Below are 57,057 nucleotides of genomic sequence, written 5' to 3' on the forward strand. Positions count from 1 at the left end.
AGGTCGCGAACCGCCATGTGAAGTGGCTCGACATGGACCACCACGGCTACGGCGTCCTCGACGTGACCTCCGAACGGTCGCAGATGGACTACTACACCGTCTCCGACAAGGCCCGCCCCGACGCGACCGCGGCCTGGGCACGCTCGTACCGGACGCTGAGCGGAACGCAGAAGGTCGAGCGCGTCAACCAGCCGGTGCGCTGAGGCCGCACTCCCCGTGACGGTTCCTCTAATCTGGCGCCATGAATGCGCCGGGGGAACTGGTCGACGGGCGGTTCGAGCTGATCGAGAGGCTCGGCAGCGGAGGCATGGGCACGGTGTGGCGGGCCCGCGACACCGTGCTCCACCGTGAAGTGGCCCTGAAGGCGGTCAGATCCGGCGCCTCCGCTTCCGAGGCCGTGCGCGAGCGCGTGCTGCGCGAGGCCCGGGCTCTCGCCCGACTCAGCCACCCCCATGTGGTGACGATCCATCACATCGTGGACGCCGAACCGCATCCGTGGATCGTGATGGAGCTGGTTCCCGGGGCCTCGCTCCAGGACCGACTGGCCCAGGGGCCGCTGACCCCGCCGGAGGCGGCGCGCATCGGACGGCAGGTGCTCTCCGCACTGCGCGCCGCGCACGCGGCCGGCATCCAGCACCGGGACGTCAAACCGGCCAACGTCCTGATGCGCCCGGCAGGTGCCAACGGGCACGCCGGCAGCGGCGGCGACACCGCCGTGCTCACCGACTTCGGGATCGCGGCGCTGCAGGGCTCGACCGCTCTGACCGAGACGGGCGAACTGATCGGCTCGCCCGAGTACATGGCGCCTGAACGGGTGCGCGGCCGTGACGACCACCCGGCGTCCGACCTCTGGTCGCTCGGCCTGGTGCTGTACGTGGGCGTGGAGGGCGTCAGTCCGCTGCGCCGGGCGACGACGCTGGCCACGCTGGCGGCCGTGCTCGACGAGCCGGTGCCCCCGCCGGTGCGTTCCGGAGCGCTCGCACCCGTGCTCCAAGCCCTCCTCGTACGGGACCCGGCGGCCCGGCCCGACGCCGCACGGCTGGACGCGATGCTGGCCGAGGCCGAGACGGGGACGGCACCGTACCGGACCCAGCCCACCATGACGACGGCGACACCGCCGCCCGGACCGGGACCGGTTCCGCCGGTGCCGACCCAGCAGGACAGCCCGCGGCCGGCGGCCCCCCGGCCGTCCTCGCGGCGCCCGGAGGGCGGGCGGGCGAACCGTGTGCCCCTCGCCGCCGCCGCCGTCGCCGTGGCCCTCGCGATCACGGCCGCCGTCGCGGCCGGCTCGGTGCTGCGGGATCCCGGGGGACGGGCCACGGACGACGCGAAGGGCCCGGGCGGGGCATCGGTCCCTTCGGTCCACGCCTCCGCCGCACCCGCCTCGAGTCCGGCACCGGGTCCGAGGGCGCTGCCGGCCCCGACGGTCACCGTCACCGCACCGGCGACGGCGAGCGCTCCGGCCGATCCCGCCGCGCCCCCGCCGTCCTCGGGCCGCTGGATCGCGCAGCTCTTCTCCGAACCCGTCGGGTCCGGCACGGCCGCCCGTGACGTCCGGCTCGCCCGGATCCGCGAGACGGTCCCCGAGGCCAGGTACCTGCGCAGCGACGACTACGCGTCACTGCGCCCCGGATACTGGGTGATCTACGCCGAGGGGCCGTTCGACGACGGCCGCGCCGCGGTGAGGTTCTGCGCCGAACGCGACCGCACCACGGTCGACACCTGCCTCGGCCGCTATCTCAGTTCCCACGCGGCCGACTCAGCGCTCCAGTGCCGTCCCCCGGCGGGCAACCCGTCGGGTCGCTGCGGGCGCGACTAGCTTGTTCTTCGACCTTCCGGCTGCTGCGAGCGCTGCTCGGGACAAATCGCGATGCGCACCGGCAGCACGCCGGTCAGACTCGCGAGCATGACTGCGAAGATCACTCGTATCAATCCCGAGCAGCTGCACGAGACGCCCGGCTATCACCACATCACCGTTGTGGAGACTGGTCGTACGGCCTACCTGGCGGGGCAGTGCCCGCTCGATCGGAGCGGTTCCCTCGTCGGTTCCGGATCGCTTGAGGTACAGGTCGACCAGGTTGTCGCGAACGCGCTCGCCGCCTTGGCCGCGGTGGATGCCGAGCCGCAACACGTGGTCCGCTCCGTGATCTACGTGCGCAGCGACGACAGAGACGTCCTGGGCGTCGCTTGGCGTCGGCTCACCGACTCAGCGCTCGGCCCGGCGTTCACCACCGCCAGCACACTGTTGGGTGTCGCACAACTCGGCTTCACAGGACAGCTCATCGAGGTCGACCTCACCGCGTCACTGCCCGACTGAGCCTCTTCGTCCTCAGGTGTCGAACGGCGCCTCGAACTCGGTAGCCCGCCCGGCGCGATGAGCCGTTCGAACTGCCGGATGCGCTGTGCACGGGCGGGGCGGTGGAGGCTGCGGTGGACCTGACCTTGCTGCCGGAGCACCGCCGTGGCCACGGAGCGATGTGCGGCGGGCTCGATCGTGGACGGATCGAATTGGCCGGGTCCGATCCGGCCGCGTCATGCGGCTGCCGAAGCCGCCCGGTCACCGGGGACAGACAGACGACCGCCCGAGCACGGCCCCGAGTTCCGCTTCACCAAGCCGGGGACCCGGCCCGAGGCGGCTGCTCAACTGCCCGGCTCCCCGGGAACCCGAGCGGCGGCCCCTCCCGACGCCGGACCTCCCGGATGCGCCGCCCGGACCCCTCGGCCACGCGAACCCGCCGGTCAAGCGGTCACTCGGGCCCCTCGGCCTCCCCCAGCGCCTCCAGGAAGCCGAGCGCGGCGCGCCACGTCCGGTCCGCCGCCTCCTCGTCGTGGTCGGGGAGGTCCGGATCGGTGTACAGATGGCCCGCACCGGGGTAGCGGTGGACCTCGACGTCCGCCCCGGCCCTGCCCATCCGCAGATACCAGGCGGTGAGCCAGTCGTGCGGCTCGAACGGGTCCGGATCGGCGACGTGCAGCTGCACGGGCAGGTCCTCCACGTGCGCCTGCTCCGCGATGTCGGACGTGCCGTGCAGCAGCAGGAGCCCTCGGGCCTTCTCGTCGCCGAGTGCGAGGTTCTGGGCGATGGCCGCCCCCAGCGAGAACCCCGCGTACACGAGTCCGCGCTCCGAGTGCGGCGCGGCGGCCACGATCGCCCGCTTCAGCAGCTCGTCCACCCCGACCTCGTCCTTGTACGCCCTGCCCTCCTCCGCGGAGTCGTGCACCCGGCCGTCGAACAGGTCCGGGGTCCACACCCGGTGGCCCGCCGTTCGCAGGCGCTCGGCGGCGGCGAGCACGGCGGGGCGCAGTCCGTACGCCGAATGGAAAAGCATGATGTCCATGCGGTCAGGTTACGTTCGAGGGCATGGAGAACGTGCTTCGTCCGTTGATCGTCCTCGTCGGCTCCGTCCTGCTCACGCTGCTGCTCGGGTGGGTCACCGATCTGCTGCTGCGCCGTGCGGACCTCCGGCACAGCGAGACGCCGCTGTGGGGCCTGCTGCGCCGCTGCCGGGTTCCGCTGCAGGTGGTGGTGCTGACCGCACTGCTGCGAGGGACCTACACGGAGACCGCCATCGCGGTCGTCGAGGACAACGAGGGCCTGATCGGCCATGTCCTGACCCTCGTCCTCATCGCCGCGTCGGCGTGGCTGGTGGTGCGGATCGCCGCCGCCGTGGTGGAGGCCTCGTACTCCCGCTTCGCGGCCACCTCCCGGGACCTGGCACGGGTGCGCCGGGTGCGCACCCAGGTCGCACTGGTGCAGCGGATCGTCACCGCCGTGGTCGCCGTGGTGGCCGTCGCGTCGATGCTGCTCACCTTCCCCGGCATGAACAAGCTGGGGGCGTCGCTGCTGGCCTCCGCCGGTGTCCTCGGCATCGTCGCCGGTGTGGCGGCCCAGTCCACGCTGGGCAACCTGTTCGCCGGCTTCCAGATCGCCTTCGGTGACATGGTGCGCATCGGGGACACCGTCGTCGTGGACGGCGAGTGGGGCACGGTGGAGGAGGTGACCCTCACCTTCCTCGCGGTGCGGACCTGGGACGAGCGGCGGATCACGATGCCTGTGTCGTACTTCACCAGCAAACCCTTCGAGAACTGGTCGCGCGGCGGTGTGCAGATGACCGGGACGGTCTTCTTCCACCTCGACCACACGGCACCGATGCACGAGATGCGCGAGAAGCTGCACGAGGTGCTGCGCGAGTGCCCGGCCTGGGACGGCCGGGACTGGTCGCTCGCCGTCACGGACACCACGCCGAACACGATGGTGGTCCGGGCCGTCGTCACCGCGAAGGACGCGGACGACATCTGGACGGTGCGGTGCGCCGTGCGCGAGCAGTTGATCGCCTGGCTCTGCGACCACCACCCGTACGCCCTCCCGCGCATCGCCACGTCCCAGGCGGTCGCCCCGCCCGCCGCGCACACCCAGCCCGACACCCCGGCGCAGCGGACCGGCCGCGGGTAGCGGGGCGGGCCGGTACCGCCCCGGGCCCTCCCGGGGTGGGGGCGGCGCACGGGAGCACGGGCGGCCGTCCGTCAGTGGCCGTGGACGTCGCCAGTGGCGGCCGACGGCCCCTGACTGCCGCCGCTGCCGCGTCGGGCAGGGGTGGCCCGTCGAGGAGACGTGTCCGGCGCGTGGGGTCGGCCCCCGGCCCTCCGGGGCCGAGGTGCCCGGTACGAGGACGGCCCTCCGCCTTCCGATGCACCCCATCCGACGCCGCCCGCTGATCCACCGGTGATGACGGGACAGCCCTCAGTGGCCGCGCTCCGCACCGCCGTTGACCTGGACGACCTGGGACGTGATGTGGGACGCCGCGTGGGAGGCGAGCCAGTGGAGGGTCCGGGCCACGTCACCGGGGTGGCCCGGCCGGCCCGTGGACGTCTCGGCGATGAGCTGCCTGCGTCGGTCCTCGCCGATCCCGTCGCCGAAGAAGCCGGTCTCCTCGACGTAGCCGGGCGCCACCAGGTTGACCGTGATGCCGCGTGGCCCGAGCCGGCGGGCCAGGTCGTGCGCGTACGGGTGCAGGGCGGCCTTGGACGCCGCGTACGCGCCCGAACCGGACCCCCGGTAGGCCGCGATGGAGCTGAGGAAGAGCACGCGGCCGCCGGGCGTGGCGAGATGGCTCTCGAGGGCCTCGGTGAGGAGCACGGCGGTGAGGGTGTTGAGGCCGAAGTTGATGGTCCAGTCGTGGGCGACCGCCTCCAGCGGGTCCTCGTGCTCCGGCCGGTCCTCCAGCCCGCCGTTGCCGCCCGCGCTGTGGACGAGCACGTCCACCGTGCCGTACTCCCGGGCGGCGAACGCCGCGGCGCGGCGCGCCCCTTCGGGCTCACTGAGATCCGCGGCGCAGTAGCGCGCGCCGGGAATCCGCCCGGCGGCCCGCGCGAGCACCTCCTCGCGGCGTCCCAGCAGCAGTACCTGCTCGCCGTCCGCGGCGAACACCTCCGCCGTCGCGAGCCCGATTCCCGTACCCCCGCCACTGATCACCACGGTGCGCGCCATGAGCCGATCCTACGACCGGCCGAACACTTGGGGCCGGTCCGAAACCGCCCCGCGCGGCCGGTGCGCGGCGTGCGCGCCCGAGTGGAGGCGCTCAGCGCAGACTGCGGACGTCCGGGTGCGGCAAGGCGCGGTCGGCGACCCTCGGCACGGCTCGTCCGCCGACCGTCGGCACCTGGGGCCGGGCGGCCGACAGCGCGTCCTCGGTACCGGCGCGGGCCGTCCGGGCCGCTCCCCGAGCGGCCCGGACGGCCCCCGGCAACAGCACGAACAACAGGGTCGGTTGGTCCGCGAGCAGCTGCCGGCGGACGGTTCTCCGACGATCACCGCTCCAGCGGGGCCGCACGCTTCTCCCGACTCGCCCGCCTGACGCCCGCCCGGCTCGTCTGCCGAGCGGGCGTCACCGGCCCGGGCGGGGGAAACCTTCGCCGCCCTGACAACGGGCACTTCGGAGTCCGGCGGGGGCGTGCGGGCGCGGCGGGCGGGACTCGGGCGAAGGGCCGTCAGAGCGCTCGGCGCATGGCCCGGTGCGGGATGCCCGCGTCCGGGAACTCGGGGCCGTAGGGCTCATAGCCCAGGCGCTCGTAGAACGCGAGCGCATGGGTCTGCGCGTGCAGGTCGACCGCGGTGAGGCCGCGCTCGCGGGCCGCGGACTCGATCGCGCGGACGAGCGCCGCCCCGACGCCCCTGCCGCGCGCGGCCCCGGTCACCGCGAGCCGTCCCAGCGATCCGACCGACGGGTCGCCGCCGGTCTTGCCGGCCGCCGCCGGGCCGTACAGCAGCCTGCCCGTGCCCAGCGGGCCGTCCGGGCCGACCGCGAGGACGTGGACGGTGTCCGCGCCCTCGGCGTCGTACGCGTCGTACTCGATCTCCTGCGGCACCCGCTGCTCGACGACGAAGACCTCCTTGCGCACCGCGAAGCAGGCCTCACGGTCCGCGGGGTCCGTCGCCTCCCGCACGGCACAACCACCCGGGGCGACGCCCTCCGGCAGACGCTCCGCCTCCCCGCTCATGCGCTCTCCGCCGCGATCCGGTCCAGCGCCGCCTGCAGGTCCTGCGGATAGTCGCTGCCGAACTCGGCCCACTGGCCGTCGGCGGGGTGCTCGAAGCCCAGGCGCACCGCGTGCAGCCACTGCCGGGTCAGCCCCAGCCGGCGCGCCATCGTCGGGTCCGCGCCGTAGGTGAGGTCGCCGACGCACGGGTGCCGGTGGGCGGACATGTGCACCCGGATCTGGTGCGTGCGGCCGGTCTCCAGCTTGATGTCCAGCAGTGACGCGGCGCGGAACGCCTCGATCAGGTCGTAGTGCGTCACGGAGGGCTTGCCCTCCGCGGTCACGGCCCATTTGTAGTCGTGCTGGGGGTGGCGGCCGATGGGCGCGTCGATGGTGCCGCTCAGCGGGTCCGGGTGGCCCTGCACCAGCGCGTGGTACCGCTTGTCGACCGTGCGCTCCCGGAACTGCTGCTTCAGCAGGGTGTACGCGCGCTCCGACTTGGCGACCACCATCAGCCCGGACGTGCCGACGTCCAGCCGGTGCACAATGCCCTGCCGCTCCGCGGCGCCCGAGGTCGAGATACGGTACCCGGCCGCGGCCAGCCCGCCGATCACCGTCGGTCCGGTCCAGCCGGGACTCGGGTGGGCCGCCACACCGACCGGTTTCACGATCACGACGATGTCCTCGTCGTCGTGCACGATCTCCATGCCCTCGACCGGCTCGGCGACGACCTGCACCGGGGCGGGCGCCTGCGGCATCTCGACCTCGAGCCAGGCCCCGCCGCGCACCCGCTCGGACTTGCCCACGACCGAGCCGTCGACCTGGACCTTGCCCGCGGCGGCGAGCTCGGCCGCCTTCGTCCGGGAGAAGCCGAACATGCGCGATATGGCGGCGTCGACGCGCTCGCCCTCGAGACCGTCGGGAACGGGCAGGGTGCGGGTTTCGGGAATCGTGCTCACCCGTCGAGTATGCCTTGTCGGTCCCTGTGACCCGGTCCGCCTGTGGACAACCGGGCCCCGGGCCGCCCGGCCGGGCCCCTGTGGACAACCGGACTCGGGGCCGCCCGGAGCGCGGCCCCCGGCGCCGGCTCGGTCCCCGTGATCACCGCGGCCGGAGCCCGGCCGGCCTCAGTCCTTGTGGACGGTGCCGTCCGGGTCCAGGCCCTTGAAGGAAAGGATCACGATCAGGATGCCGCCGCACACGATCGCCGAGTCGGCCAGGTTGAACACGGCGAAGTGCTTCGGCGCGATGAAGTCGACGACCGCGCCCTCGAAGACCCCCGGCGAACGGAAGATCCGGTCCGTGAGATTGCCCAGCGCCCCGCCCAGCAGCATGCCGAGCGCGATGGCCCACGGCAGGCTGTAGAGCTTGCGTGCCAGCCGCGCGATCACCACGATCACCACCGCGGCGATGATCGTGAAGATGATCGTGAACGCTTCCCCGAAGCCGAACGCCGCTCCGGGGTTGCGGACCGCCTCGAAGCGCAGCCAGTCGCCGATCACCTGGATCGGCTGGTGGTGCTCCAGCTTGGCGACGACCACCATCTTGGTGGCGAGGTCCAGCGCGTAGGCCACGGCGGCCACGGCGAACAGGGCGAAGATCCGGCGCCCGCCCCTGGGCCGCTCGGCGGGAGCCGCGGCCTCGTCGTCTACGTCCGGCGTACCGATGATGCGCTCCGCCTCTGCCACGTGAGTCCCTCAACCTAGGTGCTGACTGGTCACGAGGGTACGGCACACACGTGCGGGACCGGCTCCGGACACCGTGCCGCGGCCCGGAGCCGGGGGGTGGCTCAGCTCAGCTCCTCCGCTCCTGCTTCTGCTTGTCCTCCACGCACAGGGTGGCCCGGGGGAACGCCTGCATCCGCGCCTTGCCGATCGGCTTCCCGCAGATCTCGCAGAGGCCGTACGTGCCCGCGTCCAGCCGGTGCAGGGCCCGCTCGGTCTGCTCGACCATCTCGCGGGCGTTGGCGGCCAGCGCCATCTCGTGCTCCCGGGTGATGTTCTTGGTGCCGGTGTCGGCCTGGTCGTCCCCGGCTCCGTCCCCGGAGTCCCGCATCAGCCCGGTCAGCGCCTCCTCGGAGTGGCTGATCTCGGCCCGCAGCCGGGCCAGCTCGCTATCCAGCTCGGCGCGAGCCTCGGCGACCTCCTCCGGCGTCCACGGGTCCTCCCCGGGCCGTACCGCGAGGTCTCCCGGTGCCGCGGCGACACGGGCCGGCGGCACCGGCGACGCGGTGTCCCTCGTGGCCGTACCGGACCCGCCCGCGCTCTTCTTGGCTGCCACCGTCCTGGCTCCCGTCTGCTCCGCGGCCTCGACCGCTTTCCCGGCCGCCGTGGCGGCCTTCCTGGCGCCTGCCCTCGCAGCCGCCTTCCTGCCCGGCGCCTTCGCGGCCGCGGCCGCCGAGGGCGCCGCGGTCTCCCCGCCGGCCGCGGTCTTCCGCGCGGCCGCGGTCTTCCGCGTGCCCGCGGCGGTCTTCCTGCCACCGGCGGTCCTCGATCCGGCGTCAGCGGCCTTCGAGCCCTTTCCCGAGGACCCCCCGGTACCCGTGCCCCCCGAACCGGCGCCGGCCCTCGCGGCGGCCCGCGCGGTCGCCTTCCTCGCCGCCTTCCGGCCCGGCTCCTTCGCCGGTGCCTCCGCGGCCTCGATCGCCGGCTCCGCGGCCGCGCCCGCGCGCCGCTTCCCCGCCCCCTCGTCCGGGTGCTCCCGGGCGTGGCCCTTCGGGCTCCTCGCCGCCGCGGGCTTCCCGGCGCCCGCGGACGGGCCGGCGGCGGACCGCTTGGCCGCCGCCGCCGTGGTCTTGCGCGCGGCCTTCCTGGCGGGTTCCGCGGGCTTGGCCCCGGCCGCGTCGTGCGCGTTCGCGCCGGAGGGGACCGTCTTGGTCACCCTCCTGGTGGTCTTCTTCGCGACGGCGCTCTTCTTGCCGTTCGCCTCCTTGGCCGCCGCCCCCGCAGCGGCGGTGGACCTCGCTGACGCCGTCTTCTTCACGGCGGTCTTCTTCGCCACCATGGCCGCGGCCCCTTCACATATTGTGATCTTGCTCGCGAATCGTGCTGGGACGATAAATCGACCCCAGCGCCGCGGCAACGGGGCACGCCGCCTGTCCGGCCCGCCCCGCGCCTTCCCCAACGCGAGCCTGCATCCGTTGTGCCCAGCTCCCCGGCCCCTAATCCGCCGGGCGGGTGCCACACGGGATCCGACGGGCCCCGTGTGGCCATTCGGGTCATGCGCGGCGCAGCCCCCGGCGCGTACGCCGGCCGGGAAATCCGGTCGGCCCCCAGGCCCCCGGGCCCGTACACTGGGCGAAGCGAAAGGCGTGGATGGGGACGAGTAGCGTCGTACGCGGCCATGAGCGACCCGGGGACGGTGAGAGCCCGGGGGCGAGCGCGGTGCGAAGGATCACCCCGGAGCCGCCGGAAGAACGCCCGGGGCAGCCCAGGGCCAGTAGAACCGGCATCGCGACCCCAATGAGGGGGCTGTCCGGCCGTGTGCCGGAGGGCCAAGGAGGGTGGTACCGCGGGAGCACAGCGCATCGGCTCTCGTCCCTCCGACGGAAGAGACACACTCCGTTGGAGGAGCCCGTACATGACGCCGCCGCAATACCGCCAGGTGCCCGCCCAGGTCGACCTGCCCGCGCTCGAGCACGCCGTGCTCGACTTCTGGCGCGACAACAAGGTCTTCGCGAAGAGCCTCGAGCAGTCCGAGGGCCGCCCCGAGTGGGTCTTCTACGAGGGGCCGCCCACGGCCAACGGCATGCCCGGCGCCCACCACATCGAGGCCCGCGTCTTCAAGGACGTCTTCCCGCGCTTCAGGACCATGCAGGGCTACCACGTGGCGCGCAAGGCCGGCTGGGACTGCCACGGTCTGCCGGTCGAGCTCGCCGTGGAGAAGGAACTCGGCTTCAACGGCAAGAAGGACATCGAGGCGTACGGCATCGCGGAGTTCAACGCGAAGTGCCGCGAGTCCGTGACCCGCCACACCGACGCCTTCGCCGAACTGACGACCCGCATGGGCTACTGGGTCGACCTCGACGAGGCCTACCGCACCATGGACCCCGAGTACATCGAGTCCGTCTGGTGGTCCCTGAAGGAGATCTTCGGCAAGGGCCTGCTCGTGCAGGACCACCGCGTCGCCCCCTGGTGCCCGCGCTGCGGCACCGGCCTGTCCGACCACGAGCTCGCCCAGGGCTACGAGACCGTCGTCGACCCGTCCGTCTTCGTCCGCTTCCCGCTGACCTCCGGCCCGCTCGCGGGCGAGGCCTCGCTGCTCGTCTGGACGACCACCCCGTGGACGCTGGTGTCCAACACCGCCGTGGCCGCCCACCCCGCGGTCACCTACGTGGTGGCCACGAACGGCGAGGAGCAGCTGGTCGTCGCCGAACCGCTGCTGGAGAAGGCCCTCGGCGAAGGCTGGGAGGCCACGGGCCGGACCTTCACCGGCTCCGAGATGGAGCGCTGGGGCTACCGCCGGCCGTTCGAGCTCGTCGAGTTCCCGGCCCCGGCGCACTACGTGGTCAACGCCGAGTACGTCACGACCGAGGACGGCACGGGTCTGGTCCACCAGTCCCCCGCCTTCGGTGAGGACGACCTCAAGGTCTGCCGCGCCTACGGGCTCCCCGTGGTGAACCCGGTCCGCCCCGACGGCACCTTCGAGGAGGACGTGCCCCTGGTCGGCGGCGTCTTCTTCAAGAAGGCCGACGAGGCGCTCACCCAGGACCTGGACGCCCGCGGCCTGCTCTTCCGGCACGTCCCGTACGAGCACAGCTACCCGCACTGCTGGCGCTGCCACACGGCACTGCTCTACTACGCGCAGCCGTCCTGGTACATCCGCACGACCGCGATCAAGGACCGGCTCCTCGAGGAGAACGAGAACACCAACTGGTTCCCCGACTCGGTCAAGACCGGCCGGTACGGCGACTGGCTCAACAACAACATCGACTGGGCGCTGTCACGGAACCGCTACTGGGGCACCCCCCTGCCGATCTGGCGCTGCGAGGAGAACCACCTCACCGTCGTCGGCTCGCTCGCCGAGCTGGGCGAGCTCACCGGGGAGGACCAGTCGGGCCTGGACCCGCACCGCCCGTTCATCGACGCGGTCACCTTCGCCTGCCCGGAGTGCGCCCGGACGGCGACGCGGGTGCCCGAGGTCATCGACGCCTGGTACGACTCCGGCTCCATGCCGTTCGCGCAGTGGGGCTATCCGTACCGCAACAAGGAGATCTTCGAGAAGCGCTACCCGGCGCAGTTCATCTCCGAGGCCATCGACCAGACGCGCGGCTGGTTCTACACGCTGATGGCGGTCGGCACGCTGGTCTTCGACAAGTCGTCGTACGAGAACGTGGTCTGCCTGGGCCACATCCTCGCCGAGGACGGCCGCAAGATGTCCAAGCACCTCGGCAACATCCTGCAGCCGATCCCGCTCATGGACCAGCACGGCGCCGACGCCGTGCGCTGGTTCATGGCCGCGGGCGGCTCGCCGTGGGCGGCCCGCCGGGTGGGCCACGGCACCATCCAGGAGGTCGTGCGCAAGACGCTGCTCACCTACTGGAACACCGTCGCCTTCCAGGCGCTGTACGCCCGCACCTCGGGCTGGGCGCCGTCCGCCGCCGACCCGGCGCCGGCGCAGCGCACCGTGCTGGACCGCTGGCTGCTCTCCGAACTGCACGCACTGGTCGACCAGGTGACGCAGGCGCTGGAGGCGTACGACACCCAGCGCGCCGGCAAGCTGGTCTCGTCCTTCGTGGACGATCTGTCGAACTGGTACGTACGCCGCTCGCGCCGCCGCTTCTGGCAGGGTGACGCGGCGGCGCTGCGCACCCTCCACGACGTGATCGAGACAGTCACTCGGCTGATGGCCCCGCTCACCCCGTTCATCACGGAGCGGGTGTGGCAGGACCTCGTGGTCCCGGTGACGCCGGACGCCCCGGAGTCCGTGCACCTCACGGCCTGGCCGGAGGCCGACCTCTCCGCCGTCGACCCGGAGCTGTCCCAGCAGATGGCACTGGTCCGCCGGCTGGTCGAACTGGGCCGCGCCACGCGCGCGGAGTCGGGCGTGAAGACCCGCCAGCCGCTGTCGCGGGCACTCGTCGCGGCTCCGGGCTTCGACTCCCTGTCGCCCGAGCTGCACACGCAGATCACCGAGGAGCTCAACGTCTCCTCCCTGGCGTCGCTGACTGATTCCTCCGCTGGTCCAGCGGGCGGCGGATCGCTGGTCGACACGACGGCGAAGGCGAACTTCCGGGCGCTGGGCAAGCGTTTCGGCAAGGGCGTGCAGGATGTCGCGAAGGCCGTGGCCGCGGCGGACGCGGCGGCGCTGTCCCTGGCGCTGCGGTCCGGCTCGGCCGTGATCACCGTCAACGGCGAGGAGGTGACCCTCTCCCCGGAGGAGGTCATCATCACCGAGACCCCGCGCGAGGGCTGGTCGGTCGCCTCCGACCAGGGCGCCACGGTCGCGCTGGATCTGGAGATCACCCCGGAGCTGCGGCGGGCGGGTCTCGCCCGTGACGCGATCCGGCTGATCCAGGAGGCACGCAAGAACAGCGGCCTGGACGTCGCGGACCGCATCGCGCTCCGGTGGTCGTCCTCGGACGCCGAGGTCACCTCGGCGCTCACGGACCACTCCGGTCTGATCGCGGACGAGGTCCTCGCCACGGACTTCGCGACGGGCGAGGGCGACGACGCGTACGGCTCCCCGTTCACGGACGAGGGACTGTCGCTGACGTTCCGCCTCCGCAAGGCGTAACCCGCACCGCGCCCCGCATCGTGGGTCCGGTCCCTTCGGGGGCCGGACCCTTTCGCATGCCCCGCGCGTGCGGCACACACCGGCGGGGCAGGACCTTCGGCACGGACCGTCGACGCGGGCCACGGACCTCGCCGTACGCGGGGCGGGCCGCGGCGTGGCGCCAGGGACCACGCCCCCGCACGGGCAAGGTCGCGCCCATGTGCCCGGCCCGCCCCCCGAAGCGCGGCGCCCGGCGCCGAAGTCCCGGGCGCAAGAACGGGCCGGGCCCGGGACGTTGGTCCCGGGCCCGGCCCGTTTCAGCCTGCCGACGGCCGAGCGCGCTCCCCGCCGTGGCCCGCCGTCAGTTGTCGTCCTCGTCGATGAGGAAACCGCGCATCGGCGACGGCGCCTGCTGCATCGGCTGCGGACCGCCCTGCGGCCGCACCGGTGCCATCGGCTGGGTCATCGCCGGAGACATCTGCTGCTGACCGCCGTACGACGGGGCGCCGCCCATGCCCTGGTTGCCGCCCATCGCCTGGTTCCCGCCGAAGGAGGGGGCGCCGGCGCCGGCCGGGGCCATCGAGGGGGACGGGGGCAGCGACGCTGCCGCCGGGGTCCGCGGCGGTGCCAGCGAGTCGTCGGACTGGGTCTCCAGCTGGCGCAGCTGGCTCTCCAGGTACGACTTCAGACGCGTGCGGTACTCGCGCTCGAAGCCGCGCAGGTCCTCGACCTTGCGCTCGAGCGTGGCGCGGGCGGACTCCAGCGAGCCCATCGCGACGCGGTGCTTCTCCTGCGCGTCCCGCTCCAGCGCGTCGGCCTTGGCGCGGGCGTCCCGCTCCAGGCCCTCGGCACGGGACCGCGCCTCGCCGACGATCTTGTTGGCCTCGGAACGGGCCTCCGCGATCGCCTGGTCGGCGGTCTGCTGTGCCAGCGACAGCACACGCGCGGCACTGTCGCCGCCCGGGCCCTGGCCGGGGAGCTGCGGGCCACCGTGACCGCCCATGGGACCGCCCATCGGACCACCCATGGGACCGCCCTGCATCGGGCCGGGACCCATCGGACCACCCTGAGGGTGTCCCTGGGGACCGTGACCACCGGGACCGGCCGGCAGCTGAGGAGCTCCACCGGGCAGCTGGGGGGGACCCATCTGCGGGGGCTGCTGCTGGACGGGGGGTCCGGATATGGCGGCGGGCACGGGAGCGCCGGGACCGCGGCCGTCCTGCGGCTCCGGCGGCTTGCGCATGCCCTGCTGCTGCTGGTTCTGCGCGGCCGCACGGGTCGCCGCCGCCAGCTTTGCGCGCAGGTCCTCGTTCTCTCGGAGGAGGCGCGTCAGCTCGGCTTCGACCTCGTCGAGAAAGGCATCGACCTCGTCCTCGTCATAGCCTTCTCGGAGGCGGACGGTCGTGAACTGCTTGTTCCGCACGTCCTCGGGGGTCAGCGGCATCTCTACTTCACCTCTACGTAGTCGTCGGCAGTCGGCAAGACCGTGTCGTTCACATCCCTCTCCCCACGCTGCTCACGACGGAGATCAGGATGTAAACGATGATCATCAGAACGAAGAAGGACAGATCGAGTGCCACGCCCCCGAGACGCAGCGGCGGAATGAACCGCCGCAGAAGCTTGAGCGGTGGATCGGTGACAGTGTAGGTGGCCTCCAGGACGACCACCATCGCCCTCCCGGGTTGCCACGAGCGGGCGAACTGGAAGACGTAGTCCATGACCAGCCGGAAAATCAGCACGATGAGGAAGCACATCAGAGCGATGTAGATCACCTGCAGTGCGACGCTCATCCCGCGCTTCCCTCTCCCCTGGCTCTCGTTGCCGGCCTGGCGGCCGGGTTGTTCCCTCGGTCGTGTTCTGGCTCGTTCTAGCTCTGGTTGAAGAACCCGCCCTCTGCGATGCGGGCCTTGTCCTCCGCCGTGACATCGACGTTAGCAGGCGAGAGGAGGAAGACTTTCTGAGTCACCCGCTCAATGCTGCCATGGAGGCCGAAGACGAGTCCCGCGGCGAAGTCGACAAGTCGCTTCGCGTCGGTGTCGTCCATCTCGGTCAGATTCATGATCACCGGGGTGCCCTCGCGGAAGTGTTCCCCGATGGTACGGGCCTCGTTGTAGGTCCGCGGGTGCAGCGTCGTGATGCGGTACGGCTCCCGCTCGGACACAACCTTGGGCATGATCACCGGTGCGTTCTTCTCCAGACTGGGACGTTCGGGTGTGATGGATGCCACGGGGGCGATTCGTGCGGGACGTCCGGATTCCGCGGAGAGCGGAGTGGACAGGGACGCGGACACGGGTGCGGACCCGTGGGCCGGTCGCGGCGCGGACTCACGCGGCGCCGGGGGCTGGACCACGCGCACCGGTTCTTCCCGTTCCACCTGATGCGGGGGCTGGTGGCGCCGACGGTCCCGCTCGGGCTCCGGCTCCATCTCGGGTTCGAAGTCGTCGTCGGGATCGAATCCCCGGCCGTCGTACCCATCGTCCTCCACGAGGCCGAGGTAGACCGCCATCTTGCGCATCGCGCCGGCCATTCTCTGAGTCCTCCGCTCTGTGGTGGATCGGCTTCGTTCGGCTACGTCACCAAGTGCCCGCGATCCACTCGGCCTGTCCGCCTTTCGACGGAAATGACCATATTTTCTGCTGTGGTCCGACTTGCTTCGCGACGTTACCCGAGCCGGGGTCGGACTCCGAGCACCGCCGTACCGACGCGCACGTGTGTCGCCCCGGCCGCCACGGCCTCCTCGAGGTCCGCACTCATCCCTGCCGACACCATGTTCGCAGCCGGACGGTTCACGCGCAGGCGGGATGAGAATTCCATCAGGCGCTCGAAAGCGGCCTGTTGACGCCCCGCGAAAGGCCCCTCGAGCGGGGCGACCGTCATCAGCCCGTCGAGCCGGAGCCCAGGGGCCCCGTCCACCGCGGCGGCCAACTCCCCGATGTCGCCGGGCGCGACGCCGCCGCGGACGCCCTGCTGCCCGGACTCCGCGTCGAGGGCGACCTGGATGAGGCAGCCCAGTTCGCGCTCGGCACGGACCGCCGCCGCGGACAGGGCGCGGACGAGCTTCGGCCGGTCCACGGACTGCACAATATCGGCATAACCGGCAACGGAACGGGCCTTATTGGTCTGAAGCTGACCGACGAAGTGCCAGGTGAGCGACAGATCCGAGCAGGCAGCCGCCTTCGGGGCCGCCTCCTGGTCCTTGTTCTCGGCGACGTGCCGCACACCGAGTTCGTGCAGCAGGCGCACGTCGCTCGCGGGATAGGTCTTGGTGACCACGATGAGGGTCACCTCCTCCCGCTTGCGCCCGGCCGCGGCACAGGCGGAGGCGATACGTTCCTCCACCCGCGCGAGGTTCTCGGCGAGTTCGGTTCTGCGGTCGGTCATGCGTCGTCTCTCTCCCGGTCCAGCCAGACATATCCGGCGAGCCGGCCGGTGGTGCGGTCGCGTCGGTAGGAGAAGTGGTCTCCCGACTCCAGTGTGCAGACCGGCGACGCACTCCGGTCACCCACGCCGAGGGCTTCGAGCTGGGCGTGCACTCCGGCGGCGACATCCACGGCCGGGGTTCCCCAGCCGGTCTCGGCCCAGGCCGCGGGCTCGGCCTCGGCGACCTGCGCCCGCATGGCCCCGGGCACTTCATAGCACCGCCCGCAGACCGAAGGCCCGGTCCGGGCGGTGATGCGGGCCGGTTCGGCGCCGAGCCGGACCATCGCCTCGACCGCGGCGGGCACCACCCCGGCGACCATCCCGGGGCGTCCGGCGTGGGCCGCGCCCACCACTCCGGCCACCGGGTCGGCGAACAGTACCGGTGTGCAGTCGGCGGTGAGGACCGCGAGCGGAAGCCCCCGCCGGGCGGTGACCACCGCGTCGACGGCCGGGACGTCCGGGCCGGTCCAGGGCCCGTCGACGACGGCGACGTCCCGGCCGTGCACCTGGTTCATCCAGACGACGAGCCCGGGGTCGATGCCCAGCCGCCCGGCCACCAGCTCCCGGTTCGTACGGACGGCGACGGGGTCGTCACCGACCGCGCCGCCGAGGTTGAGCTCGTCGTACGGAGCGGCGCTCACCCCGCCCCACCGGTCGGTGAAGGCGAAGTGGGCGCCGCTCACTCTGTTGTGCTCGCCTATCACTTCAAGATCACTTCAGGAAGTCCGGGACGTCCAGCTCCTCGGCCGAGCTGTCGTACGGCCGGGCCGGCGGCACCTGCGGCGACGGGGTCTGCGGGACGGAGGCCTCACCAGCCGCGGGGGCCGGCTCCGCGGGGGCGGACTCCTCGCGCGACGGCACGGTGCCGAGTCCGCCGAGGGAGCGGGCCGGCTCCGGCCGGGCGGCCGGGGCGGGCTCCTCGCGCTTCGCGGAGGAGGAACCGATCACGTTGTCGCGGCGGGCGGGGGGCTGTCCGCCGTCGAAGCCGGCCGCGATGACGGTGACCCGCACCTCGTCGCCCAGCGCGTCGTCGATGACGGCGCCGAAGATGATGTTGGCCTCGGGATGGGCGGCCTCGCTGACCAGCTGGGCGGCCTCGTTGATCTCGAACAGGCCGAGGTCGGAGCCACCGGAGATCGAGAGGAGCACACCGCGGGCGCCGTCGATGGACGCCTCCAGCAACGGCGAGGAGATCGCCATCTCGGCCGCGGCCACCGCGCGGTCGTCGCCGCGGGCCGAGCCGATGCCCATGAGGGCGGAGCCGGCCTCGGACATGACGGACTTGACGTCGGCGAAGTCGAGGTTGATGAGACCGGGCGTGGTGATCAGGTCGGTGATGCCCTGGACACCGGACAGCAGCACCTGGTCCGCGGACTTGAACGCGTCGAGCACGCTGACCTGGCGGTCCGAGATGGACAGCAGCCGGTCGTTCGGGATGACGATGAGGGTGTCGACCTCTTCGCGGAGCTCGGCGATGCCGTCCTCCGCCTGGTTGGCGCGGCGGCGGCCCTCGAAGGTGAAGGGCCGGGTGACCACGCCGATGGTGAGGGCGCCGAGCGAACGCGCGATGTTGGCCACGACGGGTGCGCCGCCGGTACCGGTGCCGCCGCCTTCGCCGGCGGTGACGAAGACCATGTCGGCCCCCTTGAGGACCTCCTCGATCTCCTCTCGGTGGTCCTCTGCCGCCTTGCGACCGACTGCCGGGTTGGCTCCGGCCCCGAGCCCGCGGGTGAGTTCGCGGCCGACGTCGAGCTTGACGTCGGCGTCGCTCATCAACAGGGCTTGCGCGTCGGTGTTGATCGCGATGAACTCGACGCCCTTGAGGCCGACCTCGATCATTCGGTTGATGGCATTGACACCACCGCCGCCGACACCGATGACCTTGATGACTGCGAGGTAGTTCTGCGGTGCTGCCACGTCGAAGGCCTCTCGCCTCGAGTTACGAGTCGCCGCTTCGCGGTGGTGGCCGCGCCGCGACGACGGATGCCGATTGGGACGGTCCGAAATGCCGACCCAAACCCTAACGTTGAAGTTTAGGGTTACCAGTGTCTCTGCTTCCTGGACTCTCTCGAACGAGACACTAAGTCGACAAGTGGCGTGCGTTCAACGAACACGCCGAACCTCCCGTTTTTCTTTTCACCCTATGTGATCAGCCGTCGCGCTGCCCAACCAGGGTGCTGGCCTGCGCATTTGTGCGTCAACTCGCCGACGCGGCAGGGGCGGTGGGGGCGCTCACGTCGAATCGGCGGGCGCGGGGAGCGGCCTTCATCAGGGCGGTGAGCGTACGGGCCTTGACCTCGCCGTACTCGCTGCTGCCCCACATCACCTCTCGACCGCGCGTCAACTTCAGAGTGAGGGAATCGTACGAAATGACTTGTACGCTCCGGAGGTCCCCGGCGATCGAGGCGGGGAGTTGGGAGACGACCAGGGCCGCCCCCTTCAACAGCCTCCGGCCCCCGAAGCGCGCGGCACTGGGTGACCGGTTCGCCGCCATCTCCACGAGCGGTACGCCTTCGGGCGCTTTGTCCACCGTGGCGAACCGAACGCCCTTGGCGTCGACTTCGACGAACCGGGCACCCTTGCGCATGAGGAGGACGGGCACCCGCTCCGTCACCCGGAGCACGACTCCGTGCGGCCAGGAGCGTTCGGCCTCGACCGAGTCGATGCGCGCGAGCCGGTCACGGAGCCGGCTCTCGATGGCGTCCAGATCCACGGCGACCAGAGGGGTGCCCAGCGGCACACCGGCCGCCCCCTCGACCTCACGGGGCGTCAGAACCCGCGTACCGGAGACCTCCACCCGCTCGGCGCGTACCCAGGAGGAGCCGTACAGCACCCACAGGCCGCCGCCGGCGAGAACGGCGGCGGCGACCAGCGGGAGCAGGAACCGGGGGGCGGGGAGCCGGGGGCGGCGCGGAACCGGGCCCCTGCGGAGCCGGCCGGGCGACGAAGGTCCGTTCGGCCTGCGGGTGCCGCGTTCGGCGGTCGTCGGTCCGGCCATGCTCCCTGCCCTTCGCCGTGCCTATCGGCGCGAGGCCATCGCCTCGTAGACCATTCCGACAAGCAGATCGTCTGCGTCCCGGCGCCCGAACTCGGCCGCGGCACGGGACATCTCGTACAGCCGGTGCGGATCGGCGAGCACCGGGAGCACATGGCCCTGGACCCACTCGGGGGTCAGCTCGGCGTCGTCGACCAGCAGTCCGCCGCCGGCCTTCACCACGGGCTGCGCGTTGAGCCGCTGTTCGCCGTTGCCGATCGGCAGCGGTACGTACGCGGCGGGCAGGCCCACGGCGGAGAGTTCGGCGACCGTCATGGCGCCCGCACGGCACAGCATCATGTCGGCCGCGGCATACGCGAGATCCATCCGGTCCACGTACGGTACCGGGATGTACGGCGGCATCCCGGGCATGTTGTCCGCGTGCGGCAGTTCGTTCTTCGGCCCGACCGCGTGCAGGACCTGGATACCGGAGCGCTGGAGCAGCGGAGCGACCTGCTGGGCCACCTCGTTGAGGCGGCGGGCCCCCTGCGAACCGCCCGAGACCAGCAGTGTCGGCAGGTTGGGGTCCAGGCCGAAGGCGGCACGCGCGTCGGGCCGGACGCGGGCCCGGTCGAGGGTGGCGATGGAGCGGCGCAGCGGGATCCCGACATAGCGCGCGCCTCGCAACTTGCTGTCGGGCGTCGACACGGCGACCGCGGCGGCGTACCGCGAACCGATCTTGTTGGCCAGGCCCGGGCGGGCGTTGGCCTCGTGGACGACGATGGGCACCCCGAGCCGCTTGGCCGCCAGGTACCCCGGCAGCGCGACATAACCGCCGAAGCCCACGACGGCGTCCGCCTTCGTGCGCTCCAGGACCTGCTCGGCGGCCTTGATCGTGCCGCGCAGCCGGCCCGGGACGGTGATCAGCTCGGGCGTCGGTTTGCGCGGCAACGGCACGGCGGGGATCAGCGCCAGCTCGTAGCCCCGCTCGGGGACGAGCCGGGTCTCCAGGCCGCGCTCGGTACCGAGGGCCGTGATGCCCACCGTCGGATCCTGCCTCCGCAGGGCGTCCGCGAGGGCGAGCGCGGGCTCGATGTGGCCGGCGGTCCCCCCGCCGGCGAGTACGACATGCACCGAAATTCACCGCTCTCCGGACGGACGTTCCTTGACGCGCCGTCTCATCGTCTTCCATCTCGTCCCGGGCCGCACGGCCAGGGCCGCCTTCGCCGCGGGGTCCTCCCGCGCGAAGGCGATCAGCAGTCCGACCGCGAACATGGTCGGCAGCAGGGCGGAGCCCCCGTAGGAGAACAGCGGGAGGGGGACACCGGCGATCGGCAGCAGTCCGAGCACCGCACCGATGTTGACCACGGCCTGGGCCGTGATCCAGGTGGTCACGCCTCCCGCGGCGTACCTCACGAAGGGGTCCTCCGTGCGTCCGGCCACGCGGATACCCGCATAGCCTAGAGCCGCGAAGAGAGCGAGCACCGACAGTGTCCCCGCGAGGCCCAGTTCCTCCCCGGTGATGGCGAAGATGAAGTCGGTGTGCGCTTCGGGGAGTTGACCCCACTTTTCCACACTTGCACCGATCCCGGAACCGAACCATCCGCCCGAGGCCAGGGCATAGATCCCGTGCACGGCCTGCCAGCAGCTGTCGGCCGGCCCGGGGTCGGTGGCACCGACGCACTGGAAACGGGACATCCGATGGGGGTTGGTCCTGATCAGGACCGCGCCGATCACCGCGGCGACGGACAGCACTCCCACGAACAGCCTGGTCGGGGCGCCGGCCAGCCAGAGCAGCCCGAAGAGGATGGCGGTCAGGATGATGGCGGTGCCCATGTCGCCGCCCAGCATGATCAGCCCCAGCAGCGTGAAGGCCACCGGTACCAGCGGGACGAGCAGGTGCTTCCACTGGGTGAGCAGCCGTCTGTCCTGCTTGCGGGCGAGCAGGTCGGCGCCCCAGAGGATCAGGGCGAGCTTGCCGAACTCGCTGGGCTGGAGCTGGAAGGGCCCGCCGAGCGAGATCCAGTTCTGGTTGCCGTTGACCGACTGCCCTATCCCGGGAACCTGCACCAGGACCATCAGACAGGCGCTGACGACGAGGATCGGGTAGGCGAGGCCCCGGTGGAGCCGGAGGGGCATCCGGGAGGCGATCAGGAGCAGTCCGGCGCCGATCACGGCGGCGAGGAACTGCTTGCGGAAGAAGTACGAGGAGGGCAGCGAGTACTTCAGCGCCGTGATCATCGAGGCGGAGTAGACCATCACCAGGCCGAGCACGGTGATCAGCAGACCGGCGCCGAGGATCACGTAGTAGGCGGTCAGCGGCCGGTCCCAGGCCCGGCGGGCCTGCTCGTAGAGCCGGCGCAGTCCGCCGCCGCGGGGAGGGCGGGGCCGACCGCCGCTGCCGGCGCCCCAGCCGTACGCCGGGCGCGGGGCGGAGCCGGCGGTCCTGCCGCGCAGGGCGACTCCGGGCAGTCCGGCGAGGGCGGGCGCGGGGAGTCCGGCGAGGGCGGGCACGGGCACCCGGCCCCGTCCGAGCGAGCGCACCCGCTCGGCGAGCGGCCGGCGCCGGGCGACCGGCGCACCGGAAGGCTCCGCGGCCCCGCTGTCGCGCGCGGCGCGACGGGCAGTGGAGGCCGACGCGCCCGTGCCGACCGCCGGGCCGGGGGGCGCGGCGGAACCGCGGCCGGTGGATGCCGTAGCGCCGCGACCGGCGGGCCGCGGCGAGTCCGCCGCGCCGGGGCGGCCGGGGTCGGGCGTCGTGGTCGCGTCGGGTGGCATGTCGCTGTCCCCTCCTGGTCGTGGCCCACGCCGCCGGGTCGTGGCGGCGGGGCCAGGGCCGGTCAGGCGCGCTCGGCGGCGAGGGTCCGGACCGCGTCCGCGAACGCCTCGCCTCGCTTGTTGTAGTTGGCGAACATGTCCATCGAGGCGCAGGCGGGGGCCAGCAGGACCGTGTCCCCGGGCCGCGCGAGACGTGCCGCTTCGCGGACCGCCGCCGACATCGCCCCAGTGTCGGTCCGGTCGAGGTCGACCACCGGGACCTCGGGCGCGTGTCGCGCCAGGGCTTCGGCGATCAGCGCCCGGTCCGCGCCCATCAGCACCGCGCCGCGCAGCCGTTCCGCGGACTTCCGGACGAGTTCGTCGAAGGTCGCGCCCTTGGCGAGGCCGCCCGCGATCCAGACGATCGGGTCGTACGCCGCCAAGGAGGCTTCGGTGGCGTGGGTGTTGGTGGCCTTGGAGTCGTCGACGTAGGCGACCCCGTCGACCTCGGCCACGTACTCGATGCGGTGCGCGTCGGGCCGGAAGGCCCGCAGCCCCTCTCGCACCGCCGCGGGCTCGACGCCGAACGCGCGGGCCAGCGCCGCCGCGGCGAGGGCGTTGGCGATGTTGTGGGGGGCCGGCGGGTCGACGTCGGAGACCTGCGCCAGCTCCTGTGCCTGCTTCTGCCGGTTCCCGACGAAGGCGCGGTCGACGAGGATGCCGTCCACGACTCCGAGTTGGGAGGGGCCGGGCGTGCCCAGGGTGAAGCCGATGGCGCGGCAGCCCTCGACGACGTCCGCCTCCCGCACCAGGTCCTCGGTGGCGGGGTCGGCGGCGTTGTAGACGCAGGCGACCGTGTTGCCTTCGTAGACACGGCCCTTGTCGGCTGCGTAGGCCGCCATGGAGCCGTGCCAGTCGAGGTGGTCCGGCGCCAGGTTGAGGACGGCGGCGGAGTGGGCGCGCAGCGAGGGGGCCCAGTGGAGCTGGTAGCTGGAGAGCTCGACTGCGAGCACGTCGTACTTCTCGTCGCCGAGCACCGCGTCCAGCAGGGAGACCCCGATGTTGCCGACGGCCGCGGTCCTCAGGCCGGCTGCCTCCAGGATCGCGGCGAGCATCCGCACGGTCGTCGTCTTGCCGTTGGTGCCGGTCACCACGAGCCAGGGGGCGGCTTCCCTGCCGTCCAGGCCGCGCAGCCGCCAGGCGAGCTCGACATCGCCCCAGACCTCCACGCCCGCCTCCGCGGCTGCCGTGAACAGGGGCTTGTCGGGCTTCCAACCGGGCGCGGTGACGACCAGCTCGGTGCCCTCCGGCAGGGTGGCGCCGTCGCCGAGGCGGACGGTGACCCCCTCCGCCTCCAGCTCCGCCGCCTGGGCCCGGGCGCGCTCGTCGTCGCCGTCGTTGACGACCGTGACGACCGCGCCGAGGCCGTGCAGGACGCGTGCGGCCGGAATGCCGCTCACGCCCAGCCCCGCGACGGTGACGCGCTTGCCCTGCCAGTCCTGCGTGCTCACTTGTCGGCCGCCCAGCCCGCGTAGAAGATGCCCAGTCCCACGATGACGCACATGCCCTGAATGATCCAGAAACGGACCACCACCAGGACTTCGGACCACCCCTTGAGCTCGAAGTGGTGCTGCAGCGGGGCCATCCGGAAGACACGCTTCCCGGTGAGCCGGAAGGAACCGACCTGGATGATCACGGACAGGGTGATCAGGACGAAGAGGCCGCCGAGGAGCGCCAGGAGCAGCTCGGTGCGGGAGCAGATCGCCAGTCCGGCGAGGGCGCCGCCGAGTGCCAGGGAGCCGGTGTCACCCATGAAGATCTTCGCCGGCGAGGTGTTCCACCACAGGAAGCCGAAGCAGGCTCCCATCAGCGCCGCGGCCACGACGGCGAGGTCGAGTGGATCACGGACCTCGAAGCAGGCGGCGGGGTTGGTCAGGGTCGTCGCGTTGGCGCAGGACTCCTGGAACTGCCACAGGCCGATGAAGGTGTACGCGCCGAAGACCATCACGGAGGCGCCGGTGGCCAGGCCGTCCAGGCCGTCGGTGAGGTTCACCCCGTTCGACATCGCGAGGATCATGAACAGCGCCCAGACCACGAACAGCACCGGACCGATCGTCCAGCCGAAGTCGGTGACGAACGACAGCTTGGTGGAGGCGGGCGTGTTGCCGCGGTTGTCCGGGAACTGCAGCGCCAGCACCGCGAAGGCGATGCCGACGATCAGCTGGCCGGCCATCTTCGCCTTGGCCCGCAGGCCCAGGGAACGCTGCTTGACGATCTTGATGTAGTCGTCGAGGAAGCCGACCAGTCCCATGCCCGCCATCAGGAACAGCACCAGCAGACCCGGGATGGTCGGGTCCTCTCCGGTGATCACCTTGGTGAGGGCGTATGCGATCAGCGTGGCCAGGATGAAGGCGATGCCGCCCATGGTGGGCGTGCCCTTCTTGCTGCCGTGGCTGCGGGGGCCGTCGTCGCGGATGAACTGGCCGTAGCCCTTGCGGGCCAGCAGTTTGATCAGCAGCGGGGTACCGATGAGCGTCAGGAAGAGCCCGATGGCTCCCGCGAAGAGGATCTGCCTCATCGGCCGGCGACCTGCCCCTCGGCCGAACCGGTGTCGGCGAGCAGCGCCTCGGCGATCCGCTCGAGCCCGGCCGACCTTGAAGCCTTCACCAGCACGACGTCTCCCGGGCGCAGCTCTCTGCGCAACAGGTCGACCGCCGCCTGCGCGTCGGACACGTGCACCGACTCCTCACCCCACGAACCCTCGTTATATGCGCCCAGCTGCAGCCAGGACGCTTCCCTGCCCCCGACCGCGACGAGCTTGCTGACGTTGAGCCGGACGGCGAGCCGTCCGACCGCGTCGTGCTCCGTCAGCGCCTCGCCGCCGAGCTCGGCCATCGGACCGAGCACCGCCCACGTGCGCCCCCCGGCGGCCTGGGCGGCCGCGCCCATGGCGGCGAGCGCACGCAGCGCGGCTCGCATGGACTCGGGGTTCGCGTTGTAGGCGTCGTTGACGACCGTCACGCCGTCCGGACGCTCGGTGACCTCCATACGCCAGCGGGAGAGGGTGCCCGCCCCCGAGAGCGCGGTGGCGATCTCGTCGACGGACATGCCCAGCTCATGGGCGACGGCGGCCGCGGCGAGCGCGTTCGACACGTGGTGCTCACCGTACAGCCGCAAGGTCACGTCGCTGCACCCGGAGGGTGTGCGAAGGACGAATGCGGGCTGTCCGCCCGGCATGAGGCGGACGTTGTCGGCGCGTACGTCCGCTTCGTCCGACTCCCCGAACAGCACCACGCGCGCCTCGGTACGGGCGGACATGGCGCGTACCAGGGGATCGTCGGCGTTGAGGACGGCGACCCCGCCCTCGGCCGCGGGGGGCAGCGTCTCGACGAGCTCGCCCTTGGCCTCGGCGATCTGCTCGCGGCCGCCGAACTCCCCGATGTGGGCGCTGCCCACGTTCAGCACGACGCCGATGCGGGGCGGGGTGAGTTCGGTGAGGTAGCGGATGTGGCCGATGCCGCGGGCGCCCATCTCCAGGACCAGGAACCGGGTTTCGTCGGTGGCGCTGAGCGCGGTCAGCGGCAGCCCGATCTCGTTGTTGAGGGAGCCGGGGGTCCAGACGGTCGGCGCCATGCGGCGCAGCACCTGGGCGATCAGGTCCTTGGTGCTCGTCTTGCCGGCGGAGCCGGTGAGCGCCACGAGGGTGGCGCCGAGGCGTTCCACGACGGCGCGGGCCAGTGCGCCGAGGGCCCTCTGGACGTCGTCCACGACGATCGCGGGGACACCGACGGGACGCGAGGCCAGTACGGCGACCGCGCCCGCGGCGACCACGTCCGCGGCGTAGTCGTGACCGTCGACGCGGGAGCCGGCGAAGGCGACGAACAAGCTGCCGGGCACGGCCTCGCGGGAGTCCCGGACGACGGGCCCGGTGACGCGCACGGACGGATCCGGTATGTCGCACGGCCGCCCGTCGACGATCCGGGCGATCTCGGCGAGGGAGAGGGCGATCACGGTTCATCCCTCACTGTTCTTGTGGCTGTGCTCGATCGCCTCGCGGAGCACCTGGCGGTCGTCGAAGGGGCGGACCACCCCGGCGATGTCCTGGCCCTGCTCGTGTCCCTTGCCGGCGATCAGCACGGTGTCGCCGGGCGCGGCGCGGGCGACGGCCGCGGCGATGGCGGCGGCCCGGTCCGCTTCCACGAGGACGTCGCCGCGCTCGTGCGCGGGCACCTCGGCGGCGCCCGCGAGCATCGCGGCGAGGATCGCGAGGGGGTCCTCGGAGCGGGGGTTGTCCGAGGTGAGGACGGCGGTGTCCGCGTAGCGGGCCGCGGCGGCACCCATCGGGCCGCGCTTGGTCCGGTCGCGGTCGCCGCCGCAGCCGAGCACGATGTGCAGCCTGCCCTCGGTGACCTTGCGCAGGGAGCGCAGGACCGATTCGACCGCGTCGGTCTTGTGCGCGTAGTCGACCACCGCGAGATACGGCTGGCCGGCGTCCACGCGCTCCAGCCGGCCCGGAACGCCGGGTACGGCGGCGACGCCGTCGGCCGCGGTCTGCGGGTCGATACCGGCGACGGCGAGGGTGACGATCGCGGCGAGCGTGTTGGCGACGTTGAAGGGCCCCGGCAGCGGTGCCTGGGCGCGCACCCGCTCGCCCCGCGGGCCGACGACGGTGAATGTGGAACCCAGCGGGCCCACTTCGACGTCGTCGGCGCGCCAGTCGGCGTCGGGGTGGCCCTCGGCGGAGAAGGTGACGACGGGGATCGAGGACTCCGTCACCAGCCGCCGGCCGTACTCGTCGTCGAGGTTGACGACGCCCCGCCGGGCGCGGGCCGGGGTGAACAACTGGGCCTTGGCCTGGAAGTAGTCCTCCATGCCGGAGTGGAACTCCATGTGCTCCGGCGAGAGGTTGTTGAAGACGGCGACGTCGAAGACGCAGCCGTCGACCCGGCCGAGCACCAGGGCGTGGCTGGAGACCTCCATGGCGACCGACTCGACGCCGCGCTCCCGCATCACGGCGAACAGGGCCTGCAGATCGGTGGCTTCGGGGGTGGTGCGCTCCGATTTGATGCGTTCCTCGTCGATGCGCATCTCGACCGTGCCGATCAGGCCGGTGCTGCGGCCGGCGCCGCGCAGACCGCCCTCGACGAGGTACGCCGTGGTGGTCTTCCCGGAGGTGCCGGTGATGCCGATCTGCAGCAGGGCCTCACCGGGGCGCCCGTAGATCTCGGCGGCGAGCTCGCCCATTCTGCCGCGCGGGTTCTCGGCGACCAGGACGGGCAGTCCGGTCGCGGCCGCGCGGTCGGCGCCCGTCGGGTCGGTGAGGATCGCGGCCGCGCCGAGATCCCTGGCCTGGGCGACGTAGTCGGCGCCGTGCAGCCGGGCACCGGGCAGAGCGGCGTACACGTCCCCGGGGCGCACCGCTCGGGAGTCGTGCGTGATGCCGGTGACCGCGCCGGAGCCCGGGGGCTCTACCCCCAGCCGGGCGGCCAGCTCTGCGAGGTCGATCGGGCGGACCTCGGCCGGACGGGGAGGGGCGGTTCGGTACTGATCAGCTTGTGGCACGGCGGTGAGCGTACCGGCAGTACCGGGACCGGCGCTAAATGAGGGGCCCCGCCGGGGGCCGCGGCCGCCCGGGGGGCGGCTCGCGGCGGGCGGGACCGAGGCGGACCCCGGGTGGCGGTTCCCCGGGTCCGGCGTGATGGTTCTCACTGGCTGTTCCTCCCGGGTCACGCGCCGGGGTCGAAAGCGACCGGCAGCCGCGCGGGAGCCGCGCCGGTCGGGGCGACCTGCTGGGTCTTGAGCGCGAACTCCATGACCTTCTTGTAGATGGGTCCGCAGATCTGGCCGCCGAAGTAGCTGCCGCGGGTCGGGTTCTGGATGGCGCAGTAGACGGTGATCTGAGGCTTGTCGGCGGGCGCGAAGCCCGCGAAGGAGGCGGTGTAGCCCCGGTAGCGGCCGAGTTCGGGGTCGACCCGGTTCGCGGTGCCGGTCTTGCCGGCGACCCGGTAGCCGGCGATCCGGGCCTTGGTCCCGGTGCCCTCCTCGTCGCCCACGACCGACTCGAGCATGGCCGCGAGGGTCTTCGCGGTCTTCTCGCTGACCACGCGGGTCCTCTCCGGCTCCTGCGCCGGGTTGAAGCGTCCGTCGGGACCGCGGGTGCCGCGCACCAGCGTGGGCTCGATGCGTACGCCGCCGTTGGCGATGGTCGAGTAGACGGAGGCGGCCTGCATGGCGTTGATCGACAGGCCCTGGCCGAACGGGATCGTGTACTGCTGGGAGGTCGACCAGTCCTGCGGCTTGGCGAGGATGCCGGGGGTCTCCCCCGGGTAGCCGAGGCCGGTGGGGCTGCCGATGCCGAACTTCCGGAGGTAGGAGTAGAGGACGCGGTTGGCCTGGCTCTGGGTCTTCCCGAGCTGTCCGGTCGCCAGGATCGTCCCGATGTTGCTGGACTTGGCGAGGACCCCGTTGAGCGTCAGGTACCACGTGGGGTGGTCGATGTCGTCCTTGAAGAGCCGGTCGCCGCGGTGGAGTCGGTTGGGGACGGTGACGTGGGTGCCCGGGGTGGCGGCCCGCTCCTCCAGCACGGCGGCCATGGACATGACCTTGCTGGTGGAGCCGGGCTCGTAGACGTCCTGGAGGGCCGCGTTGCCCATGGCGGCGGCGTCGGCCCGGGAGATGTCGTTGGGGTTGAAGCCGGGCGCGTTGGCCATCGCCAGGACCTCGCCGGTCCTGGTGTTCTGGACCACCACGTACCCGCGGTCCGCCTTGGACTTCGTCACCTGCTCGCTGATCGCGCGCTGGGCGGCCCACTGGATGTCGCGGTCGATCGTCAGCTCGATGTCCGAGCCGGGGACGGCGGGCTTCTCCCGGGTGCCGGCGGTGGGCACCCGGCGGCCGCCCGACTGCGCGTAGGTGATGCTGCCGTCCTTGCCCGCCAGCTCCTTGTCGAGCATGGACTCCAGGCCGCCCGCGCCGCGGCCGTCGGCGTTGACCCAGCCCAGTATCCCGGCCGCGAGATCGCCGTTGGGGTAGACGCGTCGGCTGCTGGTCTCCTGGAAGACCCCGGCGAGGACGTTGGCGCCGGGCCCGCCCCTGACCTTGTCGGCGGCGGCCCTCTCGGCGAAGGCGGCCTTGAGGTCCTTGATCTGCTTCCAGACCTGCGGGGTCTGGCGGCGGGCGAGGACGGTGTAGCGGGACTTGGGGGCCTTGAGCTTGTTGGCGAGTTCCGCGGCGTCGGCGCCCAGGATCGGCGCCAGCAGCGCCGCGGCCTGCTCCGGCGCGTCCGGGGCCTTGCTCTCCTCGGGCGTGAACATCTTCGGGTCGGCGGTGATGTCGTGCGCGTCCACGGTGGTGGCGAGGGCGATCCCGGCGCGGTCCGTGATCCGGCCGCGCTCGGCCGCCAGCTTGTGGCTCGTGTAGCGGTTCTTCTCGGCCATCGCGGCGTACGTGCCGGCGTCGACGGCCTGCACCTGCAGCAGCCGGATCACGAACGCCAGCATGACGAGCGTGAGTGCGAGGCTGACGAGCCTCAGCCGGGGGCGGGGGTTGCCGAGCCTGATCCGGCCGGGCGCCGCAGGCCGCCGGGGCGGCACGGTCCGGCGGGGGCGGGGCGCGTTCCTGACGCGGCCGGCCGGTCCGCCGCGGCGCGCGGGGCCCGGCACACGGCGCCGCGGTGGTTCCTTGGATGGCACTGCGTCACCTGCCGGGGGTCGTGGGGGACGGCTTCGGCGCGCCGGACCCGGCGGGCCGCGCCGGCGCGGGCGGCGCCGCGGGCACCGCGGGTGCGCCGGCGACCGACGGCTTCGGCGAGGCGGCAGCCGGCGTGGGTGCGCCGGACGCGGGCGGCGGCTGCACGGCCACGGGAGGCCCGACCGGCTGCCGCGGCGGTTCCGTCCGCCGGACGGCCGACGGGTCGGCCGTCGCCCGCTTCGGGACGCCGCGGACCGTGCCGTCGGGATCGAGGAAGGCGGGGTTGCCGCCGGGGACCATGCCCAGCTCGCGGGCCCGTCGCTCCAGGGCGTCCGGGGCGGAGCGCTCGTCCACGTCCCGCTGCAGCGCCTGTTCCTGGTCGGTGAGTTCGGTGGTCTTCTTCCTGAGCTCGCTCAGTCTGAACGAGCCCTCGTTGAGGGAGGTGTTGAGCAGCAGCAGGGTGATCAGTCCACCGCCGAGCAGGACGACGACCAGCAGGACGAAGGGGGTACGGGCCGCGGTGCTCGGCCCGGACGGCATGAGCCGCACGAGCCGTGCGGCACGCCCCTTGAGCTGTCCGGCGGCCTTCCTCACCCCGAGCCCTCCCTCACCGCGGCTGTCGTCACCGGTCGCGCTCCCTCGGCGCGTCCGCCGTCACCGCACGTCCTCGCGGATGCGCTCGGCGCCGCGCAGCCGTGCGGGCGCGGCCCGCCGGTTCTCCGCCACCTCTTCCTCGGAAGGGAGTTCGGCGCCGCGGGTGAGGAGCTTGAGCCGCGGCTGGTAGCGCTCGGGGACGACGGGCAGTCCGGGCGGTGCGGTATTGGCGGCGCCCTCCGCGAGGACCTGCTTGACCAGCCGGTCCTCCAGCGAGTGGTACGAGAGGACCGCGATCCGGCCGCCGACGGCGAGCGCCTTCACCGCGGCCGGGACCGCCCGCTCCAGCACGGTCAGTTCGCCGTTGACCTCGATGCGCAGGGCCTGGAACGTGCGCTTCGCCGGGTTGCCGCCGGTGCGCTTGGCGGCCTGCGGGAGCGCGTCGCGGATCAGCTCGACGAGCCGGGCGCTGTTGGTGAACGGTTCCTTCTCCCGTTCCCGCACGATCGCGGCCACGATCCGCTTGGCCTGCTTCTCCTCGCCGTACGCGCGCAGGATGCGGACCAGCTCGCCGGCCGGGTAGGTGTTGAGGACCTCCGCGGCGCTGACGCCGGTCGTCTGGTCCATCCGCATGTCGAGCGGGGCGTCCTGCGCGTAGGCGAAGCCGCGGTCGGCCTCGTCGAGCTGCATCGAGGAGACGCCGAGGTCGAACAGGACGCCCTGGACGGCGGGGATGCCGAGCCGGGCGAGGACGTCGGGCAACTCGTCGTAGACGGCGTGCACGAGGGTGGCGCGGTCGCCGAACGGAGCGAGCCGCTCACCGGAGAGCCGCAGCGCCTCCTTGTCCCGGTCGAGCGCGACGAGCCGGACGGCGGGGAAGCGGGTCAGCAGCGCCTCGCTGTGTCCGCCGAGGCCGAGGGTGCAGTCGACGACCACGGGGGCCGGGCCTTCGGCCGGGCCGTCCCCGGCGGGACGCTCCAGGGCCGGCGCCAGCAGGTCCAGACACCGCTGGAGCATCACCGGGACGTGTCGCTGGCTCAATGCGCCCTCTCAGGTCCGGCACGGGCGGTGGCCGGGCCGTACGTTTGCCGCACCCGCGGGGAAATCGCGGAAATGTGCTGGATGTGTCCGTGAACTGCGCGTCACTTTAGTCCACTGGCCGTGCCGGTCAATCAACCGGCTGGCGCGTCGCAGCGGCGGCCCGCGAGGGGTGCGGGAGCGGAGCGGCTCACCCGAACGGACAGGGCCCGCTCCTGCCTGTGGGTTAGCTCACAACAAGCCGCGTTGACGTTCTTTGTCCCCTCTCACAGCGAGCTGCGCAGGCCGGTGACCATTACCGTCGGAGACATGTCGACTTCCGCGCACCTCCCCGCAGAGCCCGCCGTCGCGAGCGGCACGGTCACCGACCGGCTCGTCGAAGCCAACCAGCGCTACGCCTCGGACTTCACCGACCCCGGCATGGACGCCCGGCCGGTGCTCCGGGTCGCCGTGGTGGCCTGTATGGACGCCCGTCTCGACCTGCACGCCGCACTGGGCCTGCAGCTCGGCGACTGCCACACGATCCGCAACGCGGGCGGAGTGGTCACCGACGACGTGATCCGCTCCCTGACCATCAGCCAGCGCGCGCTGGGCACCCGCAGCGTCATCCTCATCCACCACACCGGCTGCGGCCTGGAGAACCTCACCGAGGACTTCCGGCACGAACTGGAGGACGAGGTCGGCCAGCGGCCCTCCTGGGCGGTCGAGGCGTTCCGCGACGTGGACCAGGACGTGCGCCAGTCGATGCAGCGGGTGCGCACCTCGCCGTTCCTGCTGCACACCGGCGACGTGCGCGGCTTCGTCTTCGACGTCACGTCGGGTCTGCTGCGGGAGATCGACCCCACCGGCTGAGTCCCGCTCCCGAAGGCGCCGCGCGAGCCCGCAGCGCGGCGCCTCGGTCCGTCCGCCCCCGTGACGGCGCGGGCCGGAGGCACCGTGCCGCGCCGCACGGGACGTCCGGACGGCGTCGCACCGGGTCGCCGCACCGGCGGGCGTGGGGTGGATCACAGCGCTGCGTGAGCAGCCAAACACGGCAACCCCAGACATATGGCGCCCACTTGTCCACAGGCGAGTGACATGACGCGGCAACGGCAACAAGAATGCGGGTGTGGCACCTTCGCGGAACCGACCGGAGAAGGTGTCCGTGTTTCGGGGTGGGCCGTGCCGCACGCAGTGCACCGGCCCATGGAACGGGCCGAGGAGGGCCGGGTGACGACCTATGACGATCGAGCGAGCCTCACGGATCTGACCACCACAGCGGAGCGCGTCCGCAGGTCGGTGGAGGGTGTGATCGAGGGCAAGCCTGAGGTCGTACGGCTCTCGCTGACAGTGCTGCTCGCCGAGGGACATCTCCTCATCGAGGACGTGCCGGGCGTGGGCAAGACGATGCTGGCGAAGGCACTGGCGCGGTCGATCGACTGCTCGGTCCGGCGTATCCAGTTCACGCCGGACCTGCTGCCGTCGGACATCACCGGCGTGTCGATCTACGACCAGCAGAGACGGGACTTCGAGTTCAAGCCCGGCGCGATCTTCGCGCAGATCGTGATCGGCGACGAGATCAACCGGGCGTCCCCGAAGACCCAGTCCGCGCTGCTGGAGTCCATGGAGGAACGGCAGGTCACCATCGACGGGCAGACGTACGAACTGCCCACCCCCTTCATGGTGGTGGCCACGCAGAACCCGGTGGAGATGGAGGGCACCTACCCGCTGCCCGAGGCCCAGCGGGACCGCTTCATGGCCAGGGTGTCGATGGGCTATCCGACAGCGGAGGCCGAGCTGCAGATGCTCGACGTGCACGGTGCGGTGTCCCCGCTCGAGGACCTCCAGCCGGCGGCGCACGCCCATGACATCGTGAAGCTGATCGACGCGGTGCGGACGGTCCATGTCGCCGACTCCGTCCGGAGGTACGCGGTGGAGCTGGTCTCAGGGACCCGCAACCACCCCGACCTCCGGCTGGGCGCCTCGCCGCGCGCCACCCTGCACCTGCTGCGTGCCGCCAAGGCCTCGGCGGCACTCAGCGGCCGGGACTACGCACTGCCCGACGACGTCCAGTCCCTCGCCGTGCCGGTGCTCGCCCACCGCCTGCTGCCGACGGCCCAGGCACAGCTGAACCGCCGCACCGCCGAGCAGGTCGTGCTGGAGATCCTCCAGCGCACGCCCGTGCCGACCTCCGGAAACGACACCGCGTACGGGACCGGTGCCCGCCAGGCGCCCGGCGGCCCGGCCTACGGCCGGCAGCGGCCCGGCCTACGGCGGATCTGATGACGGCCGGGAGCCCTGCCGGCGATGAGGACGAGGACAGGGGCGGTCTGCGGTCGGCTCTCGGCGGGCTGACCACACGCGGCCGCTCGTTCCTGGCGGCCGGGGTGGCCGCGGCGGTGTGTGCGGTGGTGCTCGGGCAGAGCGATCTGCTCCGGGTCGGGCTGCTGCTCGCGGTGCTGCCCCTGATCTGCGTGGCCGTGCTGTACCGCACCCGCCATCGGGTGGCGGGCAGCCGGAGGCTGTCCCCGTCCCGGGTGCCCGCCGGATCCGAGGCGCGGGTGCATCTGCGCCTGGACAACGTCTCCCGACTGCCGACGGGGCTGCTGATGCTCCAGGACCACGTGCCCTACGTACTGGGACCCCGGCCCCGGTTCGTGCTGGACCGGGTGGAGCCCGGAGGCCGGCGCGAGGTGTCCTACCGGGTCCGGTCCGACCTGCGCGGACGCTATCCGCTCGGTCCGCTGCAGCTGCGGCTGAACGACCCGTTCGGCATGTGCGAACTGACCCGTTCCTTCAGCTCCGCCGACACCCTCACCGTGATCCCCCGCACCGAGCCGCTGCCGCCGGTACGGCTCTCGGGGGATGCCACGGGATACGGCGACGGGCGGCAGCGCACCCTCGCCCTGGCCGGCGACGACGACGTGATCCCCCGTACCTACCGGCACGGGGACGACCTTCGCCGGGTGCACTGGCGTTCCACGGCCCGCTACGGCGAGCTGATGGTGCGGCGCGAGGAGCAGCCGCAGCGGGCCGGGTGCACCGTGCTGCTCGACACCCGGCGCTCGGCCTACCGGGGCGCCGGGCCCGACTCGGCCTTCGAGTGGGCGGTCTCGGGCGCGGCCTCCGCCCTGGTGCACATGCTGGAGCGGGGCTTCTCGGTCCGGCTGCTGACGGACACGGGCACCTCGGTGCCCGGTGACGGCGGGGACGGCCTCGTCGGCTCGCCGCAGGAGTCCGCCGAATCGGCCGGGATGATGCTGGACGCGCTCGCGGTCGTGGACCACTCGGACGGGCCGGGTCTCTCGCGCGCCTACGACGTGCTGCGCGGCAGCGGCGAGGGGCTGCTGGTCGCCTTCTTCGGCGACCTCGACGAGGAGCAGGCGGCGGTGGCTGCCCGGATGCGGCAGCGCTGCGGGAGCGCGGTCGCGTTCGTGACGGACAGCCGCCTGTGGACGGCGAGCGGAGCGGTGGACGACGCGGTGGACTCACGGCTGCGCGGGCTGCGCGAGGCCGGGTGGACCGTGGTCCCCGCCGGGCCTGGCGCGGCACTGCCCGAGCTGTGGCGGCAGGCGGCGCGCGAGCGCGCGGACTCCGCCCCGGCCGGTGCGACGGGTCTTTCGGGAGGATGGTCATGAGCGGCCGTGGAAGGCTCGCCCTCTGCGCCTACGGCGCCACGCTGCTGGCGGCGGCCGCGATGGTCCCGCTGGTCGATCCATGGACGTGGCTGCTGCAGGCCGCCTTCCTGTCCGCACTGGTCAGCGGGGCCGGGGCGGCGGCGCGGCGGGTGCCGCTGGCGCGGCCGCTGACCGTGGCGGCCCAGGCCGCGCTGGCGCTGCTGATGCTGACCCTGGTCTTCGCCCGCGAGCACGCCGTGCTGGGGCTGGTCCCCGGGCCGGACGTGTTCGGCAGGTTCGGCGAGCTGCTGGCCGCCGGTGCGCAGGACGTCGGCCGGTACGCGATCCCGGCGCCGGCTACCGACGGCATCAAGCTGATGCTGATCGGCGGGGTGCTGCTGATCGGCCTTGCCGTGGACGCGCTGGCCGTGACCTACCGCAGCGCCGCCCCCGCGGGTCTGCCGCTGCTGGCCCTGTTCTCGGTGGCCGCCGGTCTGTCCGGGGGCGGGGCCGGCTGGTGGTGGTTCCTGCTGGCGGCCTCCGGCTATCTGATGCTTCTGCTGGCGGAGGGCCGGGACCGGCTGTCCCAGTGGGGCCGGGTCTTCGGCGGCGCCCCGCAGAACGGCGGAGCCGGGTTCGACCGCGGGGACGGGACCGCGCACGCGCCCGTGCGCACCGGCAGGCGGATCGGGGTGGCCGCGCTCGGTGTCGCCCTGGTCGCCCACTGGTCGCTCCCGGCCCTGGGCGGCGGGCTGATCGGCCAGGGCGGCGGCGGGGCGGGCACGGGCTCCGGCGGCGGCACGATCAACGCGGTGAACCCGGTGGTGACGCTGCAGGACAGCCTGAACCAGCCGGAGAGCCGGGAGTGGCTCAAGTACAAGACCAACGCGAAGTCCAACGGTGACATGTATCTGCGGATCATGGCGCTGGACCAGTTCGACGGCGGGGCTTGGAAGTTCTCGGTCCGCAAGGTCACCGACATCCCCGCCGAGCTCCCCCGACCGGAGGGCCTCGGCAGCGGTGTCGGCACGACGGAGATCAGGACGAACATCTCCGCCGCGGGTGCCTACAAGCAGGGCTGGCTGCCCATGCCGTATCCGGCGACCAAGGTGGCCGCGGACGGCAAGTGGCGCTTCGACCCGGCCCGGCGCACGATCGTCGGGGACCGGGGGCAGACGACCGGCGGCCTGCAGTACTCGGTCACCAGCCTCCAGGTGAAGCCCACCGCGCAGCAGCTCGCCGAGGCTCCGAAGGCCCCCGCCGCGCTGCTGGAGGAGTACACCGAGGTGCCGAACACGCTGCCGGGCGATGTGGGGTCCACGGCCCTGCGCGTGACGCGGGGCGCCGACAACGACTACGAGCGGGCGGTCAGGCTCCAGGACTGGTTCGCCTCGGACGGCGGCTTCACCTACGACACCCAGGTGGACTCGGGCGGCGGCGTCCAGGCGATCTCGCGCTTCCTGAAGAACAAGGAAGGGTTCTGCATCCACTTCTCGTTCTCCATGGCCGCCATGGCGCGGACCCTGGGGATACCGGCCCGGGTCGCCGTGGGCTTCACGCCCGGAACGCCCGCGGCGGACGGTGCGACGTCGGTCAGCAACCGGGACGCCCACGCCTGGCCCGAGCTGTACTTCGAGGGCGTGGGGTGGACCCGGTTCGAGCCGACGCCGACCCGGGGCAGCGCACCCGACTACACGCGTGCGGCCACCCCTTCCGGCGGGCCGAGCAGCCCGGCGGAGCCCGAGGTGGGGGCGTCCCAGGCGGTGCCGGTCGCCCCGTCGCGGTCGTCCGACTGCTCCCCGCAGGAGCGCCGGCTCGGTGAGTGCGGGGCCACGGCGCCGCAGGACGTCGCGGTCTCCGGGGACGAGGGCCCGTCGCTCGGCACGGTCCTGATGTGGACCGGTGCGATTACCGCGCTGTCGGTACTCCCGCTGCTGCCGATGCTGTGGCGGACGAGACTGCGCAGGGTAAGGCTCGGCTCCGAGGGGCGCACGGCCGAGGAGGCCGCGGCACGGACGCTTCTGGTCTGGCAGGAGATCGCCGACACCGCCTGGGACCACGGCATCCCACCCGACGAGTCGCTGTCGCCGAGGAAGGCGGCCGCGCGCATCGTCCGGCTCGGCCGGCTGGAGGGCCCGCCCGCGGACTCGGTCCACCGGGCGGCCCGTGCGGTGGAGCAGGTGCTGTACGCACCGGGGCCCGTCCCGGCCACGGGACTGGCCGAGGACGCCGGCCGGGTGCGGGAGGGCTTGGCCGAGCGGGCCGGCCGCGTCGCCGCTCTGCGGGCGCTGCTGCTGCCGCGCTCCACGACGCGCGTCGTGTGGGCCTGCTCGGAGCGCTGGAACGCCCTGGCGGAACGCGCCGCCACCACTCGGCGGCGGCTGCTGGACCGCGCGATGGCGCATCTGCGGAGGCCGCTGCGACAGCGGGGCTGACGAGTGTACGGCCGGGCCGGCGGGACGCGTTCCCGCCGGGCCCGGCGCTCGTCGTCACGGGGCGCGCCCGTGCGGACGCCGTGCCCGTCGGCGAAGGCGGTACCCGCGTGTGGCGGGGCGACGCCCGCGGGCGGGTGCCCTCACCGTGGCGCATCCGGAAGCGCGAGGATTCCGGGGCCGGCGGGAGGTGTCCGCAGCGAAGGACGCCCTGCGGAGAGACGGGTGAGGGGTGACCGCCCTGCGGTCACCCCTCACCCGTGTCGGAGTGCGTGGACGTGGCCGGGGCTCAGTGACCCTGCTCGTCGCGGCGGCGCTGCCACCGCTGCTCGATCCGGTCCATCATCGACCGGCGCTGCCTGGGCTGTCGGCGCGTGGCCTCGGCCCCGGGGCCGCTTTGCTCACCCGGCTTCGGCGCCTTGCGCCAGCCGGTGACCGCCAGGACCGCACAGCCGAGCATGACGAGAAAACCCACCACGCTGATCCAGATCTGCTGGGCGACCATTCCGGCCATGAGGAGCGCGATACCCACCAGGAAGCCGGCGACCGCTTGGTAGACCCGTCGTCGGGTGTACGTACGCAGCCCGCTTCCCTCAAGCGCTGTCGCGAACTTGGGATCTTCGGCGTACAGCGCTCGCTCCATCTGCTCGAGCATTCGCTGCTCGTGCTCCGAGAGCGGCACGGAGTCCTCCTAGTCGTCGGTCGCGGGGGGCGACCGGTATGCGGCCCTTTCAGGATAGGCAGGGAATCGCCCCCGGGAAACCCGCCGAGTGCCCGATTGCCCTGAGGGGCCTGCCATGCCGGATCGACTGCTGAGGCGTTGATTCCCCAACCGCCTGTCCGTCATGCCGGATCGTGTCCCCCGATCATACGGGGCGCGCGCCTCGATCGGGTGGCCTGTGGCGTACTCCATCTGCAGCTGCGCGGCTGATCAGCGGCGGGGCCGCCGTGCCGGGAAGCCGGTGGTCAGCCGCGCTTCTCGCCGAGGACGTGGAGCTGGGTGGCGACGGCGTGGAACGCGGGCGACTCGGCAGCGGCCTCCTCCAGCTTCAGCAGGGCCTCCAGCGCCCCGGGCTCGGTGTCCACGAGCACCCCGGGGACCAGGTCGGCGAAGACGCGGACGCCGTGGACGGACCCGATCGCCAGGCCCGAGTCGCCGACGAGTCGCGTGAGCTGCTCGGCCGTGAAACGGCGCGGCGTCGGGTCGCCCTCGCCCCAGCGCCCCGCCGGGTCGCCGAGCGCCCGCCGGGCCTCGGTGAAGTGTCCGGCCAGGGCCCGGGCGAGCACGGCACCGCCGAGCCCGGCGGCGAGCAGGCTGAGGGCGCCTCCGGGGCGCAGCGCCTCCACTGCGTTCCGTACGCCCTCGGCCGGGTCCTCGACGTACTCGAGCACGCCGTGGAACAGCACGGCGTCGAAGCCGCCGCGCTCCACGACGTCGAACAGTCCGTGGACATCGCCCTGGACCCCGCGCACCCGGTCGGCCACCCCGGCCTCGGCCGCCCGGCGCTCCAGCGCGAACAGCGCGTTGGGGCTGGGGTCGACCACGGTGACGTGGTGTCCGAGGCGGGCCGCGGGCACGGCGAAGTTGCCGGAGCCGCCGCCGGTGTCGAGGACGTCCAGGGCGTCACGGCCGGTCGCCTTGACCCGGCGGTCCAGGGCGTCCCTGAGGACCTCCCAGACCACGGCCGTGCGAAGGGAGGCGCGGGACGGGGTCTCCCCACGGCGAGGCCGAACGGGGGGCGTCTGGTCCGACACGGCAGTTGACTCCTCGGCGCGGGTGCCGCCCCTGCTGACGGGGCGTGAACGGTGCAGGCTGGCTCCACCCTATTGCCTCGGCCGGGCGCCCCGGTCATCCCGCGGACTCCCCGGACGGCGGGCAGGACCTGGTCGTCCCGACCGCCGCCCCGCGGCTCCGGGTCCTCTCACCCCGCGGCGTCCTCCGGGCACACCACCGGGGCACCCGGAGGGTGCCGCTCGGGGCCGGACTGCGGCAGCACCGGCCGGAGCACCAGCATCCGCTCCACCAGCCGCAGGAACACGGCGACGTCGCGGAGCAGGTCGTCGGCGTCGCGGCTGCCTGCGGCGCCCCTGATGCCCGCCTCGGCCCGGGCCCGGCGCTCGGCGCCGGAGGCGAAGAGCGCGCTCCACTCGGTGAGCTCCGGGGCGATCTCCGGCAGGACCTCCCAGGCGGAACGTATGCGTGTGCGCCGGCGCGGGCCGGTCTCCGGCCGCCCGCGGGCGGCGAGGACGGCCGCCGCGGTGCGCAGCGCGGCGAGATGGGCGGTGGCGTACCGCTCGTTGGGCGTCTGCAGGCGCGCGGCCTCCGCCAGGCCCGCCCGCGCCTGGGCGAGCAGGTCGAGTGCGGCGGGGGGTGCGGACGAGCGCCGCGGCACCGGGTGGACGTCGCTCGCGGGACCGGTCGGTGAGGGGGCAGGGCCGCCTGTGCGGAGCCGGCGTGCGGCAGCGGCGTACGAGCTGGCCATGACGAGCCTCCTGTCGTCGGGTGACGGCACTCCGGCCGTCCGTGAACCATGGTGGGGGGCACCACTGACAATTCGCCCTGACCTGGGCCTGTCCCGGGCGAAGGGGGTGTCCTGCCCGCGTCGGGCAGCGGCTGCGGCGTCGCTCAGGACCCCGGTGCCCGCCCCTCGGGACCGTCGCCGGCGAGCAGAACCCCGTGACGCACCGCAGGCTGACCGGGCCGCGGCCCCGCCCTGCTCCCGGACGGCCGACTCGCCGCCACGGCACCGGCGAAGGAGACTGCTGTCGTGCGCAATGAGGAGGTCCGGCGTTACGCCTCGTCGGCGCTGCGGATCCTCGCTGTGGCCGCCGTCTACTACGGCTCCGCCAGGCTCGGGCTGCTCCAGCAGTTGGTGCGCGGCCAGGTCACCCCGCTGTGGCCGCCGACGGGCGTGGCGCTGGCCGGGCTGCTGTTCTTCGGGCCGCGGGTCTGGCCCGGCATCGCGCTCGGGGCCTTCCTGGTCAACGTCTCCATCGGCCCGACCGCCTTCGCGGTGACTGCCATCGTCGCCGGGAACACCGCCGCGCCGCTCTGCGCGTACCTGATGCTGCGCCGCGCCGGGTTCCGGCAGGAACTGGACCGGCTCCGGGACGTGCTGGCACTCGTCTTCCTCGGGGCGCTGGGCGGGATGCTGGTGAGCGCGACCGTCGGCACGGCGGCCCTCGTCCGGGCCGGGGCGCTGGAGCCGGGGGGCTTCTGGCCCGCGTGGTCGGTCTGGTGGACGGGCGACGCGATGGGCGTACTGGTGGTCACTCCGTTCCTGCTCGTACTGCGCCGGGCGCGGTGGCCGCTCCCCGCCGGACCGGCCCGCTGGGCGGAGGCTACGGCGCTCGGGCTCTGCACGCTCGGACTGACGCTGTTGGCGACCTCGACGCGGAACTCGTCGCTGCTGTTCCTGGTCTTCCCCTGCCTGATCTGGGCGGCGTTCCGGTTCCAGCTGGCGGGGGCCGCACCGTGCGCGCTGCTGGTGTCGACGCTCGCGATCACGGCCGCGGCCGGGCAGTCGGGCCCCTTCGCCGGGCGCGACCTGTTCGCGAACATGGTCACGCTGCAGGCCTTCAACGGGGTCACGGCACTGACGGCGCTGCTGATGGCGGCCGTGATCACCGAGCGGAACCAGACCCACGAGGAGATCAGGCGCGTCTGCGACCGGCTCGCGGAGATGGTGGCGGGAATCGAACCGCGCGACCGCTGACCCCCTCCTGTTTTGCTTCGTCCCCGGGTACGGAGTAAGTTTTGCACTGACCAGTCAGTTCAAAAGGGGGAGGCCGCGTGGACAGCCCACACGGGGCAGCCGTACGAGCCGAGGGCTTCGGCCTCAAGGGGCCGCGCGGCTGGGCGTTCCGGGAGGTGGACGTCGAGGCCGGCCCGGGTTCGCTCATCGCGATCGAGGGCCCGTCCGGCTCGGGCCGCACCTGCCTGCTGCTCGCGCTCACCGGACGCATGAAGGCGGCGGAGGGGCACGCGGAGGTGGGCGGGCTGCGGCTGCCGCGCAGGATGGCGGCCGTCCGGCGGATCAGCGCGCTGGGGCCGGTCCCCGGGGTGAGCGACCTCGACCCGGCGCTCACCGTAGCCGAGCACCTGCGGGAGCGGGCGCTGCTGCAGCGGCGGTTCGACGGTTCGCTCCGGACGCTGCTGCGGCCACCGGGGGAACGGGCCGCGGCGGCCCGAACGCGGACCGAAGAGGCGCTGGGCCGCGTCGGGCTCGACGTGGACGCCCTGCCGAAGGCGGGGCGCACGGCGGTACGGGATCTCGAACGGCTGGAGACCCTCCGCCTCTCCGTGGCCCTCGCCCTGATCGGCCGTCCGCGGCTGCTGGCCGTCGACGACGCCGACCTCAAGCTCTCCCAGGAGGACCGGGCGGAGGCGTGGGACCTCCTGCGCGGCATCACCGCCGGGGGCACGACCGTGCTCACGGTCTGCAGTGAGGCGCCCCAGGACGCGGTCGTGGTCCGTACGGGCGCGGGGGCGCCGCGCCCGACCCCCGAGGGGGTGCCGGGCGGCGGCGCGGCGGACGGCACACCCGGCACAGTCCACGCGACCGACACGACCGACACGACCGACACGCAGAGCGGGAACGGCACCGGGAACGGGGACGGCGCCGAGCAGGGGGAGGCTGCCGGCGGGTTGCCGAGACCCCCGGCGGCCGGGAACGGCGACCCGTCGAAGGCCGCCGCCGGGGCGGCCCGGGAGACGGACCCCGGCGCCGAGGCGACCGGGGAGGCCGGAGCGGAGCCGGCGGCCGCCTCCGAGAGCACCGCGAAGGACGCCGGCACCGCAGCAGCTACGGCCGTGGGCGCGGACGAGGTCACCGCCACGGACCCCGCCGGCCGCACCCGCACGCACGACGGCGGGACCGGGACCACGCACGTGACCACGCACGACACCGAGGAGGGGGCGGCCGATGCGCTCGCCGAAACTGGCCGCGCTTGAGCTGAGGCGATTCGGCAGGGGCAGACTGCCGCGCGCCGCGCTCGTGGCGGTACTCCTGCTCCCGCTCCTCTACGGCGCTCTGTACCTGTGGTCGTTCTGGGACCCGTACAGCCGCCTCGACAGGATCCCCGTGGCGCTCGTCAACGACGACAGGGGCGCTACCGCCGCCGGGAAGAAGATCGCCGCGGGCGACGAGATCACCGAGGGCCTGCGCGAGAGCGACGTGTTCGACTGGCACGAGGTGAGCGCCCGGGACGCCCGCGAGGGCGTCGAGGACGGTACCTACTACCTGTCCCTGACCATGCCCGCCGACTTCAGCGAGCGCATCGCCTCCGCCTCCGGCGACGCTCCGGAGACCGGGGCGCTTGAGGTGCGGACGAACGACGCGAACAACTACATCGTCGGGCAGATATCCCGCACGGTCTTCGCCGAGGTGCGCAAGTCCGCGTCCAAGAACGCATCCCGCTCCTTCCTCGACAAGATCTTCATCTCGTTCTCCGACATCCACGACGCGACCGAGAAGGCCGCGAAGGGCGCCGACGAGCTGAAGGGCGGCATCGGCAAGGCGAAGGAGGGCTCCAAGGAACTCGCCGACGGCCTGAAGGACGCCAAGGACGGCAGCGGCAGGCTCGCCGGCGGCATCACCCGCCTCGACAACGGCGCCGAGAAGCTGGAGAAGGGCGCCCGTGAGGTCGCCGCAGGCACCCAGCGGCTGGCCGACAAGGTCAACGGCATCGCGGCCGACGTCCGGCCCTACATCAAGGACAAGGGCGCCACGATCGGCGAGCACGCGCGGTTCGTGGAGAACGGCGCCCGCGCCGCCCGCAGCCATCTCGACCTCCTCGTGACGACCGCCCCCGCCGCCGCGACCAAGGCGCACGACGCCGCCGACGAGGCGGCCGCGCTGCACAAGTCCCGCTGCGAGGACGCCGTCCTGCCCGACCCCGCCGTCTGCTCCGTGCTGGAGAAGGCCAAGACCGCGACGGCCGACTCCGCCGCGGTCGCCGACGACGTCGCCGAGCTGGTGCGGGACAACAGCGGCGAACTGGAGCAGCTCGACGCCCGGCTCGTCCGGATCCAGAAGATGGCCAAGGACCTCGCCGACCGCTCCCCCACCCTCGCGGACGACGTCGAGAAGGCCGTCGCGGACGTCAACCGGCTGAACTCCGGAGCGCACAAGGTCGCCAAGGGCGCGGGCGACCTCCACGAGGGCCTGGGGAGCGCGCGCACCGGGTCCACCGACCTCGACACCGGTGTGGGCAGGCTCAAGAGCGGTGCGCACGACCTCGACGGCGGCATGTTCAAGCTCGTCGACGGTTCGGGAGAGCTGGCCGGCGGGCTCAACGACGGCGTCGGCAAGATCCCCGACTACGGCAAGCAGGAGCGCGACCGCCGCACGGACGTGATGGCCGATCCGGTGCAGCTCGCGTCCCAGTCCCTGCACAAGGCGGACAACTACGGCACGGGCTTCGCCCCCTACTTCATCCCGCTCTCCCTCTGGGTGGGCGCCATGGTGGCGTACATGCTGATCCAGCCGCTCAACCGGCGCGCCCTCGCCGCAGGCGCCTCGGCCTGGCGGATCGCCGTCGCCGGCTGGCTGCCGGTCGCCGCGATCGGGCTGCTCCAGGTCGGCGCGCTGATGGCCGTGCTCCACTGGGGCCCGGGGCTGCGGATGGCCCGCGCCGCGGGGACGGTCGGCTTCCTCGCCCTGGTCGTGTGCTGCTTCGCCGCGATCATCCAGTGGCTCAACGCCCGCTTCGGCGCGGCCGGCCGCATCCTCGTGCTCGCGCTGCTGATGCTGCAGCTGACCTCGGCGGGCGGCACGTACCCCGTCCAGACGAGCCCGGCGTTCTTCAACGCCGTCCACCCCTTCCTGCCGATGACGTACGTGGTCGAGGCGCTGCGCCGGCTCATCACGGGCGGCGGCGTCGGACCGGTGTGGCAGGCCGCGGCCGTCCTCGCGGCGTTCACCGCCGGGGCGCTCGCCCTCACCGCCCTGTCGGCACGTCGCAAGCAGGTGTGGACGTTCGACCGTCTTCACCCCGAGCTGAGCCTGTGAGACGGGCGGACCTGTGAGAATCGGCACCATGAACAGCGGCAGCACCCGGAGACAGGCCACCCGCGCCAAGCTCTACGAGGCGGCGGTGACCCTCATCGCCGAACAGGGCTTCTCCGCCACCACGGTCGACGAGATCGCCGAGCGGGCCGGCGTCGCCAAGGGCACGGTCTACTACAACTTCAAGAGCAAGACCGAGCTCTTCGAGGAACTGCTGCGGTACGGGGTCGGTCTGCTGACCTCCTCGCTGCAGGAGGCCGCCGACGAGGCGGAGCGGCGGGGCGGTACCAAGATCGAGGCCCTGGACGGGATGATCCGGGCCGGCCTGGTCTTCATCGACCGCTACCCGGCCTTCACCCAGCTGTACGTCGCCGAGCTGTGGCGCACCAACCGCGCCTGGCAGTCGACGCTGATGGTGGTGCGTCAGCAGGCGGTCGCCGTCGTGGAGACCGTCCTCCGGGAAGGCGTCGAGCGCGGCGAGCTGAGCGAGGAGATCGACATTCCGCTGACCGCGGCCGCGCTGGTCGGGATGGTGCTGGTGGCGGCGCTCGACTGGCAGGCGTTCCAGCGGGAGCGGTCGATCGACGACGTGCACGCGGCCCTCTCCCGGTTGCTCCACGGGCGGGTCGGCGGCTGCTGACGCTCATGCCCCCACTCGGTCACGGGCGCTCCCTGCAGCGGTGACCGCAGCGCCCGCCGAGGGCACCGGGCGCACGAACGACGAGTGCCGGTGCGGCGAAGCTCGATCCCCCCGAGCTTCGCCGCACCGGCGATCCCCCCGTCGTCGCCCCGTCCCCGTACCGCTGTTCCCCCGGGTCCGGGCAACCCCCGTTCGCAGGTGCGCCGCGCCGTTCCGCCGCCCCGTGCCGGCGGTGCCGGCGCCGCGCCCCTCCGTGGCCTCCACTCTTCCGTCCGCGCCGGTCGGGCCCCATCCGCGCGGCTACTCATCTCCCGCACTAGGTACGGATACTCAGAGGCCCGCGCTCATCCCCAGGCGCTCCGGTTGCGGGCAGGTCACGACCGCGTCCGGGTCCACCCGGTGGCGGCGGTCATCACGGCACGCGCTCGTGCCGGGGCCGGTGGGTCCCCCGCCTCGCGGGTCCGCCGTCCCCTGCGGGGACCGCCGCCCCGGTGGCTGTCGGACGCTGCCGATACAGTCCCTGACATGGCACGGATTGTGGTGATGGGCGCCGGGATGGGCGCCATGGCGGCGGCCGCCCGGCTGGCCGTGGCGGGCCACCGGGTGACGGTGTTCGAGCGGACGGGCACGTACGGCGGCGCGGTGCGCCGGTTCGAGCGTGCCGGATTCGCCTTCGACACCGGGCCCGGTCTGCTCCATCTGCCCGCCGTCTGGCGGGACTTCTTCGTGAAGACCGGCAAGGAGCCGCTGGAGGAGTGCGTGGAACTGGTCCAGGTGGACCCGGCGAGCCGTCATCTCTTCGCGGACGGCACGGCCGTGACCCTGCCGAACGCCTCGCGTGCGGGTGTCGTCTCGGCGCTGGACGGGGCTCTCGGCGGCGGAGCGGGCGAGCGCTGGGGCGATTTCCTGGTGCGTGCGCGGGATGCCTGGGACCGTTCGCGGCGCCCGCTGCTGGAGGAACCGCTCCCCGCGGAGACCTCCCGCTTCGCCCGGGACCCGTACCCGGCGCTCAAGGGCGGCCTGTTGCGCCGCCCGGCTCGCACCCTGGCCGAGGTGGGCCGGCGTGAGCTGCGGGATGCGCGGCTGGCGGCGCTGCTGGAGAGCCACGCCCTGGCGTACGGCTTCGACCCCGCCACCGCGCCCGCGGCGGCCGCCGTCCTGCCCTACATGGAGCAGACCTTCGGCACTTGGTACGTGCGGGGCGGGATGCGGGCCCTCGCGGACGCGGTCCACGAGCGGTGCCTCGCACGGGGGGTGGAGTTCGTCCTCGGCACCGAGGTGACGGAGGTACGGATCGAGGACGGCCGGGCGGTCGGCGTGGAGCTGGCCGACGGCGGCACGGCCGAGGCCGACCATGTGGTCGTGGGCGCACCCGTGCCCGCGCTGTACCGGGACCAGATCCTGCCGTGGGCCTCCCAGGACGAGTGGCCGCACCACCAGTCGGCTGTGCGGACCGGCCGGTTCACCGTCTGCCTGGCACTGCGCGGCACCCGTGCTGCGGACGCGGCGCACCGGACGGTGGTGCACTCGCCCGACCGGGCCGGGGAGTCGGCGGCGCTGGCCGCGGGACGGCTGTGCGAGCGTCCGACGGTCGTGGTGCTGCGGCCCGACGACGAGCGACTGCGGCCCGGCGACCACGAGGCGGTCACGGTGACCGCGACCGTGCCCGCCGGGACCGGCGACCGGATGCCGGACCTCCCCTGGGGCGAGCACGCCACGGGCGGGGACGCCGAGGGCGTGGAGGCGTTCGCGGACCGGATGACGGCGGCCGCGGAGGCGGCCGTTCCCGGTCTCCGGGAGCGGCTTCTGTGGCGCGAGGTGCGCACACCCGCCGACACCCTCCGGGAGACGGGCACGCCCCGGGTGCCCGGACCGGCACTGGCCGGAGCGGGCGGAGCACTGCTGCCCGCGGCGAACGTCTCACCGGTGCCGGGGGTGTACTTCGCGGGCGGCTGGTCGCATCCCGGCGGCGGACTCGCGCACAGCGGGATGTCGGGCGCGCTGGTGGCCGGCCTCATCGTGGAGGGCGCGGACTTCCGCGGTTCGCAGTGAGCTGATCCGGGCCTCGCGTCGCCGGAGGGCCGCGCTCTCCGGGGCGACCGCGGGCGTCGAAGGCCCCGCCGTGCGGTTCCGTGTCGCGGCGGGGACCGGGCGGCGGCGGAACGTGCGCCACCTGTCCCGAACGGCCCGCTCCGGGCCGTTCACCGCGCCGGAGCGCTCGGAGGTCGGGGCGCCGGCGACCGGTCCCGGCCCCGCGTCCCGGAGTTCCCAGGGTCCGGCTGCACTCCCCGACCTGCCCCGGGACACGGGTGGTCCAGCGGGCGCGGGAGTCTCAGTAGCGGTAGGTCTGGCCGTTGGGGTCGTTCTGGTGGCCCTGGTCGTAGCCGTACTGCGAGGGCTGCTCCGCCGGCGGCGGGGCCTGGTCCCCGTCGCGCTGGAGCGGCACCCACACACCGCCCGGCGGCGTCTCGTGGTAACCCTGCGGCGCGTACGGGTCGGCGTACTGCTGCTGGCCGCCGTAGCTCTCGTACGAGCCGTAGCCCTGCGTTCCGCCGCCGGCGTAAGGGTCGGACCAGGCGGCGTACTGCTGCTGCCCGCCGCCGGTGTCGTAGTCGTACGACCCCGCGTACGCGTCATGGGTCCCCGCCGGCTGCTGGTATTCGTGGCCCTGCGCGTAGGCGTCGGCGTAGCCGGTGGAGTAGCCGCCGTAGTGGGATTCCTCGCCGGCCTGGGTGTGGTCCGCCGTGTGGGCCGCGTCGGAGTAGACGCCGTACTGCCCGGTGTCCTCCGGGAGCGGCTGCGGCTCGTAGACGGCTGTGGTCTCGGCGGACGGGGAATCGTCCTGGTCGGGACCGGACGGACGGGGACGGCCGGCGGCGTCGTAGGGGTCCTCGTAGTCGATGCCCGTCACCTCCAGCACGGGGTCACGGTCGACGGGGGCGGCGGACCTCCGGCGGCGGCTGGAACCCGGACTGCCGCCCAGCGCCCAGCCCGTGGAGAAGCCGCGCCGGAAGGAGAGCGTGACGTACGTCTGGCCGACCGCGAAGGCCGCCGCACCGACGCCGATCACGATGACGTTCGGCATCAGCACACCGACGACCACGCCCAGGAAGCCGACGAAGGCGACCAGGCGCCAGCGCAGCCGCGCCTTGTACTGCAGCAGCACCTCGCCGAGCAGCCACAGCGCGACAATGCCGAACGCGATGTAGAGCACCGTCCAGCCCATGCCCGCCCCTCTCCTGCGGCCTTCCGCCCGGGGTTGCGGCGGGTGCGGCCGTTCACGTCTGCTGGTGCAGCCCGAGATTCTCGTAGATTTCGAGCGTCGCGGTGGAGTTGTTGAGCGTGATGAAGTGCAACCCGGGGACGCCCTCCGAGAGCAGCCGTGCGCAGAACTCCGTCGCGAACTCGATACCGATGGAGCGTACAGCGGCGGGGTCGTCCGCGACGGCGCGGATCCTCTGTTCGAGTTCGGCGGGGAACGACGCGTTGCTGAGCTGCGCGAACCGTTCGATCTGCTTCACGCTGGTGACGGGCATGATCTCAGGGATGATCGGGGTCTCGCAGCCCGCCTCCGCGACGCTGTCGCGCAGCCGCAGATAGTCCTCAACGCGGAAGAACATCTGGGTGATCGCGTAGTCCGCGCCGGCGCGGCACTTGTCCACGAAGTGCCCGATGTCCGTCTCCCAGTCGCTGGAGCGGGGGTGCATCTCGGGGAAGGCCGCCACGCCGACGCAGAAGTCGCCCGACTCCTTGATCAGCCGGACGAGCTCCGCCGCGTACCGCACGCCCTTGGGATGCTCGACCCACTCGCCCATCGGGTCGCCGGGCGGGTCGCCGCGGACGGCCAGGATGTTCCTGATCCCGGCGTCCGCGTACTGGCCGATCATATTGCGCAGCTCCGCGACGGAGTGGTTGACCGCGGTGAGGTGCGCGACCGGGGTGAGCGTGGTGTCGGCGGCGATCTGCTGGGTCGCCTTGACCGTGCCCGCGCGGGTGGATCCCCCTGCTCCGTAGGTCACCGAGACGAAGTTGGGCTGTACCGCCTCGACACGCCGCAACGCGTTCCAGAGGTTCCGTTCGCCCTTCTCCGTCTTGGGCGCCCAGAACTCGAAGGAGTACGAGGTCTTGTCGGTGGCGAGCAGCTCGCGCACGGTGCGTGCGCGATCGGTCCGGGTGGAAGCTGTGCCGAGGGCCATAGTCGCAGGTTATCCACGGGGCAGCGGTCTCCCAACCGGATTCCACCCATCGGACACCTATCGCTCATGAAACGGCCTGCTGCGCGTGGGCCCGTATCCGCTCGGCGAGACGGGCGGCGGCCTCGGCGGGGTCGTCGGCCTCCGTGATCGCCCGGACGACGACGACCCGGCGGGCGCCCGCCTCCAGCACCTCGTCGAGGTTGCCGGAGTCGATCCCGCCGATCGCGAACCAGGGGCGGGCCTGGCCGAGCGAGGCCGTGTACCGCACCAGGTCGAGGCCGGGGGCCGGTCGGCCCGGCTTGGTGGGCGTGGGCCAGCAGGGGCCGGTGCAGAAATAGTCGACACCGGGCTCGGCGGCCGCCGCGTCGACCTCCTCCCGGGCGTGCGTGGAGCGCCCGATCAGCACCCCGGTGCCGAGGACCGCCCGTGCCGCGGGCACGGGCAGGTCGCCCTGGCCGAGGTGCAGCACGTCCGAGCCGGCGGCATGGGCGACATCGGCCCGGTCGTTGACCGCGAGCAGCTTCCCGTGGCGGCGACAGGCGTCGGCGAACACGGCGAGGTGCTCCAGCTCCTCGCCGGCCTCCATGCCCTTGTCGCGCAGTTGCACGATGTCCACCCCGGAGGAGAGGACGGCGTCCAGGAACTCCGGCAGGTCGCCCTGGCGTCTGCGGGCGTCCGTGCAGAGGTAGAGCCGGGCGTCGGACAGCGCGGCTCGGGATGCGGACATGGGTGGTACCCCCCCGGGGTGGGTCGGCGGTGTGCGCGCCGGGTGCCGGACGGTCCGGGTCCGGTGCGCGCACCGCATCAGGATCGGTACGGCGGAAGGCGGCGACGTGCTCGGGACGTCGTCAGACGGCGAGCGCCTGGGCCCGGCGCTTCACCTCCGTGCCGCGATTCTCGCTGAGTGCCTCCGCGGGGGTCCCCGGCAGGGTGGGGTCCGGAGTGAAGAGCCACTCCAGCATCTCCTCGTCGGTGAAGCCGTCGTCCTTCAGGAGCGTCAGGGTGCCGGAGAGGCCCTTGACCACCTTGCCGCCCTTGATGAAGGCGGCAGGGACCTGGAGCGTCCGGTTCTCACCCCGGCGCACGGCGATCAGCTGACCCTCCTTGACCAGCTGCCGTACGCGCGTCACCTCGACATCGAGCTTTTCCGCGACGTCGGGCAGGTGGAGCCAGGCAGGGACGAGAGCATCGATCTTTGCGTCAATCTCGGTCACGTGACCAAGCGTGCCATCCCGGACCGACAGTCGGTAGCCGGGCCCGGTCCGGCTGCGGCCTTCAGAGGGACACGGGCCACCTGACCGCCACCCCGGGAGTGCTTCGGGAGCCCCGGGAGTCGTCCCGGGAGTTCTTCGGGAGGCCCGGGAGTCGTCCCGCCGGGGCTCGGGGCACGCCGCCCGCTCGGCAGCGGCGGTCGGAGGTCACAGCACGGCGGCCTTCAGGGGGACGGCCGGGTCGGCGGCGCGCTCGGCGTCGACGCGGGCGCCGACCTCGATGAGTCTGCGCCCCTGGGCCAGGTCCCGGGGCCTGCCGACCGTCAGCAGGGCCACCAGGGCCCCGTCCCGCAGCCACAGCACCGACCAGGAGTCACCCCCCGGGTCGCCCCGGCGCACGAGCGCGTCGGCCGCGCCGTGATGCCCGGCGTACTGGACGAACCGGCCGAACTGCTCCGACCAGAAGTACGGCACCGGGTCGTAGATCTCCCCCGGCTCGGTCCCCTCGCCCGTGTCCGCGCCGACGATGTTGGCCGCGACCGTACGGGGGCCCTGGAGCGCGTTGTCCCAGTGGTGGACGAGCATGCGCCGTCCGTAGCGGCCGGACGGGAAGGAGGCGCAGTCCCCGACCGCGTACACGTCCGGCAGCGAGGTGCGCAGCCGCTCGTCGGCGGTGACCGAGCCGTCGGGGCCCAGGCCGATGCCGGAACCGGCGAGCCAGCGGGTCGCCGGCCGGGCGCCGATGCCGACGACGACGGCGTCCGCGGGCAGCCGCCGGCCCCCTTCGAGGACCACGGTGCCCGGCTCGACGGCCGCGACCCGCGCGCCGGTGAGCAGTTCGGCGCCGGCCTCGGCGTACCACGTGGCCATCGGGGCGGTGACCTCGGCCGGCAGCGCTCCCGGCAGCGGGCGGTCGGCGGCCTCGACGACGACGGCCTCGCAGCCCGCCTCGCGCGCTGCGGTGGCGAACTCGGCGCCGATCCAGCCCGCGCCGACGACCACGATGCGGTGGCGTCGCTCCAGCACCGGGCGGAGACGCTCCGCGTCGTCGAGGGTGCGCAGCAGATGGACCCCGGGGACGCCCTCCGCGCCGGGGAGGGTGACCGGCTCCGCTCCGGTGGCGATGACGAGGACGTCGTACGGGACGGGCCCGGCGGGCGTGTCCAGCTCGTGCTCCCCGGGGCGCAGGCCCGTGACCTCCAGGCCCAGCCGGAGTTCGACGTCGAGCGCGTCGAAGTCGACGTCGAAGGCGGAGTCCTCGGCCTTCCCGAGCAGCACGGCCTTGGACAGCGGGGGCCGGTCGTAGGGCTGGTGCGGTTCGGCGCCGATGAGTCCGATGCCGCCGGTGAAGCCCTGTTCGCGCAGGGCCACGGCGGTCTGCACACCGGCCATGCCCGCCCCGACGATGACGACTCGGCGGCTCGGCGCCGTCTGCTCGCTCTCAGTCACCCGGCCACCCTAACCACCTGACGACATGTCAGGAAGGCAGCTGCTCCACGACGCTCGTGCCGCACCCCTGACGGGACTCCCACTCCCAGGTCTCCTCGAGCCGCACCCGACCGTCGGGGAGGTCGACGACGGTGGACGCGCAGTGCCCGGAGGATGTCGTCCCGTCCTGGCCGAGCTGGACGTAGCGGAAGTCCAGGCGGTCCCCCTCGCGGGTACCGACGAGACGGCCGCGGACGACGTCGCCGCCGGCGTACTCGGCCCAGATCCGGCCCCCGTCCTCGTGGTACGTGAACCTGGTCCGGGTGCCGACCTGGCCGGGCGACTGGTCGGCGACCGGGGCGAGGACGAGTCCGTCGAGCGAACGGGCCACGGCGGCGGCTCCCTTACCGGGGGTTGGCGACGAGAGTTAGGGTGGCCACCGTACTGCTACTCGCGGGAGCCCGGAGCACCGGGCTGAGAGGGAGGCTGAGGCGGCCTCCGACCGTACGAACCTGATCCGGGTCATGCCGGCGAAGGGAGGGTCCGGACGCGCATGCATCCAGGACAATCACCAGGACATTCCCCAGGACGCACCACGGACGTCCTCGTCGTCGGGGGCGGCGTCATCGGCCTCGTGACCGCGTGGCGGGCGGCGCAGCGCGGACTACGGACCGCGCTCGCCGACCCCGAGCCGGGCGGCGGGGCGGCACAGGTCGCGGCGGGCATGCTGGCGGCCGTCACGGAGCTCCACTACGGCGAGGAGACGTTGCTCGGGCTGAACCTCGCCTCCGCGGAACGCTATCCGCGGTTCGTGGCGGAGCTCGAGGAGGCGAGCGGCGAGGACACCGGGTACCGCTCCTGCGGGACGCTCGCCGTGGCCCTCGACGCGGACGACCGGGCACATCTGCGCGAACTGCACGCGTTGCAGCGGCGCTTCGGGCTGGATTCCGAGTGGCTCTCCGGCCGGGAGTGCCGGCGACTTGAGCCCATGCTGGCACCGGGCCTGCGGGGCGGGCTGCGGGTGGACGGCGACCACCAGATCGATCCCCGGCGGCTGGCCAGGGCGCTCGTGGTGGCCTGCGAACGCGCAGGGGTGGTGTTCCACCGGCGGTGGGCGGAGCGGCTGTCGGTGGTACGGGGCCGGGCGGCCGGGGCCGTGCTGGCCGGCGGCGACGAGATCCCGGCCGGCCAGGTCGTACTGGCCGCGGGCAGTCTCAGCGGCCGGCTCCGGGGCGTGCCCACGGCGGCGCTCCCCCCGGTGCGCCCGGTCAAGGGCCAGGTGCTGCGGCTGACGGTGCCGCCCGCCTACGCCCCCTTTCTGTCACGCACGGTCCGGGCCGTGGTGCGCGGCAGCCAGGTCTACCTCGTGCCGCGCGAGAACGGCGAGCTGGTGGTGGGCGCGACCAGCGAGGAGCTCGGCTGGGACACCACGGTCACGGCGGGCGGCGTGTACCAGCTGCTGCGCGACGCGCACGAGCTGGTGCCCGGCATCACCGAACTGCCGCTGACCGAGACCCGGGCGGGACTGCGCCCCGGCTCGCCCGACAACGCCCCGGTGCTGGGTCCCGCGGAGCTGCCGGGTCTGCTTCTCGCCACCGGCCACTACCGCAACGGCGTCCTGCTCACCCCGGTGACCGGCGACGTCATGGCGCACGCCCTGCTCACCGGTGAACTGCCGGACGAGGCACGGGCCTTCACCCCAAGCCGTTTCTCCCCCGCCCAGCAGGAGGTGCCCGCATGACCGCGCCCACGCACACCGTGTCCGTCAACGGCCGGCCGCGCGACGTCGCGGCCGGCACCACGCTCGACGTGCTGGTGGCCACGCTCACCGTCGCGCCCTCCGGGGTCGCGGCCGCCGTCAACGAGAGCGTCGTCCCCCGTGGCGAGTGGCCGGGGACGCTGCTCGACGAGGGCGATCGCGTCGAGGTGCTCACCGCGGTTCAGGGAGGCTGACGGCATGGCCGACGACCGCTTCGTACTCGGCGGGACGGAGTTCTCGTCCCGGCTGATCATGGGGACGGGCGGGGCGCCCAGCCTCGACGTGCTGGAGCGCGCGCTGGTCGCCAGCGGCACGGAGATGACCACGGTCGCGATGCGCCGCCTCGACCCGACCGTGCAGGGCTCGGTGTTGTCCGTGCTGGACCGCCTGGGCATCCGGGTGCTGCCGAACACCGCGGGCTGCTTCACCGCGGGCGAGGCCGTGCTCACCGCACGGCTCGCCCGGGAGGCGCTCGGCACGTCCTGGATCAAGCTGGAGGTGGTGGCGGACGAACGGACGCTGCTGCCCGATCCGGTCGAGCTGCTCGACGCGGCGGAGGTGCTGGTGGAGGACGGCTTCATCGTGCTGCCCTACACCAACGACGACCCCGTGCTTGCGCGGAGGCTGGAGGACGTGGGCTGCGCGGCGATCATGCCGCTCGGCTCTCCGATCGGCTCCGGGCTGGGCATCCGCAACCCGCACAACTTCCGGCTGATCACCGAGCGCGCCCGGGTGCCGGTGATCCTGGACGCGGGCGCCGGCACGGCGTCGGACGCGGCACTGGCGATGGAGCTGGGGTGCTCGGCGGTGATGCTGGCCTCCGCCGTCACCCGGGCGCAGGAACCGGTCGTGATGGCGGAGGCCATGCGGCACGCGGTCGAGGCGGGCAGGCTGGCCCACCGGGCGGGCCGTATCCCGCGGCGGCACTTCGCCGAGGCCTCGTCCCCCGTCGAGGGACGGGCGGCGCTGGATCCGGAGCGCCCTGCCTTCGGGTGACGGCGCCCGGCCCCGCGGACGACGCCCTCTCTTCGATGACGCACGTCACAGGTGCGCTGCAGCCCCGGCCGGGGGGCCGGGGCCGGGTGTCCGGGCTCGTAGACTCGCCTGCGTGGATACGACCCTTCAGGACCCCCTCGTCGGGCGGGTGCTCGACGGCCGCTACCGCGTCGACGCGCGTATCGCCGTCGGCGGGATGGCCACGGTCTACCGGGCCGTGGACACCCGGCTCGACCGGGTGCTCGCCCTCAAGGTGATGCACCCGGCGCTCGCGGCGGACGCCTCGTTCGTCGAGCGCTTCATCCGCGAGGCGAAGTCGGTGGCCCGGCTGTCCCACCCCAACGTCGTCGGGGTGTACGACCAGGGAGCCGAGGGCGCGTACGTCTACCTGGCGATGGAGTACGTCGCCGGGTGCACGCTCCGCGACGTGCTGCGGGAGCGGGGCGCGCTCCGCCCGCGGGCGGCCCTCGACATCCTGGAGCCCGTGCTGGCCGCGCTGGGCGCCGCGCACCGGGCCGGGTTCGTCCACCGGGACATGAAGCCCGAGAACGTCCTGATCGGCGACGACGGGCGGGTCAAGGTCGCCGACTTCGGCCTGGTCCGGGCCGTGGGCTCGGTGACCAGCACCACGGGATCGCTGCTCGGGACCGTCTCCTACCTCGCGCCGGAGCAGATCGAGTCCGGCACGGCGGACACCCGCGCCGACGTGTACGCCTGCGGTGTCGTGCTCTACGAGATGCTCACCGGCGGCAAGCCGCACTCCGGCGACACCCCGGCCCAGGTGCTCTACCGGCACCTCAACGAGGACGTGCCACCACCGTCGGCCGCCGTCCCCGGGCTCGCCCCGGAACTGGACGGCCTGGTGGCCCTCGCCACCGCCCGGGACCCGGAGTCGCGTCCCCACGACGCCGTCGCCCTGCTCGGCCGGACCCGCGAGGCCCGTGCCGGGCTCGGCGAGGACCAGCTCGACGCCGTACCGCCGCAGGCAAGGACGCCGGGCGCGGAGTCGTCCGCCGGTTCCGAGGACCGGACGAGCGTGATCGCGCGGCCGCTGCCCACCGGCGAGTCCGCCGACCGGACGAGCCGGCTGGAGATGCCGCCCGCCGGTCCCCCGCCGTCCCGTCCGGCCGGGCGGCGGCCGGCGGCCCCGCGCCGGGGGTTGCTCGCCGCCGTCGTCGCCGTGCTGCTGGTCCTCGGTGCCGGGGCGGGCGTCTGGTACATCAATTCCGGCCAGTTCACCCGCGTGCCCACCGTCCTCGGCCAGAGCGAGGCCGCGGCGAAGCAGCGGCTGTCCGCCGCCGGTCTGGACGTCGAGGCCGTCAGAAAGGGCTTCAGCGACGCCTACGACCGGGGCACCGTCATGGACGTGGACCCCGACCCCGGGCAGCGCATCCGCCACAACGGCTCGGTCACGCTCGTCATCTCGCGCGGCCCCGAGATCGTCAAGGTCCCGGAGCTGGAGGGCCTGAAGCTCGCCGACGCCAGAAGCACCCTCCGCAAGGCAGGTCTCGCCCCGGGCGTGATCACCAGGGAGTTCAGCGACGAGGCCGCCCAGGGCACGGTGATCGGTTCCGACCCGGCCGCGGGCACCGAGCGCCGTCCGGACTCCGCGGTCGCGCTCGTCGTCAGCAAGGGCGCCCCGGTCGACGTCCCGGACGTCACCGGTGACTCCGTCGGGGACGCCACGAGCACGCTGGAGGACGCCGGGTTGAAGGTGCAGGTGGCGCCGGAGCGGATCCACTCCCCCCAGGAGGCGGGGACCGTCGCCCGGCAGTCGCCCGCCGAGGGCTCACAGGCCGCCGGCGGCGACACCGTCACCCTCACGGTCTCCAAGGGACCGCGAATGGTCGAGGTCCCCGACGTCACCGGGGACTCGCTGGACGACGCCCGGCGCGAACTCCAGGAGGCGGGCTTCGAGGTCAAGGTGGAGCGGGCCTTCCCGTTCCTCGGCGACACCGTCGAGCGCCAGTCCGTCGAGGGCGGCGAGCAGGCGGCCGAGGGCAGCACGATCACGATCACGACCAAGGGGCTCTAGTTGTATTGCCCTGTGAGGTTGGGGACGCGGGTGGCGGGTGGTTGGCCTTTCAGCGCGGTGTGTCCGCGGTGGTGATTGTAGGTGTGCAGCC

47 protein-coding genes, 3 pseudogenes and 1 riboswitch are annotated in these 57,057 nt (G+C 73.1%); of the genes and pseudogenes, 19 read left to right on the forward strand and 31 right to left on the reverse strand.

What is annotated here, in order from left to right:
• The 4 genes and pseudogenes from AB0J10_RS30370 to AB0J10_RS30385 form a co-directional block, all read left to right on the forward strand.
• Window positions 1-203, forward strand: a pseudogene (locus AB0J10_RS30370) (alkaline phosphatase); the annotation flags it as partial.
• A gap of 38 nt (window positions 204-241) precedes the next feature.
• Window positions 242-1,819: a serine/threonine-protein kinase gene (locus AB0J10_RS30375; protein WP_363066078.1), complete on the forward strand. Its 1,578-nt coding sequence runs from the start codon at window positions 242-244 to the stop codon at window positions 1,817-1,819.
• 87 nt (window positions 1,820-1,906) lie between these two features.
• Window positions 1,907-2,317, forward strand: a complete 411-nt coding sequence (locus AB0J10_RS30380) for a Rid family hydrolase (RefSeq protein WP_363066080.1) — start codon at window positions 1,907-1,909, stop codon at window positions 2,315-2,317.
• A 47-nt stretch (window positions 2,318-2,364) separates the two neighbouring features.
• Window positions 2,365-2,511 (forward strand): annotated as a pseudogene (locus AB0J10_RS30385) (transposase); the annotation flags it as partial.
• Between the two features lie 236 nt (window positions 2,512-2,747).
• Here the strand turns inward: AB0J10_RS30385 and AB0J10_RS30390 are convergent.
• Complete coding sequence (locus tag AB0J10_RS30390; protein ID WP_363066082.1) at window positions 2,748-3,338, reverse strand: dienelactone hydrolase family protein; 591 nt, start codon at window positions 3,336-3,338, stop codon at window positions 2,748-2,750.
• A gap of 23 nt (window positions 3,339-3,361) precedes the next feature.
• On the opposite strand from AB0J10_RS30390, the gene AB0J10_RS30395 reads away from it, so the two are divergent.
• The gene (locus tag AB0J10_RS30395) at window positions 3,362-4,453 is read left to right on the forward strand and encodes a mechanosensitive ion channel domain-containing protein (RefSeq protein ID WP_363066084.1); all 1,092 of its coding nucleotides are present in this window, start codon (window positions 3,362-3,364) and stop codon (window positions 4,451-4,453) included.
• Window positions 4,454-4,741: 288 nt separating this feature from the next.
• On the opposite strand, the gene AB0J10_RS30400 is transcribed toward AB0J10_RS30395, so the two are convergent.
• From AB0J10_RS30400 to AB0J10_RS30420, 5 genes are all read right to left on the reverse strand, one after another.
• Window positions 4,742-5,488 (reverse strand): SDR family oxidoreductase, encoded by a 747-nt coding sequence (locus tag AB0J10_RS30400; protein ID WP_363066086.1) that lies wholly within the window; start codon window positions 5,486-5,488, stop codon window positions 4,742-4,744.
• Window positions 5,489-5,988: 500 nt separating this feature from the next.
• On the reverse strand, window positions 5,989-6,498 hold the full coding sequence (locus AB0J10_RS30405; protein WP_363066088.1) for a GNAT family N-acetyltransferase: 510 nt from the start codon (window positions 6,496-6,498) through the stop codon (window positions 5,989-5,991).
• Entirely contained in the window at window positions 6,495-7,436 is a 942-nt protein-coding gene (locus tag AB0J10_RS30410; protein ID WP_363066090.1) for an RluA family pseudouridine synthase, read from the reverse strand. The genes AB0J10_RS30405 and AB0J10_RS30410 overlap by 4 nt, the downstream gene beginning before the upstream one ends.
• Window positions 7,437-7,604: 168 nt before the next feature.
• On the reverse strand, window positions 7,605-8,165 hold the full coding sequence (gene lspA / locus AB0J10_RS30415) for a signal peptidase II (protein WP_363066092.1): 561 nt from the start codon (window positions 8,163-8,165) through the stop codon (window positions 7,605-7,607).
• 106 nt (window positions 8,166-8,271) lie between these two features.
• Complete coding sequence (locus tag AB0J10_RS30420; protein WP_363066094.1) at window positions 8,272-9,480, reverse strand: TraR/DksA C4-type zinc finger protein; 1,209 nt, start codon at window positions 9,478-9,480, stop codon at window positions 8,272-8,274.
• 576 nt (window positions 9,481-10,056) lie between these two features.
• Between AB0J10_RS30420 and ileS the strand changes: the two genes are divergently transcribed.
• On the forward strand, window positions 10,057-13,212 hold the full coding sequence (gene ileS, locus AB0J10_RS30425) for an isoleucine--tRNA ligase (RefSeq protein ID WP_363066096.1): 3,156 nt from the start codon (window positions 10,057-10,059) through the stop codon (window positions 13,210-13,212).
• Window positions 13,213-13,552: 340 nt separating this feature from the next.
• Here the strand turns inward: ileS and AB0J10_RS30430 are convergent, their stop codons facing one another.
• The 16 genes from AB0J10_RS30430 to rsmH form a co-directional block, all read right to left on the reverse strand.
• A complete protein-coding gene (locus AB0J10_RS30430; RefSeq protein WP_138055847.1) occupies window positions 13,553-14,635 on the reverse strand; it encodes a DivIVA domain-containing protein in 1,083 nt (360 codons plus the stop codon).
• A gap of 49 nt (window positions 14,636-14,684) precedes the next feature.
• Window positions 14,685-14,981, reverse strand: coding sequence for a YggT family protein (locus tag AB0J10_RS30435; protein ID WP_017947448.1), 297 nt, complete (start codon window positions 14,979-14,981; stop codon window positions 14,685-14,687).
• A gap of 77 nt (window positions 14,982-15,058) precedes the next feature.
• Window positions 15,059-15,718, reverse strand: coding sequence for a cell division protein SepF (sepF, locus tag AB0J10_RS30440; protein WP_363066098.1), 660 nt, complete (start codon window positions 15,716-15,718; stop codon window positions 15,059-15,061).
• Window positions 15,719-15,852: 134 nt separating this feature from the next.
• Window positions 15,853-16,572, reverse strand: a complete 720-nt coding sequence (locus tag AB0J10_RS30445; protein WP_363066100.1) for a YggS family pyridoxal phosphate-dependent enzyme — start codon at window positions 16,570-16,572, stop codon at window positions 15,853-15,855.
• Window positions 16,569-17,294 (reverse strand): peptidoglycan editing factor PgeF, encoded by a 726-nt coding sequence (pgeF, locus tag AB0J10_RS30450; RefSeq protein ID WP_363066102.1) that lies wholly within the window; start codon window positions 17,292-17,294, stop codon window positions 16,569-16,571. Before pgeF ends, AB0J10_RS30445 begins: the two co-directional genes overlap by 4 nt.
• Before the next feature lie 28 nt (window positions 17,295-17,322).
• Window positions 17,323-18,528: a cell division protein FtsZ gene (gene ftsZ / locus AB0J10_RS30455; RefSeq protein WP_363066104.1), complete on the reverse strand. Its 1,206-nt coding sequence runs from the start codon at window positions 18,526-18,528 to the stop codon at window positions 17,323-17,325.
• 280 nt (window positions 18,529-18,808) lie between these two features.
• The gene (locus AB0J10_RS30460) at window positions 18,809-19,609 is read right to left on the reverse strand and encodes an FtsQ-type POTRA domain-containing protein (protein WP_363066106.1); all 801 of its coding nucleotides are present in this window, start codon (window positions 19,607-19,609) and stop codon (window positions 18,809-18,811) included.
• A gap of 21 nt (window positions 19,610-19,630) precedes the next feature.
• Entirely contained in the window at window positions 19,631-20,719 is a 1,089-nt protein-coding gene (gene murG, locus AB0J10_RS30465; protein WP_363066108.1) for an undecaprenyldiphospho-muramoylpentapeptide beta-N-acetylglucosaminyltransferase, read from the reverse strand.
• A gap of 6 nt (window positions 20,720-20,725) precedes the next feature.
• On the reverse strand, window positions 20,726-22,363 hold the full coding sequence (gene ftsW / locus AB0J10_RS30470; RefSeq protein ID WP_363066110.1) for a putative lipid II flippase FtsW: 1,638 nt from the start codon (window positions 22,361-22,363) through the stop codon (window positions 20,726-20,728).
• 62 nt (window positions 22,364-22,425) lie between these two features.
• Window positions 22,426-23,853 (reverse strand): UDP-N-acetylmuramoyl-L-alanine--D-glutamate ligase, encoded by a 1,428-nt coding sequence (gene murD, locus AB0J10_RS30475; protein ID WP_363066112.1) that lies wholly within the window; start codon window positions 23,851-23,853, stop codon window positions 22,426-22,428.
• Entirely contained in the window at window positions 23,850-24,920 is a 1,071-nt protein-coding gene (gene mraY / locus AB0J10_RS30480; RefSeq protein WP_363066114.1) for a phospho-N-acetylmuramoyl-pentapeptide-transferase, read from the reverse strand. Before mraY ends, murD begins: the two co-directional genes overlap by 4 nt.
• Window positions 24,917-26,353, reverse strand: a complete 1,437-nt coding sequence (gene murF / locus AB0J10_RS30485; protein WP_363066116.1) for a UDP-N-acetylmuramoyl-tripeptide--D-alanyl-D-alanine ligase — start codon at window positions 26,351-26,353, stop codon at window positions 24,917-24,919. Before murF ends, mraY begins: the two co-directional genes overlap by 4 nt.
• Before the next feature lie 3 nt (window positions 26,354-26,356).
• The gene (locus AB0J10_RS30490) at window positions 26,357-27,904 is read right to left on the reverse strand and encodes a UDP-N-acetylmuramoyl-L-alanyl-D-glutamate--2,6-diaminopimelate ligase (protein ID WP_363066118.1); all 1,548 of its coding nucleotides are present in this window, start codon (window positions 27,902-27,904) and stop codon (window positions 26,357-26,359) included.
• A gap of 164 nt (window positions 27,905-28,068) precedes the next feature.
• On the reverse strand, window positions 28,069-30,033 hold the full coding sequence (locus tag AB0J10_RS30495; protein WP_363066120.1) for a penicillin-binding protein 2: 1,965 nt from the start codon (window positions 30,031-30,033) through the stop codon (window positions 28,069-28,071).
• 4 nt (window positions 30,034-30,037) lie between these two features.
• Window positions 30,038-30,571, reverse strand: coding sequence for a septum formation initiator family protein (locus tag AB0J10_RS30500; RefSeq protein WP_363066158.1), 534 nt, complete (start codon window positions 30,569-30,571; stop codon window positions 30,038-30,040).
• Between the two features lie 114 nt (window positions 30,572-30,685).
• A complete protein-coding gene (gene rsmH, locus AB0J10_RS30505; RefSeq protein WP_363066122.1) occupies window positions 30,686-31,666 on the reverse strand; it encodes a 16S rRNA (cytosine(1402)-N(4))-methyltransferase RsmH in 981 nt (326 codons plus the stop codon).
• Between the two features lie 306 nt (window positions 31,667-31,972).
• Here rsmH and AB0J10_RS30510 point away from each other — a divergent pair, with 306 nt between their 5' ends.
• From AB0J10_RS30510 to AB0J10_RS30525, 4 genes are all read left to right on the forward strand, one after another.
• Window positions 31,973-32,515 (forward strand): carbonic anhydrase, encoded by a 543-nt coding sequence (locus AB0J10_RS30510; protein WP_363066124.1) that lies wholly within the window; start codon window positions 31,973-31,975, stop codon window positions 32,513-32,515.
• A 357-nt stretch (window positions 32,516-32,872) separates the two neighbouring features.
• On the forward strand, window positions 32,873-33,925 hold the full coding sequence (locus AB0J10_RS30515; RefSeq protein ID WP_363066126.1) for a MoxR family ATPase: 1,053 nt from the start codon (window positions 32,873-32,875) through the stop codon (window positions 33,923-33,925).
• The gene (locus AB0J10_RS30520; RefSeq protein WP_363066128.1) at window positions 33,925-35,280 is read left to right on the forward strand and encodes a DUF58 domain-containing protein; all 1,356 of its coding nucleotides are present in this window, start codon (window positions 33,925-33,927) and stop codon (window positions 35,278-35,280) included. The genes AB0J10_RS30515 and AB0J10_RS30520 overlap by 1 nt, the downstream gene beginning before the upstream one ends.
• The gene (locus AB0J10_RS30525; RefSeq protein ID WP_363066130.1) at window positions 35,277-37,694 is read left to right on the forward strand and encodes a DUF3488 and transglutaminase-like domain-containing protein; all 2,418 of its coding nucleotides are present in this window, start codon (window positions 35,277-35,279) and stop codon (window positions 37,692-37,694) included. Before AB0J10_RS30520 ends, AB0J10_RS30525 begins: the two co-directional genes overlap by 4 nt.
• Before the next feature lie 286 nt (window positions 37,695-37,980).
• On the opposite strand, the gene AB0J10_RS30530 is transcribed toward AB0J10_RS30525, so the two are convergent.
• The 3 genes from AB0J10_RS30530 to AB0J10_RS30540 form a co-directional block, all read right to left on the reverse strand.
• Window positions 37,981-38,373: a DUF3040 domain-containing protein gene (locus AB0J10_RS30530; RefSeq protein WP_138055830.1), complete on the reverse strand. Its 393-nt coding sequence runs from the start codon at window positions 38,371-38,373 to the stop codon at window positions 37,981-37,983.
• A 284-nt stretch (window positions 38,374-38,657) separates the two neighbouring features.
• Window positions 38,658-39,446: a methyltransferase gene (locus tag AB0J10_RS30535; RefSeq protein ID WP_363066132.1), complete on the reverse strand. Its 789-nt coding sequence runs from the start codon at window positions 39,444-39,446 to the stop codon at window positions 38,658-38,660.
• A 167-nt stretch (window positions 39,447-39,613) separates the two neighbouring features.
• Window positions 39,614-40,174, reverse strand: a complete 561-nt coding sequence (locus AB0J10_RS30540; protein ID WP_363066134.1) for an SAV_6107 family HEPN domain-containing protein — start codon at window positions 40,172-40,174, stop codon at window positions 39,614-39,616.
• Between the two features lie 285 nt (window positions 40,175-40,459).
• Here AB0J10_RS30540 and AB0J10_RS30545 point away from each other — a divergent pair, with 285 nt between their 5' ends.
• The 5 genes and pseudogenes from AB0J10_RS30545 (at window position 40,460) to AB0J10_RS30565 (ending at window position 47,393) form a co-directional block, all read left to right on the forward strand.
• Entirely contained in the window at window positions 40,460-41,407 is a 948-nt protein-coding gene (locus AB0J10_RS30545) for an MASE1 domain-containing protein (protein WP_363066136.1), read from the forward strand.
• Window positions 41,408-41,484: 77 nt separating this feature from the next.
• A pseudogene (locus AB0J10_RS30550) lies at window positions 41,485-42,177 on the forward strand (ATP-binding cassette domain-containing protein); the annotation flags it as partial.
• A gap of 439 nt (window positions 42,178-42,616) precedes the next feature.
• Window positions 42,617-44,704, forward strand: coding sequence for a YhgE/Pip domain-containing protein (locus tag AB0J10_RS30555; RefSeq protein WP_363066138.1), 2,088 nt, complete (start codon window positions 42,617-42,619; stop codon window positions 44,702-44,704).
• A 28-nt stretch (window positions 44,705-44,732) separates the two neighbouring features.
• Window positions 44,733-45,341, forward strand: coding sequence for a TetR/AcrR family transcriptional regulator (locus tag AB0J10_RS30560; RefSeq protein WP_363066140.1), 609 nt, complete (start codon window positions 44,733-44,735; stop codon window positions 45,339-45,341).
• Window positions 45,342-45,866: 525 nt separating this feature from the next.
• A complete protein-coding gene (locus AB0J10_RS30565) occupies window positions 45,867-47,393 on the forward strand; it encodes an NAD(P)/FAD-dependent oxidoreductase (RefSeq protein ID WP_363066142.1) in 1,527 nt (508 codons plus the stop codon).
• A gap of 280 nt (window positions 47,394-47,673) precedes the next feature.
• Here the strand turns inward: AB0J10_RS30565 and AB0J10_RS30570 are convergent, their stop codons facing one another.
• The 6 genes from AB0J10_RS30570 to AB0J10_RS30595 form a co-directional block, all read right to left on the reverse strand.
• Window positions 47,674-48,567 (reverse strand): hypothetical protein, encoded by an 894-nt coding sequence (locus AB0J10_RS30570; RefSeq protein WP_363066144.1) that lies wholly within the window; start codon window positions 48,565-48,567, stop codon window positions 47,674-47,676.
• Between the two features lie 52 nt (window positions 48,568-48,619).
• Complete coding sequence (gene metF / locus AB0J10_RS30575) at window positions 48,620-49,537, reverse strand: methylenetetrahydrofolate reductase [NAD(P)H] (RefSeq protein WP_363066146.1); 918 nt, start codon at window positions 49,535-49,537, stop codon at window positions 48,620-48,622.
• A gap of 64 nt (window positions 49,538-49,601) precedes the next feature.
• Window positions 49,602-50,264 carry a thiamine phosphate synthase gene (gene thiE / locus AB0J10_RS30580; RefSeq protein WP_363066148.1) on the reverse strand — a complete coding sequence of 221 codons (663 nt, stop codon included), beginning with the start codon at window positions 50,262-50,264 and terminating at the stop codon, window positions 49,602-49,604.
• A gap of 121 nt (window positions 50,265-50,385) precedes the next feature.
• Window positions 50,386-50,751 carry an Rv2175c family DNA-binding protein gene (locus AB0J10_RS30585; RefSeq protein WP_093653294.1) on the reverse strand — a complete coding sequence of 122 codons (366 nt, stop codon included), beginning with the start codon at window positions 50,749-50,751 and terminating at the stop codon, window positions 50,386-50,388.
• Between the two features lie 204 nt (window positions 50,752-50,955).
• Window positions 50,956-52,140 (reverse strand): FAD-dependent oxidoreductase, encoded by a 1,185-nt coding sequence (locus AB0J10_RS30590; protein WP_363066160.1) that lies wholly within the window; start codon window positions 52,138-52,140, stop codon window positions 50,956-50,958.
• Between the two features lie 85 nt (window positions 52,141-52,225).
• Entirely contained in the window at window positions 52,226-52,567 is a 342-nt protein-coding gene (locus AB0J10_RS30595; protein ID WP_363066150.1) for a hypothetical protein, read from the reverse strand.
• Between the two features lie 52 nt (window positions 52,568-52,619).
• Window positions 52,620-52,732: riboswitch (TPP riboswitch) on the forward strand.
• Between AB0J10_RS30595 and thiO the strand changes: the two genes are divergently transcribed.
• From thiO to pknB, 4 genes are all read left to right on the forward strand, one after another.
• The gene (thiO, locus tag AB0J10_RS30600; protein ID WP_363066152.1) at window positions 52,730-53,917 is read left to right on the forward strand and encodes a glycine oxidase ThiO; all 1,188 of its coding nucleotides are present in this window, start codon (window positions 52,730-52,732) and stop codon (window positions 53,915-53,917) included. Its footprint overlaps the riboswitch before it by 3 nt.
• Entirely contained in the window at window positions 53,914-54,129 is a 216-nt protein-coding gene (gene thiS / locus AB0J10_RS30605; RefSeq protein WP_363066154.1) for a sulfur carrier protein ThiS, read from the forward strand. Before thiO ends, thiS begins: the two co-directional genes overlap by 4 nt.
• 4 nt (window positions 54,130-54,133) lie before the next feature.
• Entirely contained in the window at window positions 54,134-54,931 is a 798-nt protein-coding gene (locus AB0J10_RS30610) for a thiazole synthase (RefSeq protein ID WP_363066156.1), read from the forward strand.
• Between the two features lie 112 nt (window positions 54,932-55,043).
• The gene (gene pknB / locus AB0J10_RS30615) at window positions 55,044-56,966 is read left to right on the forward strand and encodes a Stk1 family PASTA domain-containing Ser/Thr kinase (protein WP_363066157.1); all 1,923 of its coding nucleotides are present in this window, start codon (window positions 55,044-55,046) and stop codon (window positions 56,964-56,966) included.
• Window positions 56,967-57,057 lie beyond the last annotated feature (91 nt).

The sequence above is a fragment of the Streptomyces sp. NPDC049887 genome (assembly GCF_040656535.1).
In the GTDB taxonomy this organism is placed as follows: Bacteria; Actinomycetota; Actinomycetes; order Streptomycetales; family Streptomycetaceae; genus Streptomyces.

Excerpts from the sequence above, each read along its gene's own strand:
- AB0J10_RS30510 (WP_363066124.1), top strand. The coding sequence starts at position 31,973 with ATGTCGACTTCCGCGCACCTCCCCGCAGAGCCCGCCGTCGCGAGCGGC.
- ileS (WP_363066096.1), top strand. The coding sequence starts at position 10,057 with ATGACGCCGCCGCAATACCGCCAGGTGCCCGCCCAGGTCGACCTGCCC.
- thiE (WP_363066148.1), bottom strand. The coding sequence starts at position 50,264 with ATGTCCGCATCCCGAGCCGCGCTGTCCGACGCCCGGCTCTACCTCTGC.
- AB0J10_RS30555 (WP_363066138.1), top strand. The coding sequence starts at position 42,617 with ATGCGCTCGCCGAAACTGGCCGCGCTTGAGCTGAGGCGATTCGGCAGG.
- metF (WP_363066146.1), bottom strand. The coding sequence starts at position 49,537 with ATGGCCCTCGGCACAGCTTCCACCCGGACCGATCGCGCACGCACCGTG.
- AB0J10_RS30375 (WP_363066078.1), top strand. The coding sequence starts at position 242 with ATGAATGCGCCGGGGGAACTGGTCGACGGGCGGTTCGAGCTGATCGAG.
- AB0J10_RS30400 (WP_363066086.1), bottom strand. The coding sequence starts at position 5,488 with ATGGCGCGCACCGTGGTGATCAGTGGCGGGGGTACGGGAATCGGGCTC.
- AB0J10_RS30570 (WP_363066144.1), bottom strand. The coding sequence starts at position 48,567 with ATGGGCTGGACGGTGCTCTACATCGCGTTCGGCATTGTCGCGCTGTGG.
- AB0J10_RS30430 (WP_138055847.1), bottom strand. The coding sequence starts at position 14,635 with ATGCCGCTGACCCCCGAGGACGTGCGGAACAAGCAGTTCACGACCGTC.
- ftsW (WP_363066110.1), bottom strand. The coding sequence starts at position 22,363 with ATGCCACCCGACGCGACCACGACGCCCGACCCCGGCCGCCCCGGCGCG.
- AB0J10_RS30395 (WP_363066084.1), top strand. The coding sequence starts at position 3,362 with ATGGAGAACGTGCTTCGTCCGTTGATCGTCCTCGTCGGCTCCGTCCTG.
- thiO (WP_363066152.1), top strand. The coding sequence starts at position 52,730 with ATGCATCCAGGACAATCACCAGGACATTCCCCAGGACGCACCACGGAC.
- AB0J10_RS30435 (WP_017947448.1), bottom strand. The coding sequence starts at position 14,981 with ATGAGCGTCGCACTGCAGGTGATCTACATCGCTCTGATGTGCTTCCTC.
- AB0J10_RS30520 (WP_363066128.1), top strand. The coding sequence starts at position 33,925 with ATGACGGCCGGGAGCCCTGCCGGCGATGAGGACGAGGACAGGGGCGGT.
- AB0J10_RS30565 (WP_363066142.1), top strand. The coding sequence starts at position 45,867 with ATGGCACGGATTGTGGTGATGGGCGCCGGGATGGGCGCCATGGCGGCG.
- AB0J10_RS30540 (WP_363066134.1), bottom strand. The coding sequence starts at position 40,174 with ATGGCCAGCTCGTACGCCGCTGCCGCACGCCGGCTCCGCACAGGCGGC.
- AB0J10_RS30420 (WP_363066094.1), bottom strand. The coding sequence starts at position 9,480 with ATGGTGGCGAAGAAGACCGCCGTGAAGAAGACGGCGTCAGCGAGGTCC.
- AB0J10_RS30405 (WP_363066088.1), bottom strand. The coding sequence starts at position 6,498 with ATGAGCGGGGAGGCGGAGCGTCTGCCGGAGGGCGTCGCCCCGGGTGGT.
- thiS (WP_363066154.1), top strand. The coding sequence starts at position 53,914 with ATGACCGCGCCCACGCACACCGTGTCCGTCAACGGCCGGCCGCGCGAC.
- AB0J10_RS30525 (WP_363066130.1), top strand. The coding sequence starts at position 35,277 with ATGAGCGGCCGTGGAAGGCTCGCCCTCTGCGCCTACGGCGCCACGCTG.
- AB0J10_RS30380 (WP_363066080.1), top strand. The coding sequence starts at position 1,907 with ATGACTGCGAAGATCACTCGTATCAATCCCGAGCAGCTGCACGAGACG.
- AB0J10_RS30590 (WP_363066160.1), bottom strand. The coding sequence starts at position 52,140 with ATGGCCGGTGTGCAGACCGCCGTGGCCCTGCGCGAACAGGGCTTCACC.
- AB0J10_RS30445 (WP_363066100.1), bottom strand. The coding sequence starts at position 16,572 with ATGACCGACCGCAGAACCGAACTCGCCGAGAACCTCGCGCGGGTGGAG.
- AB0J10_RS30460 (WP_363066106.1), bottom strand. The coding sequence starts at position 19,609 with ATGGCCGGACCGACGACCGCCGAACGCGGCACCCGCAGGCCGAACGGA.
- AB0J10_RS30560 (WP_363066140.1), top strand. The coding sequence starts at position 44,733 with ATGAACAGCGGCAGCACCCGGAGACAGGCCACCCGCGCCAAGCTCTAC.
- AB0J10_RS30610 (WP_363066156.1), top strand. The coding sequence starts at position 54,134 with ATGGCCGACGACCGCTTCGTACTCGGCGGGACGGAGTTCTCGTCCCGG.
- sepF (WP_363066098.1), bottom strand. The coding sequence starts at position 15,718 with ATGGCCGGCGCGATGCGCAAGATGGCGGTCTACCTCGGCCTCGTGGAG.
- AB0J10_RS30500 (WP_363066158.1), bottom strand. The coding sequence starts at position 30,571 with ATGCCGTCCGGGCCGAGCACCGCGGCCCGTACCCCCTTCGTCCTGCTG.
- mraY (WP_363066114.1), bottom strand. The coding sequence starts at position 24,920 with ATGAGGCAGATCCTCTTCGCGGGAGCCATCGGGCTCTTCCTGACGCTC.
- AB0J10_RS30390 (WP_363066082.1), bottom strand. The coding sequence starts at position 3,338 with ATGGACATCATGCTTTTCCATTCGGCGTACGGACTGCGCCCCGCCGTG.